We start from the raw sequence: 57,671 nt of genomic DNA on the forward strand, positions 1-57,671 counted from the left end.
GGCACCATCATCGTGCCGCCGCTGCGCGCGGCCTGGGTGCCGGCCGGCATGGAGCATTCGGTCGACACGGTGGAAGACGCCGAGATCCACACCCTCTACCTGCAGGCCGGCCAGCCTTCGCAAGACCCCTGCTGGTCGCAATGCGTGGTGCTGGAACTCGGCGCGCTGCTGCAGGCGCTGATGCGCTCGCTGGACACCCGGCCCGACGGCCACCCCGGCCTCTCGTCCAACCAGCAAGCCGATTGCGCCGCCCACGAATGCCTGGTCGCGCCCCTGCTGCAAAAGGAACTCGCCCGCGCCCCACAGATGCGCATGGGCGTGCCCCTGCCCGATGCCGTGTCGGGCGACAAACGCCTGCGGGTGCTCTGCGAAGCGGTGCTGCGGGCACCCGGCCGCCGCGCCACCCTGGGCGAATGGGCGGCCGAGGCCGGCGCCAGCGAACGCACCGCCGCCCGCCTGTTCCGCAGCGAACTGGGCCTGAGCTGGCAGCAATGGCGCCAGCAGGCCACCCTGGCCCATGCCCTGCCCCTGCTGGCGCGCGGCATGCCGGTGGCCCATGTGGCAGCAGCCAGCGGCTACGACAGCGACAGCGCCTTCATCGCCATGTTCCGCGCCGCGATGGGCCGATCGCCCCGGCACTTCCGCGGTGCCGAACGGATGGCGGCCCCCGCCGGGGCCTGAGTTATCGCCACTTTTCGCCAATGGTTTAGCCCTTAAAAATCTTTTTTTCAGCCCTAAACATTGCGCCGCTGCTTCAGATAACTCCACAGATGCCCTGCTCATCCAGACACGGGCCGATGTGGCCCCCGGCGGGCCAGGAGGAAGACAGCGATGGTGGCGATCGTCAGCGGCTACAGCCTCGGCCTGGGGCTCACTTCTCAAACCCAGCTCGGCAACGCCGGCGTGCTGGGCAATGCCCTGCTCGGCCAGGCGCGCGAGGCCGGCTATCTCAACGTGGCCAACGGCAACCTGGTGCTGCAGGACCAGGACGGCCTGCTGCAGGGCCTGGGCGATGCCGACGCCGCCAACCTGCGCACCTACAACTCACTCGGCGCATACGGCAACGGCGGCTGGCAGGTCGGCAGCTACAAGACCCTGACCGTCAGCGGCAGCACCGCGCTGCGCACCGACAGCGATGGCGCCACCGCCGCCTATGCCTGGAACAGCGCCTCGCACAGCTATGTCGAGACATCGGCCCATGGCGGCGCGCTGAACGAGGTCCAGCTCGCCAGCGACGGCACCTGGCTCTGGACCGAGGGCGGCACCGGCCGCACCGAACGCTACCAGGCCAGCGGCGCCGGCCTGCTGCTGGAACAGACCGACCCATCGGGCCATACCACCCGCTTCGCCTACGACACCAACCGGCACCTGAGCAGCGTCACCGACGCCAGCGGCGAGAGCATCCGCTACGGCTATGTCAACGGCCGGCTGGTCTCGGCCTCCTCCATGCTGGCAAACGGCTCCGTCGTGCGCGCGGTGCAGTACGGCTACGACAGCCTGGGCCGGCTGGCCGATGTCAGCCTGTCGCTGGGCGAGCCGGCCGCCGCCCAATATCACACCCGCTACAGCTACGACGGCTATAGCCAGCGGATAGCAGGCATCTGGCAGAGCGACGGCACCTCGCTGGGCTTCGGCTACGTGCTGGCCGACGGCATCTACCGCGTGGCCCGCATCAGCTCGAACATCGAAGGCGCCGCACGCACCACGCGGATCGATTACGACCTCGCCCGGCGCATCACCACCGTCACCGAGCCCAACGGCGTGACCAGCAGCTACGCCTACGACAGCCAGGGCCGGCTGGTGCAGGTCAACACCGGTGTCACCGCCTCCCGGCCGGCCGGCGGCACGCAGGTGGCTTATGCCTACAACGCGCTCGGCGAAGTCTCCCGCATCACCGACGGCATGGGCCGCCAGACCGTCCTGCAATACGACGCCAGGGGCAATCTCACCAGCCAGGTCGATGCCCTCGGCGACACCCTGCAGCGCAGCTACAACACGCAGAACCAGCTGCTGACCGAGACCCGCTCCGGCGCGGGCCAGGCGCTGTCCACCGAGCGGCGGGTGTACGCGGCGGCCCAGGGTACCCAGCTGCGCTTTTCCATCGATGCCGACGGCGCCGTCACCGAATACCGCTGGAACGGCAGCGGCCTGCTGGCCTCCACCGTCGTCTATGCCGGTGCGCCTTACGCCATCGCAGCGCTGGCGCAGACCGCCTCGCCCAGCGAAGCCCAGCTGCAGTCCTGGGCCGCGCTGCAGGACCTGAGCACCACCCAGCGCCAGGACTTCAGCTACGACTTCCGCGGCCAGCTGCAGGCCAGCGTCCGCTACGGCCAGGTCGATGCCTACGGTGTCGGCGATGCGTCCACCGCATCCATCACCCACTACGTGCGCGATGCCCACGGCCAGCTGCTGCAGACCTTGTCTCCCGATGGCGCCGGCATGGAGGTCTATACCTACGACGGCCTGGGCCGCGTGCTCTCCAGCAGCCAACGTTCGGCCGACGGCCTGCAGGACATCACCACTCTGGTCCAGTACGACGACGCCCACGGCCGGGTGCTCACGCAGTACGCCAGCGGCCTGCAGTCCATCGCCAGTTACGACGGCTCGGGCCGGTTGATTGATCTGCAGCAGATCGCGGCCGGCGACCTCTTGCCCGGCGGCGACACCACCCACCACCACTACGACGCCGAAGGCCGCCTGCTCAGCACCACCGGCGCCGCCGGCACGGTGAGCTATCTGTACGACGACAGCGGCAACCGCATCGCCCGGATCGACGCGGCCGGTGGTTTGACCGAGTTCAGCTACGACCGCAGCGGCCAGTTGGTCCACAGCATCGGGTATGCGCGGCCAGTGGATGCGCAGGGCCTGCAGCTGCTGCGCGAGCAGGCCGACACCCAGCCCGGCAGCACCCTCCTCGCGCAGATCCGCCCCGACCCCGAGCCCTCGGACAGCAGCACCTGGTCCCTCTACGACGCGGCCGGCCGGCTGGCCTGGCAGGTCGATGGCCTGGGCTACGTCACCGAGACGGTCTACGACAGCGCATCGCGCATCACCGATGTGCGCCGCCTGGCCACGCCCATCGACACCCACCGCCTGGGCGACGGCATCGGGGTGGTGCTGGCGCCGGTGCTGGGCCTGCGCTCGAGCAGTACCACCTTCAGCGATGCGGTCAGCGGCAGCGGGCCGACCGCCATCCACACGCTGACCGCGACGGTGACCACCTCGGGCGGCAAGCCCGTGCAAGGCAGCGTGAGTTTCTTCGGCGGCAACGCGGGCGACACCCTGCTCGGCACCGCCGCCCTGATCGACGGCGTGGCCCGCTTCACCGCCACCGGCCTGGCCGCGCACCAGGAGCTGCTGAGCGCGGTCTACAGCGGCGCTGCCGACACCCTGGGCAGCACGGCAGAGCCCCTGCTCGAAGAGATCCAGCCGACGGGCACCGCGCCCCTCCTCGACACCCGCGTCACGCTGGCCGTGCGCAGCGCGGGCGGGGGCGTACCGCCCGAACTGATCGCCACCCTGGACGACCCCGAGGCTGGCGGCACCATCGTCTTCTACAGCGACGACGTGCCCGTGGCCTGGACGGACGTGGTCGATGGCCAGGCCCGTGTCACCGTCGGCACCCTCACGCCCGGCAGCCACCGGCTGCAGGCGGTCTACCAGGGCGACGACCGTCGCTACGGCTGCACATCCACCGAGCTGGTGCAGACCATAGCCGCCACGACCACCTCCGCGACCAGCACCACGACCCTCCTGCAGTTCCGCCGCGACCCGCTTGCCACCGGCGCCAAGGTGCTGCTGACGGCGTCCGTCACCGGCAACTCCCGCAGCGGCGGCGGCATCGTCTACTTCTACAGCGGCAGCCTGCTGCTGGGCAGCGCCCGCCTCGTCGCCGGGACCGCCAGCCTGAACCTGAACGACCTGCCGCCGGGCATCGACACCCTCACGGCGGCCTACGGCGGCGACAGCCTCAACCTGTCGAGCCGCTCGCAAGCCGTCCAGGCGGTGGTGCCGGGGCCGTGCGCGCTGCTGCTGACGCTGTCTTCTCCCACGCCGACCGTGGGCAGTGCGCTGGTGCTGACCGCCGCCCTGTCCTCGCCCTGGGCGAGCAGCCATAGCGGCAGCGTCAGCTTCTTCAACGGCAGCACCCTGCTGGGCAGCGCCGAACTGCACGACGGCGTCGCCCGGCTGCCGACCTCGGCGCTGCCGCCGGGCACGACTGCGCTGCGGGCGGTGTATGGCGGCGATCCCTTCGACGATGCGGCGGTGTCCAACACGGTCACCACGGTCGTGCGGCCGGCGCCCACCGGCACCAGCCTGGCGGTGACCCTGTCGGCGGACGGCTCAGCGCTGGACCTGAGGGCCACCCTGGCCGCATCGTCGGGCGATGGGGACGCCACCGGCGGCCTGCCCGGCGGCACGGTGAGTTTCTACAGCGGCGGTGTGCTGCTCGGCCAGGTCGCCGCCGTCGGCGGTGCGGCCCGGCTGCAGGTGGCCCGCTCGGCGGTGACCAGCGATCTGCTCACCGCCGTCTATGCCGGCGATGCGCTGCACGCCGCCAGCACCTCGGCTATTGCCAGCGCCAGTGCGGCGCTGATGCCGACCCGCCTGAGCCTGACCTCGTCAACGGCCAGTACCGCACAAGGCAATGCCGTGACCTTCACGGCCACGGTGGCCGACGGCATTACAGGCGTTGCAGGTAGTCCAACTAGCGCGGCACCCGGCGGCACCGTCACCTTCCTCAACGGCAGCACCGTGCTCGGCACCGCCGTCCTCAGCCAGGGCAAGGCCAGCCTGACCGTGACCGGCCTGCTGGCGGGCAACCAGAACATCACCGCGAGTTATGCCGGTGACCCGCTGCATGCCGGCAGCGTGGCGGCCGCCTTGCCCCAGGCCATCACCGCAGCACCCACCACAACGGTACTCTCGCTCGGCAGCAACAACGTCGCAGCCGGCACACCGCTGGTGCTCACCGCCCAGATCGGCCAAGCCGCTTCTCAAGGCGCCTTGCCGCCCACCGGCACGGCGAACTTCTACGCCGGCAGCCGCCTGCTGGGCAGCGCGAGTGTGGTCAACGGCATGGCCGCCTTGACCGTGAGCAGCCTGCCCGCCGGCAGCAGCTCCCTCAGCGTGCGCTACGAAGGCGATGCCAACCATGCCCCCAGCGTATCGGCCGCCACGACCGCCACCCTCGTGGCCACCACCAGCGCCACCCTGTTCGCATCGGCCACCACCGCGCCGCGCAGCGCCACCGTGAGTTTTACCGTCCGGGTGGACGGTGCCGTCAACGGCGGCCTGGTGACCTTTTTCAACGGCAGCACGGTGCTGGGCACGGCGTCTGTCTCGGGCGGCGTGGCGAGCCTGTCGACCCGGCTGCTGCCCGCAGGTGTCAACAGCATCGGCGCCACTTATGCGGACACCACCGGTGCCGCGACCTGCGTCAGCGCGCGGGTCAATGTGAACATCACCCTGGCCGGCGGCATTAGCCCCAAGCCGCCCAGCCCGCCGGCGACGGCCTTGGCGCTGGCCTTGTCCACGACCGGCACCGCCCGGGGCACGCCGGTGCAACTCAGCGCGACCGTCTCGGGCGGCACGGCGGGGCAAGTGCCGGGAGGCAGCGTGTCCTTCTTCGCGGGCGCCACCTTGCTGGGCAGTGCGGTGGTGGTCAAGGGTGTGGCCAGGCTGTCGGTCAGCACGCTGGGCTTGGGCACCAGCGCGATCCAGGCGGTGTATTCGGGTGACGGCTACTCCGCCACCAGCACCTCGGCCGTCGCCAACGAGACCGTGTCGCTGGCGACCCCCACCGTGGCGCTGCGGGCCTCGGCCACGCAACTCATCCAGGGCACACCCGTCACCCTGCTGGCCCAGGTGAGCAGCGCGACCGGCGCGGTGGGCCCGGCCAGCGGCAAGGTGACCTTCTACGACGGCAGCACGGTGCTGGGCACGGTCAACCTGATCGATGGGCTGGCCAGTTTGACCACCAGCAGCCTGCCGGCCGGCAGCTCGCGCATCGTCGCGCGCTACCTGGGGGATGCCAACCACAGCAGCGCCGATGCGCCGGTGTTCTCGTTGGCCATCAGCCCGGCGCCGGTGAGCAGCCGGACCAGCCTGTCGGCCTCCAGCACCGCCGCCCGTGCAGGGGCGCCGGTGGTGCTCACGGCCACGATCACCGGCACGGCACCGCAGGGCACTGTGAGCTTCTTCAACGGTACTCAACTGCTGGGCAGCGCCAGCGTGAACAGCGGCACGGCGCGCCTGACGGTGTCCGATCTGCCGGTGGGGCTGGACACGCTGCGAGCGGTGTATTGCGGCGATGGGGTCAACGCGGCCAGCAGTTCGTCGGCGCTCACCGAGACCGTCCAGGCCGCCGTCAGCACGGTCCGCCTGGACACCGCCTGGTCGGGCGCCGATCTGGTCCTGACCGCCCGGGTGTCCTCGGCCACCGCATCGGCGGCCACCAGCGGCAGCGTCACCTTCTACCGCAATGGCCGGGCCATCGGCACTGCCAGCCTCAACCAGGGCGTGGCGAGCCTCACGCTGCGCGCCGAAGCGGCCAGCGCCGATCTCTTCACGGCCTCTTATGCCGGGGACGCCCTGAACCTCTCCAGCGCCTCCATCGCCGCAGCCGAGCCCTCGGTGGCCGCACCGCTGATGACCCTCTCCAGCCCCGCCTCGGTGGCGCTGGACGGCAGCATCGAGATCCAGCTCACGCCAGAAGCCGGCGGCAGCGTCACCCTGCTGCGCGACGGCGTTGCGCTCCAGACCGCGCCGGTGCTGCACGGCCAGGCCCGCTTCGATGCCAGCCTGCTGCCTGTGGGCACCACCAAAGGCCTGGTGCTCAGCTACACCGGCGCCGGCGGCCTGGCCTGCAGCAGCCTGACGTTCAGCCAGACGGTGACCCCGGCCACCAGCAGCGTGGCCCTGCGCCTGGTGGCCAGCGACTACACCCCGCAAGGCGCGGTGTATCAGCTCCGCGCCCAGGTCCATGGCAGCGAGCCGGGCGGGCTGGTGCGCTTCTATCGGGGCGACACGCTTCTGGGCAGCGCCACCGTGGTCGATGGCATCGCGGCGATCAGCCTGCGGGACCTGCCGGTCGGCACGCTGTCCTTCAGCGCCGCCTACGCGGGCGATGCGCGCAACACGGCGAGCAGCTCCGCGCCGCTGTCCCGGCAGATCGCGGCGCTGCCCGGCACCGTCACGCTCAAGACCTCCAGCACGGCGCTGGCTCAAGGCGCAGCCCTCACGTTGACGGCCCATGTGGGCGGTACGACCCCCACCGGCCTGGTCACCTTCCTCTGCGGCCAGGTGGTGCTCGGCACGGCCACGGTCGATGCCTCCGGCAACGCGGTGCTGGCGGTCCCGGCGCTCAGCCTGCCGGCCGGCCGCGAGGAGATCTTCGCTGTCTACAGCGGCGACGAACACCACGTAGAGGCGCGCTCCGCCCCGGTCACCGAGCAACTCTCCACCGGCGTCTTCACGGTGCAGGCCCTGCGCAGCGCCGCCGACGAGGTCACCAGCCAGATCCTCACCGCGGCCGGCCACCTGGCGGCCAGCGTGGACGCCGAGGGCTATCTCACCGAATACCGCTACAACGCGGCGGGCCAGCTGGTGCAGACCATCGCTTATGCCAACCGCATCCCGGGCGCCACCGACCCGCAATCCAGAACGCAGGCCATCACCCAGGCCGTGGCCCAGGCCCGCGCCGCCCACTCGGTCCAGAACCTGCTGCCCGCGGCCTCCGACCAGGACATCCGCAGCTTCACCTACTACGACGCCAGCGGGCGTGTCATCGGCCAGATCGACGGCGAGGGCTATCTCACCGAGACCGTCTACGACACCAACGGCCATGTGGCCCGCAGCATCCGCTACGCCCGTGCGGTCACCACGAAGCCCACCCCGTCGGCCACCCTCGCCGCCCTGCGCCCCGCCTCCGACCCGCAGGACCACATCCAGTCCAACCGCTACGACACCCTCGGCCGCCTGGCCTCCCAGGTCAACGCCGAAGGCACGCTCACCCGCTACACCTACGACGCCGCCGGCCGCCTCGTGCAGACCAGCGTCGCCGCCAACACCGAGGACCAGGCCAGCACCACCGCCCGCTATGACGCCCGCGGCCGGCTCGTCGCCGAACTCGACGCCGCCGGCACTGCCCGGCTCACCGGCAACCTGACCCAGGCGCAGATCGAGGCGATCTGGCAGGCCCAGGCCGTGCACCACCGCTACGACGCCGCCGGCCGCCGCACCAGCAGCACCGACGCGCTGGGCCATCGAACCTTCTTCTTCTACGACGAGGCCGGCCGCCTGCGTCTGACGCTCGACGCCGCGGGCGATGTGACCGAACAGCGCTACGACGCCCTGGGCCGCACCGTCGCCACGATCACCTACGGCCAGCGGCTGGACGCCGCCACCCTCGCCAGCCTCGACCCCCAGGCTGGCGGCGTGCTCACCGACACGGTCAACGCCCCCGTGATCGCCGCCCTGAAGGCCCTGCAGGCCCGCGACGCCACCACGGCCATGAGCACCGTCGCCTACGACGCCGATGGGCGAGCCCGCCGCAGCACCGATGCGCTCGGCAACGTGAGCACCGTCACCTACGACGCCTTCGGCAACGCCGTCTCCACCCAGCGAACGGGCGCAACCGGCCAGCTCGTTGCCAGCAGCACAAGCAGCTTCGACCACCGCAACCAGCAGACGAGCAGCACGACCCAGGCGCTGAAGCCAGACCAGTCGGTCGCCACCCAGTCCGCCACCTACGACGCCTTCGGCCGCCTCGTCTCCCGCACCGACACGCTAGGCCGCACCACCACCGCCCGCTACGACCGCGACGGCCGCGTCGTGCAAGCCTTCGATCCCGCCACAGGCGCCGCCTCCAGCACCTACGACGCCTTCGACCAGATCCTCACCCGCACCGACGCCCTGGGCCAGTTGACCACCTGGCGCTACGACCTGGCCGCGCGCAGCAGCACCCTCACCACCCCCGAGGGCCTCACGGTCAAGACGGTGCACACCCGCCGCGGCCAGACCTTCTCCATCACCGACGGCCTGGGCAACACCACCACCTACCAATACGACGGCGAAGGCCGCCTGCTCTCGACGAGCACACCGCTGAGCTTCCAATCCCAGCGCTACGACACGACCGGCAACCTGGTCGAGAGCACCGACGCCGCCGGCAGCACCGTCGCCTACCGCTACGACCCCGCCCACCGCCTGCTCGAACGGGTGGTCGACCCGCAAGGCCTGGCGCTCACCACCCGCTACACCTACGACGGCCGCGGCGAGGTCCTCACCACCACCGACCCCGACGGCACCGTCACCGCCACCGGCCACGACCTGGCCGGCCACACCGTCAGCGAGACACGCGACCCCGGCGGCCTCGCGCTGACCACCCGCTACCAATACGACCCGCTCGGCCAGGTGCTGTCGGCCACCGATGCACGCGGCAGCGTCACCCGCTACACCTACGACCACCAGGGCCGGCGTGTCTCCATGGTGGTCGATGCCGAGGGCCTGGCGCTGACCACCCGCTACGACTACGACGACAGCGGCAACCTCGCGGTCACCGACCCGGCCGGCGGGCGCAGCCTCACGGTCTACGACGCGGGCGGACACCTGGCCTATACCGTCTCGGCCGAGGGGCGTGTGGAGCAGCATGTCTACGACGCGGCCGGCCGCGAGGTGCGCACCATCCACTACCTTGAGGCCCTGAGCCCGCAGAGCCTGGCGGGCGTCACGACCAGGGAACAGCTTGAGCCGCTGCTGGGCGCCCAGCAGACCAGCGACCAGCGCGTCTACGACCACGACAACCGCCTGCGCTACCGCATCGATGCCGCCGGCGGCGTCACGGAATGGCGCTACGACGCCAACGGCCAAGTGGTGCAGCAGACCCGCTACGCCACCCGCATCGACCTGGCGCAGTGGACCCCCGGCACCCCACCTGCCGTCCAGCCCGACCCCGGCCAGGACCAGACCACCCGCACCGTCCACGACGAACTCGGCCGTGCGATCTACACGCTCTCCAGCGCCGGCGACGGCAGCCTGGCCAGCGTGGTGGGCCGCAGCTACGACCAGACCGGCCGCGTGATCGCCAGCACCGCCTATGCGGGCTTCATCCCGAGCAGCACCCAGGCCACGGCCACCGGCGTGGCCGCCGCCATCGCCACCCTGCGTCAACCCGGCGTCGATGCCGCCTCCCGCAACATCTACGACGCCGCCGGCCGCCTGGCCTGGACCGTGGACGGCCTGGGCGGCGTCACCCAATACCGCTACGACGCCAACGGTAATGTGCTGAGCCAGCGCGAGTACGCCCAGCCCCTCGGCGACGGCCAGTCGCCCACGGAAGTACGGCCCTCGGCCGCGGACCGCCTCACCCTCCACGCCTACGACGCCGCCAACCGCCTCGTCGTCACCGTCGATGCGGCCGGCGACGTCACCCGCAACACCTACGACAACAACGGCAACCTGAGCAGCCAGCGCCTCTACGCCCGGCCCGCCAGCGCACCGCTGGCCAGACCCGACGCCACCGCCCTGGAGCTGGCCGCAGAAGTCGACCCCAGCGCCGCCGACCGCCTGACCCACTTCGCCTACGACGCAGACAACCGCCGCATTTACACCGTCGATGCCGAAGGCGCCGTCATCCGCACCGAGTACCTCGACGGCGGCCGCACGCAGCGCATCACCGCTTACGCCAACCGCCTCGACCCCATGGCGCTGCCCGATGCGGTATCGGCCCCGCAGATCCAGAGCCTGCTGCACCCCGATGCGGCACAGGACCGCAGCACCTCGCGCCGCTACGACGCCGACGGCCTGCTGACCGAAGAACGCGACGGCGAGAACGGCCTCACCACCCACCGCTACGACACCCTCGGCCGCCTCACCCAACTGAGCACCGGCAGCACCGACGGCACCCAGCGCCACGACCAGATCTTTGTCTACGACGCCGCCGGCTACGTCATCGAAGAACGCCAGTCCGGGCAAGAAAGCCAATACCACGACCGCAACGCCCTGGGCCAGACCACCCGCGACCACAGCGAACACAGCGCCACCACCGACTACCGCCACGACGCCGCCGGCCAGCTCATCGTGTCCGAGGCGCACGACAGCGCCAACACCACCCTCCGCACCCGCATCAGCTACGACGCCCTGGGCCGTGTCCTCTCCCGCACCGAGGCCGCCGACTCCGCCCAGAGCCGCACCACCGGCTACCGCTACGACGCCCTCGGCCACCAGGTCCAGACCCTGTTCCCCACCATCACCGGCGACACGACGATCGAAGTCGTTCTTGAGGACGGCAGCCCCGGGCGGATCCAGGGCCTGTCCACCACCGTCGTCTACAACCGCTTCGGCGACGCCATCACCAACACCGACACCGCCGGCAACATCAGCGCCAAGGCCTACGACAGCCTGGGCCGTGTGCGCTTCGACATCGATGCCCTGGGCTACGTCAGCGCCTACAGCTACGACACCTTCGGCAACGTGGCGGGCCTCACGCGCTATGCCAACGGCATCGGCATCGGCGATGGAAGACGCGACGCAACCACCGTCAGCGCCGCCCTGCAGCACTCGGGCGCCGACCGCACCATCACCACGCAGTACGACCGCAACGGCCGGGCAGTGCAGACCACCCAGCCGCAGGCCTGGGCCAGCACGGGTCTTCCTGGCGTCATCGGCAGCCTGCAAAGCGCCGTCACCCGCACCAGCTACAACGCCTTCGGCGAAGCCGTCCTCACCAGCGCCCTGCTCGATGGCCCCAGCCAGCGCTGGGCCACGACCCGAGCCTTCTTCGACCATGCTGCGCGCCAGACCGCCTCCATCGATGCCATGGGCTACGCCACGGCCACCGCCTACGACAGCTTCGGCAACGTGGTGCGGGTCACCGAATACGCCAGCTTCGGCGCCTCCCAGGATGCCCAGGGCCGCTTCCTGCCGCCCGTCACCAGCGTGGACGACCGCAGCACCGTCTTCACCTACGACGTCGCCCACCGGCTCATCGGCCAGACCCGCCTGGCCGCGCAGATCCACGAAGACGGCAGCCGCTCCGACCTCGCCACCCGCTACACCTATGACCTGCTCGGCCGCCAGACCTCCGTCGCCGACCCGCTCGACCAGGTCACCTTCACCTACTACGACGCCTTCGGCTACATCCGCGCCACCGCCGGCCCCGCCACCGTCGTCAACGGCCGCGCCTTCATCCCCCTCACCGAATACACCCGCGACAGCCTCGGCCAGGTCATCCGCCAGATCGAATACGCCGCCGGCGCCGAACAGGCCGACCTGCAGGGCTACCGGGTCCACGCGCCCGCCACCGGCGGGGACCCGGCCTACTTCGCCTTCCCGCAAACGGCGAACACCTTCGGCGCGAGCTTGGACGGCTCCATCGTCGACCACGAAACCCACTACGCCTACGACCGCCTGGGCCACCTCACCGACCTCACCACCCCCGACGGCCAGCACCAGTACCGCGCCTACGACACCCGCGGCCAGCTCATACTGCAGTGGCAGAACGACGCTGGCCTGCTGCGCTACACCGAATACCACTACGACGCCCTCGGCCGCCAGACCGCCGTCATCACCCCGAGTTCGGCCAGCACCATCGGCGGCGCACCGGGCCGCCAGCTCACCGGCCTGCTCTGGAACGCCTTCGGCGAACTCACCGCCCGCGGCACCTGGGCCGAGGGCAGTGCGGCGTCCTACAGCGAGTTCTTCCAGTACGACAACGCCGGCCACCTCTGGCGCAGCAACGCGGGCGACGGCCAGACCACGGTGATGCTCTACGACCTGCTGGGCCGCCAGACCGCGCAGATCACCAGCGCCGGCAGCCTCGACCTGCTGCGCTCCTTCGGCGATGCGGGTAGCGTCGATGCCCAGGGCCACAACGGCCTGCGCCGCACCGACTTCGAACTCGACGCCCTCGGCCGCGCCCTCGTCCAGCGTGAAGCCGCCCGCGCCAACCCCCAGTACACCGAGACCTACCGCCCCACCACCTTCAGAACCTTCGACCGCTGGGGCAACACCCTCAGCCAGAGCGACCCGCGCGACGCCCGCATCCTCACCCGCTTCGCCTACAACGCCGCCAACCAGCTCGTCCGCCAGGTCCAGCCCGACGCCGACGGCAACATCTCCGCGGCCAGCCCCCTCACCATCCTCGTCTACGACGCGCTGGGCCGGCAGGTCGCGCTCAACGACGCCAACGGCCACATCAGCCGCCAGGTCTGGGATGCCACGAACCACCTGCTGGCCGAAGTACACGCCGACGGCGGCGTCGTCCGGCACGACTACGACGCCTTCGGCGACGAGACCCGCACCCAGGACGCCGAGAACTTCGTCACCCTCAGCGACTACGACCGCATGGGCCGGCTCACCTACCGCGAACATGTCGGCGACGGCCGCTTCCAGGTCGTCGTCGACGGTGCCGGCGCCCCCAGCTCCAGCAGACCGGCAACAGCAGCTGGCAGCTCTTCGCCTACGACGCGGCCGGCCACCGCACGCTGCAGGTCGACGGCGAAGGCGCCCTCACCCAGTACCGCTACGACGCCCGCGGCAACCTCGCCGCCACCATCGACGCCGACGGTTTTACGACCCGCAACGCCTACGACCTGCACGACCGCCTCGCCGCCACCCAGGACCCCAACGGCGCCATCGCCACCTGGGCCTATGACGACTTCGGCCAGCTGCAGTCCCACGGCGACATCGGCGGCGCCGGCTACTGGTTCCTGTACGACAGCGCACGAGAACTCATCGCCCAGGGCAGCAGCCGCGGCGAGTCCATCGCCTACACCTACGACGCCGCCGGCCAGCTCGTGCGCATCGACGACGCTGGCACCGACCGCCACACCTACTACGAATACGACAGCGCAGGGCGCCACACCTACGAACAGGTGATGCAGGGCGCCGGCGGCTACCAGGGCCAGGCACTCGCCTACGACAGCCTGGGCCGGCTGTCGCGCGTGAGCGGCTTCGACGGCGTGAACATCGCCATGGCCTACGACGCCGTCGGCAACAAGATCTTCCAGTCCACCGGCTACCCGGGCGGCAGCCAGGCCGCCTGGTTCGCCTACGACGCCATGAACCGGCAGATCCTCTCGGACGGCGCGGTCGACGGCAACGCGCAGAACCTGGCCAACATCACCGTCAACCGCGGCCACATCCTGGCCTACGACCACAACGGCAACCGCATCCAGGACACCTCCTGGGGCCAGCGGGTGGTGGCGCAGTACGCCCAGCATGTGGACGAGTCCGGCACCCCGGTGGGCCCGGTCGGCTTGACCGGCTACCAGGCCTACGCGGGCCCCGTCACCCATTACTACGGCTACGACAGCGCCAACCGCCTGTCGGGCGTGGCGGTCGAGGCCTATGCCGATGTGTTCACCACCCTCGACGAGTCCGGCCGGGCGATCTCCGTCAGCGGCATCGAACCGATCCCGCTGGGCCGCTCGCAGGCCGTCTTCATCGACAGGCGCTACTACGACAACGCCGGCCGCCTGGCGCAGAGCGGCCCCGGCGGCACCGTGCCGGCCGACTACCTCGCCGCCCTGGCCATCGCCAACCCCGGCACCGTCGGCACCAGCACCCTGCAGAACCGCTACGACCCCGCCGGCCGCCTGGAGTGGCAGCGCACCGTCGACGAGACCAGGCCCATCCCCGACGCCGCGCGCACCCGCGACACCTGGTTCGTGCACGCCGTCGACATCACCGAGCAGGTCCTCACCGGCCACGACGAGTCCGGGGTGCCGACCTACCAGACGGTCACCCGCACCGACAGCAGCACCGGCTACGACCCCGCCGGCAACCTGATCTACAGCCGCAGCGTGCAGGTCATCCCGGACGAGGGCACCATCGTCACCGACACCGTCACCGGCCTGGAGCGGGCCGAGGGCTACCGGCAGGCCTTCCAGCACACCTTCAGCCGCAACGCGAACTCCGGCAACCACCAGGAAGCGCGGGTCAGCCAGTACTACGACGCCGACGGCTTCCTCGCCAGCATCACCGACAGCAGCAGTGCGCAGGGCAACCGGCAGATCTACACCGATGCCAATGGCGTGGTCCTGCTCAACGTGCAGAACGGGACGTACCTGCGCCAGTTGGTGGTCAATGGCGAAGTGCTGGGCGTCTACGGCGCAGGCGTCGATCCGCACAACCCGAGCGCGGGCAACGGCAACCTGAACTTCGTCTCGCAAGCCGACTTCAACCTTGGCTACAAGCCGGTCACGGCAAGCTATCCCGAAACCAGCACCGGGCAGTACACGGTCCGGGGCGGCGATACGCTCAGAAGCATCGCGCAGTCAGCCTACGGCGATGCCGACCTCTGGTACCAGATCGCCCTGGCCAACGGGCTGGAGGGCGACAGCGATCTAAGGATTGGCGCCAGCCTCACCATCCCGACGCAGATCGCCGGCACGCACAACAGCGCAAGCACCTTCAGCCCCTACGACCCGAGCCGCGTGGTGGGCTCGACCAGTCCGGTGAACCTGCCCATCCCGCTGGGCAACCACCCGAGCGGCGGTGGTGGGTGTGGGGGGCTGGGCAGGATCATCACGGTGGTGGTCGCCGTGGTGGCGACGTACATCACCGTGGGTGCCACCGCGGAATACCTGGCGTTCACGCTGGAAACGGGCTTCGCCGCCACAGCCGCAGCCAGCGCCGCCATCGCAGCTGCAGCCGGCTCGATTGCGAGCCAAGTCGTTGGCAATCTCACCGGGGTACAGGACGGCTTCAGCTGGCAGGCCGTCGCGCTCAGCGCGATCAGTGCCGGGGTGGGGCAGAGCGTAGCCGAGCTGATACCGGCCGCGGGCGGGCCGATCACGACGGCGATGGCCCGGCAAGCCGCGGCCAGCATGCTGATCCAGGGCGCCGCAGTAGCCCTGGGTGCGCAGAAGAGCTTCAGCTGGACCCAAGTGGCCGCATCGGCCGCGGGTGCGGGCGCAGGCGCGGTAGTCGGTGCGAGCTTGAATCAGCTCATAGGCTACGGCCCCGCTACCAACTTCGAATGGAGCAAAAACGCGTTGTCAGCGCTCGCCTCCACCACGACTTCCATAGCGGTAATGAGCGGTGGAAGGGTCTCGGCTGAGGAGGTTGCGACCGATGCGTTCGGGAATGTGCTGGGAAGTGCTTTGTTAAACCTGACCAAATCGGTGGGCTCACGTATCTCAACAAACGAAGAATTTATCGATAGCAATAGTTTTAGCGAAAATGGCGCTAATCAAGTAAGCGTAGCTGATGGGTATAGCACGCTTACGCAAAAGACGAATGTCGCACCCGATAATTCAATTTTCGACAGCAATTTATTAAATGAAAATTCTGAAATTACACATTCCCGTTATAACAAAAACATGGAATTCATCTCCAACGGCGGAGATAACGCTTTAGACGACTTAAACTCACTAGCCGGACATCCATTTGAAATAAATGCCATCTCAATTCCAAACCTTGAGGCCTCCGCGCATTTTCAACCATCATATGAAATCGATACAGTCAAAAATTTGGCGGCATTAAGCTCATTATTAAGCCCGCCTCAAGCACTGGAAGAAGATATTTTAGTTGCAGCGGCTGGCGGCGTAAAATGGCTGAATCATTTCACAAACGAAAAATTTTCATCTTCAAACAACATTGCAAATAATTCCCCAGAAGAGGCACTTGAATTAAAGTTATCATTGGAATTAACCACAAACAGGCCTCAAGATGCGCGGTTACTGAGTTTCGGTGACAAGGGAATAACTTTGCTCAAGGACATAGAGACTCTCAGACTTAAACCATACGACGATCAAACTGGAAAAGACATTGACGCATGGGTGCGCGGGGCGACCATCGGATATGGTCAATTAATTTCCCAAAATGAATGGGACGTTTACAAAGATGGCATAAGCATAGACAATGCCGAGAAGACCTTTAATGATAAACTATTACCTTTTGTAAATAGTGTGCAGCTAAACGTAAAAACCCCGCTGCTGCAAAATCAGTTTGATGCGCTAGTAATTTTAAACTACAATATTGGCCAATCAGCATTTATCAATTCTTCACTATTGAAAATTATAAATGATCCAACAGCAAAAACCGCCTTCGACTCCACCGAAGACGCTTGGAAAGCGTTTAACAAATCTCAAGGCAAAGTAAATAACGGACTAATCAATCGAAGAGCCAGCGAATGGAATATTTACAACTCCGGAGTTTATCGCAAATGGTAACACCAGCCGTTATTCAGAAGGATTTGGTTTGGCGCATTAGCCTAACCGGTTTGCTTTTATTCGGAAGCATGACTGCCGAAGCCAGTGAGACGCCACTACCTAAAACTTTCTACGGAGATTACAAAATAATTGACGTCTTAAAAGTAAGCGGAGGATTGACGTCGGATGAACAGGCCAAAAAGTCGATCGGATCCCACATGTGTATTCGCAAAGACATATTTACCCTGCGAAGCAATAAAATCAATTATCCGGTTTATAAATATCTAAAAAAAGCCGCGCCCGAGCGTGATTCGGAAATTGACGAGCCTAACACGCCGCTCTTTTTCGGAATAGAAAAAGACAGGCAGACCATAGAAACAATATTAGTCTACGAAAACATGAAAGCTGTCTATCCATTTGAAAAAATAGAAGCCCTTCCGAGCGGGCGGTATGTTAATTTATTCGATGGGCACGCATATTTTCTTAGAAAAACTTCAGCAAAATGTCCTTAACATCAGAAGCGACGGGTCATTTGAATACAACGAAAATCAAAACTCGGGCGTGAACTGGGCAGTCCGAGCCAAACCCAGGATCGACATTAGGAATGTCGAACGGGCTGTTGGATTTTCAAAGATCCGGGCGATCTGTAAATAACAAGTTCGTATAGAACGCCTGACGATCAAGCCAAGATAATGCATTTGCAACTGCAAAAAAGCTCAATATCGAGGCACGGTAGATCTGACTAGGAAAGAATTGCGAATTACAATCGATGCACTTGTAAACAAAAAATCAAACGGCATCACGACCAATTTTCTTGCCCCTTATACCGGGCATGGTCCTTTTCACATCGAATTTAAACAGCCCAAGAGACAAGTTGCATTGCGAGCAAAGCATGAAAATAAGCGATTTACAAAAGATCTTGTTATGTTTTTTGTATTTTTTCGGTGACAGCCAACTTGCATTTGCAACTTCCGACGGTTCTACCGAATTAATGGGCAAAAATAATCTGGAGAAATTTGATGCGGCAAACTTTGCAAAACTCCAGTCCTTGGTTGGCAGTAGTGGGCGCGAGTTAATTGAAAATCTTGCGAAAAACCATGAACCCCAGTATAAACTCGTAGATGTTTGCGCCGGAACCTTTAAAAATCAAGGCAATTTAGATGTGGGTCTTGCTTTGCTAAATTCAGAAAAAAATGAATTGATTTATGCAATATTACTACAAGAATCCGGCTATAAGAATATTATGGTTTTATCAAAAACGGAAGTTGCCATGTCGGCCCAAGGAGTGTTTAGCAAGCCGCCAGGCGTTCGATGTGAATCGTGGACATCATTAGAAAGAATTTCCACTACTTACAGGAAACTCGCGGAATATTCGGCGTCAGGCTCAGATTTAAAGCCCACCAATAAAATGGATGCTTTTTGCGTTGTACCTTCCGTCTCATTAGCCACTTTTATTTGTCATTCGTATTCGTCGATCAAAAATAAATTCCTGCCGATAGGAGGCTGGTACAACGACTGAGTCTGAATCTGCAATTTGCCGCATGGCCAACTATCAAAACCATCAGACCAAAATAGATGCGATCGTTAATCGCTTAAAAGGTTTGCAAACCAGCTGCGCCACACTTCCGCCGCGCCGGTTAAGCCAGCGACACCCTTCGGCACTTGTCAGGGCTTAGCGCCGCTCGGCATTGAATGTCGGCGTTAGCCGGCCGCAAGCCTTTTGAGCAGCAGAAGAGACACATATTCCTGCATTGCTAGCTACTACGCTTCACTTTCTACAAATTGTCCAGCAGTGACACCATCGTAAGTTGCGCCCTATTCTTAGCCAGTTGCTGGCAATACGCTCTGATGCAGCCGGACTGCTGCTTGACCCGCCAACTGGATGCTTGACCTCGGCCCGAGTGCTGGCCTCAAGCTTCTTAAATGACAATTTCAACAACCCTCGATAATACGGAGGCCAAAATGGTGATGCAGGCCCGAGAAGTTAACACCAAAACAATAGCATCAGTCACATTACAAGTGCTAAAAACAAAAATTTTTCCGTTAGCGAGTTTGGCAGCGGCAGCACTCAACAGCCTCGCGTCAGATGCAGATATTTTTGGATTGTACAAATCAACGGATGCATATCGTGCCGAAATGTTAATTAAGCCATGGCATGGCGAGCTACGCATAAACTTTATTGGCGGATCAAGCACAAAAGCGGGTGCAAATACTTCGGCAGATTGCGAGGCAGTAGCAGATGGGAAAATAGACAAAGGCATAGTTCGCGCAAAACTAATTCCTTTCGAAGGAACAAAAAGCTCCTTGAGCCAATTAGATATTGACAAAATGAATAACCACATTGAAATAAAAATCCATCGAAAGAATGCAGTGGTAACCGGATCTTTTGAATATTGCGGGTTAGGAAATTCACTGTCCGGCAACTATAGAAAAATATATTGACTTGATACATGCCAACATGTGTGGCGCAAATTTAAGCGGCCGTCATTTCGACCAAGCCGGCTACACACCCAATGAAATCAGCTTGAATATTCTTAGAAAAAAAAATGAAGGCTTATGCAGTAGCATTGATGATTTTTGGTTTAACTCAAAATTTTTCGACACACGCGGAAAACATGACATGTGATGGGATACAAAAAAGCTCCCAACACAAGCTATCTATCAAAAGGTATCAATCAAAAATTATTGAAATATCGTACAAATCCATGACTTTGGATTCGAGTAAATACACGTGCGATCTGACATTTAACCGCAATAATCCCGAGTCCGGCGTGGTGTGGAAAGACTCGCCTGATGGGAGCGCATTAAATATCGTTGATGACGCGGGAAATCAAGCGTTAAACATTGAAATCATGCAAGCCGACAGCAAACACATATCTATAAGTATTGATGGATTGAACTCACCCGCAGGGCACATTTTTGCATGCGGGCTGAATGGATACTTGTCCGCAAACATTAAAATTCAAAGCGATAATGCTGCTTGCATTTTTGAAAGCAAAGCAACACGAGATTAAAAAAACTTAGCCAGACAAAATTTGCCCTAAATATAAATACAAGCTCTTTCAGTCAGGCGCTTTGTTCAGTTGTTCGACTGATACGCACACCTCATTAGAATACGAGGAAAGATATCTTTAACTGCGAAAGAAATAGCCGGCAATTGAGGCTTTCGCGAATTGACGATACCGCTTATGGGCAGCAGCGACATCGATAAGTCGCCGCGATAAATGGCAACTGGCCAACTTCCATTCGCCGCCGCCAACCCTACGCCAGTAGCGGTGACGCATTCGCCCCGAAGCGCAACGCCCCACCCCACCCACGCTCAGCTAAGCTGCCGCATGGCCTCCTCCCCCGCCCTCCCCTCCTCCCCGCCCCAAGGCCACCACAAGACCGCCACTTCCGCCCTGACCCTGGGCGCCCTCGGCGTGGTCTTTGGCGACATCGGCACCTCCCCGCTCTACGCCTTCAAGGAATGCCTGAGCCCCGAGCACGGCGTGCTGATCGACCGCGGCGCGGTGCTCGGCCTGCTGTCCCTGGTCTTCTGGGGCCTGATGCTGGTCGTCACGCTGAAATACGTGGTCTTCGTGTTGCGCGCCGACCATGACGGCGAGGGCGGCATCCTGGCCCTGGCAGGGCTGGCCAAACATGCGCTGGAGGCCGGCAGCCGGGCCCGGCCCTGGCTGTTTCGCAGCGTCTCGCTGATGGGGCTGGTGGGCGCGGCCATGTTCTATGGGGACAGCCTCATCACCCCGGCCATCTCGGTGCTGTCGGCGGTGGAAGGCATCGAAGTCGCCACGCCGCATCTGCGGCACTGGGTGGTGCCGATCACGCTGGCGGTGCTGGTGGCGCTGTTCGCGGTGCAGCGCTACGGCACCGCGTCGGTGGGGCGCATCTTCGGGCCGGTGATGGTGCTGTGGTTCCTCACGCTGGCGGTGTCGGGGCTGGCGCAGGTGCTGCAGCATCCGGGCATTCTCGAAGCGCTGGATCCGCGCTGGGCCCTGTCCTTCATGCGCCACCATGCGCCGCAGGCCATCGGTGTGCTGGGCGCGGTCTTCCTGGCGTTCACCGGCGGCGAGGCGCTGTATGCCGACATGGGGCATTTCGGCGCCCGGCCGATCCGCCTGGCCTGGAGCTTCATCGCCCTGCCCGCCCTCACGCTCAACTACTTCGGCCAGGGCGCGCTGGTGCTGCACGATGCCGGGGCCGCGGCCAATCCCTTCTTCCACCTGTTCCCGGACTGGGCCACGGTGCCCATGGTGGTGCTGGCCGCCTGCGCCACGGTCATCGCCTCGCAGGCGGTGATCTCCGGCGCTTATTCGATGACGGCGCATGCCATGCGCATGGGCTACCTGCCGCGCATGCGCATCGTGCAGACCTCGGGCGATGCCATCGGGCAGATCTACCTGCCGGGCGTCAACTGGGTGCTGATGGCGGGTGTGCTGGCGCTGGTGCTGGCCTTCCGCAGCTCGGGTGCGCTGGCGGCGGCCTATGGCATCGCGGTGTCGGTCACCATGCTGGCGACCACGCTGCTGACCGGCATCGTCGCCTGGCGGCTGTGGCGCTGGAACGGCCTGGCCGTGGCCACGGGCGTGGCCCTGTTCGCGCTGGTGGACCTGGTCTTCATCGGCGCCAACAGCGTGAAGATCGCCGATGGCGGCTGGCTCACGCTGGTGGTGGCGGCGCTGGCCATCTTCGTCTTCGTGACCTGGTCGCGCGGCCGGCGGGTGGCCGAGGCGGCGGCGGCGGAGGAGCGGTTTCCGCTGGCGCCCTTTATCGAAAGCCTCACCCAGTACGGCATGCCGCACCGGGTCAAGGGCACGGCGGTGTTCCTGACGGCCGATGCCGACAGCGTGCCCCATGCGCTGCTGCACAACCTCAAGCACAACCAGGTGCTGCACGAGCGGGTGGTGGTGATGGCGGTGCACGCCGCGCCGGTGCCGCGGGTGGATGCGGGGCGGCGGCTCGAAGCGCAGGACCTGGGCTCGGGCGTCTGGAAGGTCAACGTCAGCCACGGCTTCACCGAAACGCCCGACGTGCCCGAATACCTGCGGCTGCTGGCCTACCGCCAGGGCCTGCAGATCGAGGCGATGGCGACCTCCTTCTTCACCTCGCGCGCCTCGGTGGGCACCGGCCGGCTCGATGGGCTGAACGCGCTGCAGAAGACGGTGTTCGCCTGGATGCAGCGTAATGCGGCGCGCGCGCCGGACTACTTCGGCCTGCCCGGCAACCGGCTGATCGAGATCGGCCGGCGCGCGACCTGAGGGGTTTTCGTCGGTGCTGACGGGGCCTTCGTGTCCCGCGGACTGGTTCGTTGCGGCTTCCCAGAATGGCCCCAGCCCCCCTGCCGGCGGGGCGCCACTGGAAACCCGATATGCACATCAACCGAAGCCCCCACGCCCAGGCCCCCAGGGCCATGCCGCCGCACCCGAACGGACACGACGACCCCGGCCCGGCGGACGCGGGCGACGCCGGCCCGACGCCTTCACCCTCTGAGCACGTCGCAGCCATGAACCGGCTGCGCGCCACCGGCAGCTGCTGGGCCGGCCCGCAGCAGGCAGCACTGAGAGACCTTCTCGACCGGATCGACTCGGTCGCCACCATGGACCCGCGCGACGCGCCGGCCATGCAGCAGTCGCTCCAGGAGGCGATGCAGGCGCTCGGCATGCCGATCGAGGTGCAACACGATCCCGACGCGCTCGCCCGAATCAACATGCGTGTGTCGCCCCCGCCGATGCAGACCCTGCTCGGCTGCCTCTTCACCATCGCCCGGGACGAAGACGGCGCCCGCGCCAACCAGCAAAAACGCGACCTGGCCTCGGCCATGCACGAAGCCGCCCATCGATACGCCGAGGGAACATGGCCTTCCACCGCCTTCCCGGTTCCGAGCTCAGCGTTGACCGAGCAGGACTCGCCCAGGCTGCAGACCTATTGCGAAGCCTTCTGCGAACGCTTCTGCCATGACCGGACGATCGGCCGGATGCCGAGCGAGTGGCACCTGAAACCCTTTTTACTCCTCTTCCGCCCTCCGGCCGGACCGTACCAGTTGGGCTGGGTCATGAGCGACGCGTTGCGCGCGGCGGTGCAGGCCCATCCCAAGGGGCCGAACTGGTCCAGCGAGAACGAGCAGCGACTGCTGCATGCCCTGGAGGACATCGCCCGGATGTGGAGCGAGTGATGCACAAACGAAGCCTGAGTTCCGAATCCCTCGACAGCGCGGTCCGCTGGAACCTGGTGGCGCCAGCGCTTCGGCCCCAGCGGGCACAGGAGGCGCAGGCGGCCGCCTTGCCGGCCCCGCCGAAGGCGCCGGTCAATCCCCACATCGCCGCGCTCGATGCGATGGACACGGACAGCGCTGCTTTCCCGCCAGCGCCGCCATCCCAGCCCTCCCCCACGCAACGTCCGGTGCCGCGTGCCCTGCTGCGCGATCTCGCCCGGCTGTCGTCGGCGCCGGCCGAGGAGATGGAGCCGTTGCGGCAAGCCATCCTCGCCGGGCTGCGGGCAATCGACCTGCCCACGGCCGCCTGCCAGGATGCAGGCGTCATGTTCCGCCTGGAATGCAATCCGGCCGAACTACCCCCGCCCTTGCCGCTGGCCAGCCTGCTCGGCTGCCTGGAAGACATGGCCGGCTGCCAGCCGCACTGGCCGGCCTGGCCCCGGGGCCGGGTGGCGGCCGCGCTGGCCGCGAACATCCTGATCCACGTGCGCCAGCCCTGGTGTCCGGACTACTTCCTACCCAGGCCCGATATCGCAGCACGACGGCCTGCGCCAGCAGCAGGTGGCGCAAGGCGATGCAGCCCTCAGCACCGATGCCGGCACGCGGCGACACGCGCTGCCGATACCCTCGTCCCACCCACGACGAGCCGCCATGCTGGCCCTGCTCGCCCGCATCGACCCGGTGGCCGGCATGCGCAGCCTCGAAGCCCCCGCCGTGCAGGAAGCCATCCTCGACGCCATGCGCCAGGCCGGCATCCCGGCCGAGGTGGACTACCACCCGGCCGTTCTGCAGCGGCTGCTGTGCGGGGACGAATCCATGCCGCTGCAGACACTGCTCGGTTGCATGGCCGACCTCGCCCAGCATCCGGAAAGCGAGCGCTGCACCCGTGACAAGCGCCTGCTCGCCGAGGCGATGAGGAAAGCCGTGGTGCGGCTGTGCTGGCAGACCTGATTCGCCTGCACATCCCGCACCTTCGCATGCGGCCGGCAGGCCCGCCGCGGCTTTCCAGAATGAGCACGGTCATAGACGACGACGGCACCTATCTGGAAAACCGACATGCAACCCATGATCAGCAACAGCACTTCCCATCTCGACCGGCCGTCCACGGCCGCTCAGCTTGCGCCCGCAGCCCTTGCACACGAGGATGAGGCCGCCCGCCCTGTGCCCTTGCCCGACCGGCACCTGGTCGAAATGGGGGAACGGGGGCAACTGGGGCAACTGGGGCAACTGGCCATCGCCCGCACCCGGCGACGAATGCAGCAGGCGGCCCTCAACGCCTTGCTCCAGGAGATCGAGAAGGTGGCGACCATGCCCAAGCGCAATGCGTTCGCCGTGCAGGAGGCCATTCTGGAGAAGATGGGCGCTGCCGGCCTGCACGCCGAGGTCAACTACCAGCCCGGCGCCCTGGCACGGCTGCCCGACGATAACGCGAACCAGACGCTGCAGGTCCTGCTGGGGGTCATCGCCAGCATCGCCCAGTCGCCCGGCGGCCCGGCCTCCGACCGGGCCAAACGCCTGCTGGCGGAGCGGATGAAGCAGGCCGCCGAAGCCGCCGTGGCGATAGAACCAAACGACGAAGAAGAAGACCCGCCGGTCTATGACTTCGCAGAACCGCCAGTCCATCCGGCAGAAAACCCGCCCTCCTATGGCTCTGTCCTGTGGGAGCACTACTGCGCCGATTTCTGCGCACGCTTTTGCAGCAACGCGATGCTCGACGCCCAGCCGAACGACCTGCAGGTGCTCGGCGCGCTGACCAGCTTCCGGCCCTCGGCCGGACGGCCTTACGACATGGACTGGCTGATCGGCACGGAACTGCTGAAGGTCATCCGCGAGAGGCCCCTGGGCCCGGACTGGTCGCAAGCCAACCGGGACCGGCTGGAGAAGCTGCTCGCCAGCATCGGGCGGCATTGGGGTGGCTGGTGATACCGCAGCCAGCCGTTCCGGACTTGAAACCGGGCAGACCTACTTCGGCGTCACATCCGTGACATCGGCAGCGGGGAACCGCCGCCGCGCCTCGGCCTGCTCGGCCGTCTCGGCCGCCGCCGGCTGGGCCCCGCGCCGGAAGGCCGAGGCCTGGCGCCACACCGCCATCGGATCGGTGCGCAGCACCCAGGGCGCCACCGGCCGGCCGGTCAGCCGGGCCCAGGTGCGGCGCACCGCCCACACGCAGAACAGCACGAGGACCGCGCACAGCGCGGCCAGGGCGAACACCGCGCCGGCCGCCACCAGCACCAGCTTGATCACGGCCAGCAGCAGCCGCTGGCCCCAGGTCGGCTCAGGCATCGGCCGGGCTTTCCTGGGCGATCTCGCCGTCGGTGGCCTGCACGTCGCCGAAGCGGAACACGCCCGGCTCCAGCACCGGATCGACCGACACAGGGATCACGCTCTTGGGCGGGAATTTGCCCTGCAGCAGCAGCTTCGACAGCGGGTTCTCGATGCGCTGCTGGATCGCACGCTTCAGGGGCCGCGCGCCGAACACCGGATCGAAGCCCACCTTGGCCAGCTCCGCCAGCGCCGCCTCGCTGACCTGCAGGTGCAGGTCCATCTTGGCCATGCGCGCCTGCAGCACCTGCAGCTGGATGGCGGCGATCGAGGCGATGTTGGCGGCGTCCAGGCCGTGGAACACCACCGTCTCGTCGATGCGGTTCAGGAACTCCGGCCGGAAGTGGTTCTTCAGCTCGTCCCACACGGCTTCCTTGATGTCCGCCTGGTCGCGCCCGGTCATCGCCTGGATGATGGGCGAGCCGATGTTGCTGGTCATCACGATCACGGTGTTCTTGAAGTCCACCGTGCGGCCCTGGCCATCGGTGAGGCGCCCGTCGTCGAGCACCTGCAGCAGCACGTTGAAGACGTCCGGATGGGCCTTCTCCACCTCGTCGAGCAGCACCACGCTGTAGGGCTTGCGGCGGACGGCCTCGGTGAGATAGCCGCCTTCGTCGTAACCCACGTAGCCCGGCGGCGCGCCGATCAGCCGGGCCACCGAATGCTTCTCCATGAACTCGCTCATGTCGATGCGGATCAGGTGGTCCTCGCTGTCGAACAAAAAGCCCGCCAGCGCCTTGCACAGCTCGGTCTTGCCCACGCCGGTGGGGCCCAGGAAGAGGAAGCTGCCGGTCGGCCGGTTGGGGTCCGACAGGCCCGAGCGCGAGCGCCGGATCGCATCGGCCACCGCCCGCACGGCCTCGTCCTGGCCCACCACCCGCTGGTGCAGCTTGTCTTCCATCTGCAGCAGCTTCTCGCGTTCGCCCTGCAGCATCTTGCTGACCGGAATGCCGGTGGCGCGCGAGACCACCTCGGCGATCTCCTCGGCGCCGACCTGGGTGCGCAGCAGCGTGGGCTTGGACGATGCGCCCTTGCTGGACTCCGATTCCTCGGCTTCCTTCAGCTTCTTCTCCAGCTGCGGCAGCTTGCCGTACTGCAGTTCGGCCACCTTGTTGAAGTCGCCCTTGCGGGTGAACTCGCTCATCTGGAAGCGGATCTTGTCGATCTCCTCCATCACCTGCTTGGAGCCCTGGGCCTGCGCCTTCTCGGACTGCCAGATCTCGTCGTAGTCGGCGATCTGCTTCTGCAGCTCGGCGATCTGCTCCTCGATGATGGCGAAGCGTTTCTGCGAGGACTCGTCCATCTCGCGGCGCACCGCCTCGCGCTCGATCTGCAGCTGGATCAGCCGGCGGTCGAGGCGGTCCATCACCTCGGGCTTGGAGTCCATCTCGATCTTGATCTTGGCCGCGGCCTCGTCGATCAGGTCGATCGCCTTGTCGGGCAGGAAGCGGTCGGTGATGTAGCGGTGGCTGAGTTCGGCCGCGGCCACGATGGCCGGGTCGGTGATCTGCACGCCGTGGTGCACCTCGTACTTCTCCTGCAGGCCGCGCAGGATGGCGATGGTGGCCTCCACCGAGGGTTCGCCCACCAGGATCTTCTGGAAGCGGCGCTCCAGGGCGGCGTCCTTCTCGATGTACTTGCGGTATTCGTCCAGCGTGGTGGCGCCCACGCAGTGCAGCTCGCCGCGGGCGAGCGCGGGCTTCAACATGTTGCCGGCGTCCATGGCGCCTTCGGCCTTGCCGGCGCCGACCATGGTGTGCAACTCGTCGATGAAGACGATGGTCTGGCCTTCGTCCTTGGCCAGTTCGTTGAGCACGGCCTTCAGGCGTTCCTCGAACTCGCCCCGGTACTTGGCGCCGGCCAGCAGCGCGGCCATGTCGAGCGAGAGCACACGTTTGCCGCGCAGCGAATCCGGCACCTCGCCGGCCACGATGCGCTGGGCCAGGCCTTCGACGATGGCGGTCTTGCCCACGCCGGGCTCGCCGATCAGCACCGGATTGTTCTTGCTGCGCCGCTGCAGCACCTGGATGGCGCGGCGGATCTCCTCGTCGCGGCCGATCACCGGGTCGAGCTTGCCGAGGCGGGCGCGCTCGGTCAGGTCCATGGTGTATTTCTTCAGGGAGCCGCGCTGGGCTTCGGCGTCGGCGCTGTCCATCTTCTGGCCGCCGCGCACGGCTTCGATGGCGGCTTCCAGCGACTTGCGGGTCAGGCCGTTCCTGCGCACGGCCTCGCCCAGGTCGGTCTTGGCATCGGCCAGGGCCAGCAGGAAGAGTTCGCCGGAGATGAACTGGTCGCCGCGTTTGATGGCCTCCTTCTCGGTGGCCTGCAGCAGGCTGGCGAGGTCACGGCCCACGGTCACGTCCTGGCCCTGCACCTGGGGCAGCTTCTGGATGGCGGCATCGGCCGCCTGCGCCAGGCCGCCCACGTTGGCGCCGGCGCGCTCCAGCAGCGCACGCGGGCCGTCGTCCTGGCCGGCCAGCGCCGCCAGCAGGTGGGCCGGCTCGATGTAGCCGTGGTCGTTGGCCAGCGCCAGGCTCTGGGCGTCGGACAGCGCTTCCTGGAATTTGGTGGTGAGTTTGTCGGTTCGCATGGATGAAAAATCTCCTGCGGTCCAACTGGCGGCCGCAGCCCCGGATTTCAAGAGGCGAAGCCCGCCTGGTAACTGGCCCAGCCGGTGCGCGGGCGCGATCCGTCGTGCAGGTAGAGGATGCTGCCGCCGTCGTGCTGCACCGGCCAGCCCCATTCCGCGGCCAGCTGCGAGACGGCCTGGCGCTTGCGGTCGCCGGCCCGGCCGCCGTCCTGGTGGTGCACGCCGCCCACCGACAACTCGAAGGCATTGAAGGCCGGTGCGCCCGCGGCGGTCCTGCGTCGCGCCAGGTGTTTCAGCAGATCCTCGAAGACCGGGGTGGAGAGATTGTGGGCATTGATCTCGGCCCGGCGCTGCTCGGGCAGCAGGCGGCAGGAGGCCGGGCGGCCTTCGGTCAGCAGGCGCAGCGCCGTCTGCAGCATGGATTCCGGGTCCGATGCCTGGCCGCCGTCCGGCCAGGGCTCGCCGGCCAGCCGGGCCAGCTGGCGCGCGAGCGAGGGCACCGGCGCATGCCCGGCATGCGGCGCGACGGCGCGCAGGGCGCTGGCCAGCCAGGCGGCCATGTCGTCGGCGCTCTGCTGGCGCTCGGTTTCGGAAAGCTTGCGATAAGCGGACATGTAGTCCAGCCGCGCCTGCTGCACCGCCTGCCGGAATTCGTCGGCGGGCGCGGGATGGCCGGCTTGCCGCGCGGCCTCGTTCTCCCGGTTCAGGGCTGCCAGCCGGCCTTCGAGGGCCCGCAGGGCGCGCCGGGCGAGATCCGGCGGCACGGCCGGCAAGGCCTGCAGGAAACGCTCCAGGCCCTTGCCCATGCAGAAGAGCCGAAAGCCGGCGGCCTTGCCGTCGTCCGGACCGCGCGCGGCGAAATGTTCGAACACGGCGGCGGCCAGGCGGGTGCCGGGCGCGGTATCGCTGCGCACCCAGGCAGCGTCGAGCATCTCGCGCAGGGCGATGAAACCCAGCGGCGGCGTGCCGCCGGCGCAGCGCTCCACCAGTGCCGCCATCGCGTCGAGCAGCGCGGCGGCGACCGGTGCGGGCTCGGCCAGCAGCAGCGTGCGCAGCTTGCGCCGGTAGAGGAAGTCCTGCAGCACGGCCGCGGCCTCGGCCGGATCGGCCCGGGCCGCATCCTGCAGGCGCGGCAGCGCCGCCGCGGCCCTGAGCGTATGCAGCGCGGGCGGCGCCGGTGCCGCGGGCGGGGACGGCCGCGGCGCCCGCCTGCGGCCGGCGGAGCTGAACGGGGTGGCGGGAGGCGCGGTGTGCGGGGCCTCGCCGGGCACGGCCCCGGGCAAAGGCTCGGGCTTGGGCCGCGCCTTGTTCTTGCGCCGCCGGTTCGCGCCGGACCGGGCGTCCGGCAGGGGCTCCGCCACGGCTGCCGCCTGCACGGGCTTGCGCTCCGCGGGGTCGTCGATGCCACGCTCGTCGAGCCAGCCCACCAGCGTATCGACCAGGTTCGCCCAGCGCACGAACAGCAGCTGCGTTTCCCGCTCGGTATGCGCGGTGGGAGGACCGATGCGCTCGGCCTGCAAGGTGCGCATGGCCCGTCGCTCGCGGGCGATGGCGGTCCGCACGCCCGGCGGCTCCTCGCGGCCCGCGAGGCCGGCCTCGTGTTCGCAGAGTGCCGCCAGGGCTTTTTCGATGCGGTCCATGGCCTCGCCGGCCCACACCGCTTCGCATTCCACCGAGAGCTGCAGGCAGAAGCCGCACAGCAGGTCCATCGCCTCCACCACCCAGTGCAGGGTGTCGAAATGCAGGGGCGGCGAGACCTGGCCGCATGCCAGGGCCCGCGCGCTGGCCGCGGGGTCCTCCACCGGCTCGGGCGGCAGCCGGGGCGGCTGGCCCACCCGCAGGGAGATCGGCCCGATCAGGTCGCTCACCATCGCGCAGATGCCGGCGCAGGCGGCACGCTCCCGGGGATGGCCGGTGGAGAGCCGCTCCTCGATGCGCGCCGCCACGGTGGCCACGCAGTCGGCCAGGTCCATTTCCTGCAGCTGGAACAAGGTCTCGGCCACCAGGGGAAGGCAGGCCTGCAGGGCGGGCTGGAGATAGGTTTCCAGCGACAGCAGCAGCTCCTCCTGCCGCGCCAGTTCCTGCACCGCATTCGAAGCCGCCTGGCGACGCAGGCTGCCCGCGCCGGGCGTGGCGCGTTCCCGGCAGTGCGCGACCTTGCGCCGGAGCCGTTCGCGCTCCTGCATCACCGCGTCGTGGGCGCTGCGCAGGAAGAGCGGCAACTCCAGGACCTGATAGGCCTGGTAGTCGGCGGCATGCGGTCCTTCGCCGGGCGACAGGCGGCGGCGCGCATGCCGTTCCCAGTTCGCGATGAAATGGCGCAGTTCGGCGGGCCAGGTGTTCAGTGGGGCTCGGGACACCAGGAAATCCGCCAGGCGGTCGGAGGGCGCCACGCCGCTCGCGGTGAAGTCGTCCGGGTCGGCTGTCGGCACCGGGGCCGTGCCGGGCGGCGCATCGGGCGGCGGCACCGGGACGCGAACATTGGCAGGCGGCTGGGGCATGCAGCGCGCGACGTACTGAAGGCAGGAGAGATGGGGGAACATGCGCCGGGCCCGGCCGGCTGGCCGGGACATGTCGAAAGCCGCAAGCATCGACGGCGCCACGCCGCCCGCCCATGGACTTCGCCGAAACCAGGCACCGGCAGGCGAAGCCGCATCAGGACGAGGGCGCGGCCGGCGTCCAGGTGGCCCAGCCGGCGCGCGGACGCCGTCCGCGGTGGGCATACAGCTGCGCCGCGCCCTCGTGCTGGAAATGCCAGCGACCATCCAGCGTCGCGGCCCAGCGGGCGACCGCGCTCCACTTGCGGTCTTCCGCGCGGGCACCGTCCTGATCGTGCCGGTTGCCCAGCAGCAGTTCGAAGGCGTCGAAGGCCGCGGAGCCGGACGCCGTGCGTTGCGCCGCCAGATGCACGAGCAGCGGCTCGAACACGGGAGTGCCGAGGTTGTGCGCATTGATTCTGGCGAAGCGCTGCGCCGGCTGCCGCCGGCAGGCGGCCGAGCGGCCATCGGTGAGCAGCCGGATCGCGGCCTGCCGCATCGCCGGCGGATCCGCCGGCCGCAGCGAGGCCGGCCAGGCCACGCCGGCCAGCCGGGCCAGCTGCCGCGCCAGGTCCTGCACCTCGGCGGCCCGGGCATAGGGCGCGATCGAATGCAGGGCGCTGGCCAGCCAGGCCCGCATGTCGTCGGCGCTGGCCTGGCGCTCTTCCTCGGACAGCTTCGTGTAGGCGCGCATGTAGTCCAGCCGCGCCTGCCGCAGCGACTGCTGGAAGTGCCGGGCCAGCCCGAGCTCGCCCCGCTGCCGGGTGGCCTCGTCTTCCTGCTCCAGGCCTTGCAGGCGCTGCTCCAGGGCCTGCAGCGCGGCCAGGCCGGTTTCCAGCGGCGCGGCGGGCAGGGCCTGGAAGAAGCGGTCCAGGCCCCTGGTCAGGCAGAACAGGCGCAGGCCGCCGCTGCTCTGGCGCGCCGTCTGGCCGGCGCAAAAATGCCGGTAGCCGGCATCGGCCAGCGCGGCGCCGGCGGGCCGGTCGGCGGCGGTCCAGGCGGCGTCGAGCAGCTCGCGCACGGCGCTCAGGCTCAGGCGTGGCGAAGCTTCGTCGCAGCTCTGCACCACGGCGGTCATCGCCCGCAGCAACGCGGATGCCAGCTCGGCCGTTTCGGCGCGCAGCAGCGGGCGCAGCCGGCGGCCGCCGAGGAAGCCGTGCAGGCAGGCCAGCGCTTCAGCCGGATCGCCCAGGCTGGCGCGCTGCAGCAGCGGCAGGGCTGCCGCGGCGCGCAGGGGGCCAGACGCGGGGGACGGGCGCGCGGCAGCCGATCGTGCGGGCGGGGCGATGGCCAGGGCGAGGCGCTGCGGCCGGCGAACCACCGGCACCGCCTGGGCCGGCGGCGTGTCTGTCTCGATGAGCGCCCCGCCGGGTGCCTCGTCCGACACGGCTTGCGGCGCCCTCTGCTTTTGCCGCACACGGGCGACACGCACAAGCGGCGGCGACGCCGAAGCCTGCGCCCGGCGCCGCGCCGGGTCTTGCGGCCGCCGTTCACCCAGCCAGTTGCCGAGGCGGTAGACCAGGTTGATCCACTGGCAGAAGAGCGACAGGCTTTGCCGCAGCGACTCGCGCGCGCCCGGGCCCAGCGCCGGCATGCCGATCCGCAGCAGCTGCTGGCGCACCGGCGCCAGCGCCTTGCGTACCCCCTCGGGTTCCTGGCGGTCTTCCAGGGAGTTTTCGTGCTCGCAGAGTTCGCGCAGGACCTTTTCGATGCCACGCAAGCTCGTCTCCACCCAGCCGAGGCACCTCAGCGCCGCCTTGTCGAGGCAATAGCTGGCCACCAGGTCCACCACCTCGTTGAGCCAGGCCAGCTTCTGGAAGTGGATCGGCGGCGAAGCATCTCCCTGCTGCAGCGCCCGCGCCGTCTCCACCGGGTCCTCCACCGGCACCGGCGGCAGCGTGGGCGGATCGCTCATGCGCCGGACCACCGGCCAGATCGCATGGAACAGGTTGAGGATGGCGCGCATCTCGCTGTCCTGCAGCGTCGGGTCGGCGGCCTGCTGGCGCGCTTCGATCAGGGCCAGGGTGGACAGGGCATGCCCGGCCAGGTCGGGCTCTTCCAGGCCGAGCAGCGTCTCCGCCAGGGCGGGCATGCAGGCGTGCAGCGCCATGCCGATATAGGCGCGCAGGGCGAGCAGGCCCTCCCCTTGCAGCTGCGCCTCGCGCTGCGCGGCCGACGCACGCGCGCCGCTGCGTCCGCGGCAGTGATCGGCCTTGCGCTGAAGCCGCTCGGCCTCGGGTTCGTGCCGCATGAAATAGCTCATCAGGGCCATGAACAGGCTCAGCGTCTGGAAATCCTGCCAGTCGGCGGAGCGTGGATGGTCGGCGGGGGCGAGCAATTCGCGAAGGTGGGACTGGTAACCGGCGATGTCCTCGCGGATCGGGGCGGGATACACCTCCACCGGCGGGCAGGCCATCAGGAAAGCGACCAGCCGCTGGCGCGGCCCCGGCGGCAGCGCGGCGAAGTCGCCGGCGGCGGCTGGGTCGTCCGGCGGCAGCTCATCGACCCAGCCGCGCCTGTCGGACGGCGGAGATGGCGGCGGCGTTTGCCGGCCATCGCCATGCGGAAAAATGGCACGCAGCGCTTCATGCGTCGATGGGGATGCGGGGCTGAGCATGAACCCTCCTGCGTTCAACCGTCCCGGGAGGGCTCCACCGGCTCCACCGGCACCCAGCTCGCCCAGTCTTCCCGCGGCCGCTCGCCCCGGTGGGCATACAGCACCGTTGCGCCCTGCTGCTGGAAACACCAGTGCCGGGATTGCGACGCCGCCCAGCGCGCCACCGCATGCCATTTGCGGTCTTCGGCGCGGGCGCCGTCGTCCTCCTGCCGCTTGCCGAGCTGCATGTCGATGGCGCTGAAGGCCGGGCCGCCCGAGTCCAGCCGCTGCTCCTGCAGGTGCTGCAGCAGGGCCAGGAACAGCGGCGTGTGCAGCTTGCGGGCATCGATGCCCACCCAGCGCCGCTTCTTGTCGATGCGGCAGGCCGCGCTGCCGCCCGCCGTCAGCAGATGCAGGGCGGCGGTCCGCATATTGGCCGGCGCGGCCGAGGCGCCGACCGCCCGCACCGCGGCGGCCCAGGCCAGGTCCAGCAGTCCGGCCAGCCGGTCCACCAGCGAGCGCACCGCCGGCTCTCCGGCGAAAGGCGCCACCGCATGGGCAAGGCCGGCCAGCCAGGCGGGCAGGTCCGGGGCGCTGTCTTCGCGCTGGTCTTCCGGCGAGCCGGCACCGCCGCCCCTGTCGTCCAGCCGCCGCTGGCGGATGGCGCGCGGCAGGTCTTCGGACAGCGGCGACCCGTTGCGCTGGACGGCCTGTTCGTCCTCGACGGCCTGCAGCGCCAGGCGGCGCTCCAGCACACACAGCACGGCACGGGCGGTTTCCGGATGGGCGGCGGGAATGGCCTGGAACAGGCGCTCCAGCCCGCCGGCCAGGCAAAACAGGCGGAAGGCCGAGGGGCACTCCTGGGGATGCGGGCCGGTGGCCAGATGGCGGAACACGCCTTCGACCAGGGCCTGGCCCGCTGCCGCATCCGCGGCGTGCCAGCCAACATCGAGCAGTTCACGGATCGCCATGAAACCGAGCTGCGGCGTGCCGGTTTCGCAGGCTTGCACCAGCGCGTGCAGCGTCTGGAGCAGCTGCGTGGCCAGGGGCGCCGGCAGGCCCCGCATGGTGGCGCGCATGCGGCGTCCCTGCAGGAAATCGCCGAGCGCGCCCACCGCCGCCTGCGGGCCTTCCAGCGCCGCGGCCTGCAGCAGGGGCAGCGCGTCGGCCGGCGACATGTCGCGTGTGGAGCGCGATGCGGGCACCGACGGGCGCGGCGGCGCCGGCATCGCGGCGCGCATGACACGCGGGGCAGGCCCGGGACGGGCGGCTGCCGGCGGCTGCGGCGCGGCCTCCATGTTTTCCAGCGGCCCGTCGAGGCCATGACCCACCGGCCCGTCGGGGCCATGCCCCTTCAGCCAGGCCAGCAGATCGGCCATGCCGGTGCACCAGACCTGCAGCGCCTGCAGCAGCGTCGCATCGATGTTCTGCCCCGGCTTCGGGCCCTGGTCGACGATGCTCTGCAGCCAGCCCCGCACCGGCGCGATGCGACTCCAGATGCGGGCGGGCCGGGCACGGCCGGCCAGGCAACAGACGTGGATGCACATGTCCTGCGCGGTGGCCTCGGTGGTGGCCATCGCCTCCTGCACCCAGGCGAAGGCATGGCGCATCGAGACCGTCGTGCAGTAGCGCACCAGGCAGCAGACGGCGCCGCGCAGCCATGCGGCCCTTTCGAACTGGAGCATGCAGGCCCGGTAATCGCCCGGCAGCGGCATCCCGCGTGCCGACTGGTCGGCCGGGCCGAAATCGGGCGGCTCGGTCCAGCCCTGCGGAACGGCATGGCGCAGCATGACGGCACGGATGGCGCATCCCATCAGCATCCACTGCGCCTGGTGGCGCCTGCGCGGCGGCTCGCCGCACAGCCGGCCGCCCGGCTCCAGCAGCGCCCGGCCTTCCTGCACGAAGGCGGCCACGTCCCATTCCCGCAGCTCCTCCAGCACCTGCTGGGTGAGCGGCAGCAGTTCGACGATGGCGATATGCAGGTAGCAACTCAGCGCCTGCAGGACCGTGCGCAGGCGCTCGACTTCCTGTACCGATGGCGGCGGCGTCGGCGCCCGGCCGCGGCGCGGGCAGTGCTGCGTCGGCTGCTCGGCCTGCAGCAAGGCCGTGTCGCGCATGCGCAGCTCCTGCGCAAGGCAGGGAATCAGGAACAGCACCTTCAAGGAGCGGTATGGCTCCTGCGGCGCCGCTGCGTCGGCCAATGCAGCCGTCGAGGCCAGCATCTCCTGGAACAGTTGCAGGAACTGCCGGAGTTCCGCCGGGTAATAGCCCGCACTCACGCGGCTGGCGGAGAAATTCCGCAGCCTCTGCCACGGCAACGGGGGCGGCGACGGCAGCGCGAAATCCGGCTCGCCTGGATCCATCGGCAGGGCGCGCATCCTGGCCGGATCGATAGTGGCCAGCAGCACCGCCCCTTTGGGTGCCAGGCCGCATCGATCGGCATGCCGGGCGGTGTGACGCAAAACCTGCGGGGGATGGAACCTGACGGGGGACGCTGGAAATGCCATGGACGGAGCACTGCGAAAGACGAGGTGCCATCAGCATCCCGCCCCGCCGGCCCGCCGCCCATCGGGCCCCCGAACACCCGCCCGAGGGCGCGAAACTGCCGCCCGGCGGCCGCGCGCCCGGGTCTTTAGTTGCCGAAGGATGCCCGCAGGCGCTCGGCCGCGAAGGCCTGGGCCTGGCGCGCCTTTTCCAGCACGGCGGCGGCGCCGAAGAATTCGTGGGCCACACCCTCGTATTCGCGCCGCTCCACCTCCACGCCGGCATCTTCCAGCGCATCGAGCAGCTTGGCGCCGTCGCTGCGCAGCGGGTCGAGCCGGGCGTTGACGATGGTCACCGGCGGCAGGCCCTTGAGGTCGGCGTCGATCAGCTGCAGGCGGGTGTCCTTCAGGTCTTCCGGCGAACGCACCAGGTGGTCCACGAACCACTTCACCATGGCGCGGTTGAGCGGCTTGGCGATGGCGTTTTCCAGATAGGACTCGGTGTTGAGGCTGGTCTGCGTGACCGGGTAGACCGACAGCACATGCACCGGCCGCTGCAGGCCGGCCTCGCATGCGGCGATGGCGGTGGCCATGGCCAGGTTGCCGCCGGCGCTTTCGCCGGCCAGGGCCACGCGTGCGGGATCGCCCTGGATGGAAGCGGCATGCTGCAGTGTCCAGCGGTAGGCGGCCAGGGCATCGTCCCAGGCGGCGGGGAACCTGTGTTCCGGCGCCTGGCGGTAATCCACCGACACCACCACCGCGCGCGCCTGCGCGGCCAGGCCGCGGGCGCCGGCGTCATAGACATCCTTGTCGGCGATCACCCAGCCGCCGCCGTGGAAGTAGACGATCACCGGAAAGGGGCCGCTGCCCTCGGGCGTGAAGATGCGGGCGGGCAGGCTGCCGGCGGCGCCGTCCAGCGTGGTGTCGTGCGAACGCACGCCGGGCACCAGCTGTTCGGGCTCGGTCGGCCGGCCCTGCTGGCGCAGCAGCGTCTTGACCGCGTCGGCCGCGGTGGGCTGGCGGCGCGCTTCGGGTACGTCGAGTTTCTCGATCGCCTTGGGATGCAGGCTCTCGTGGGCCTTGGCCAGGGCCAGCTGGTCATCGTCCGCGCGCATGGCGGCGACCGCGTTGGACAGGGCATTGATCACCGGGTTGGGTTCGCCGTGGTGGTCCTTCTTGTCGAAATCTTCTTCGCTCATGGACAGCTCCTGGAGGTGTGGGCGCCGACCGGGGTGGTCGGCCATGCCCTCACCTTCCGGGCTGCGGCGGACCGCTGCTGTCGGACGGCTGCCCGAGGCACGGTACGCGGGCGTATGCCGCGACCGCCGGTCTCAGTAGCGGCTGGCCGGCGAGCGGCCGTTGCCCTTGCGAAAGCCGCTGCTGGGCACGCCGGCCGGATCGTTGCGCCGGGCCAGCTTCAGCCGGGCGGCCGCCTCCCGCACCAGCACCCGCAGGTTGCTCGCGGATTCGGCCAGCAGGACGGAGTCCTGGAAATCGCCGGTCGGCGTCTTGGCCGGCGGCGGCGCTGTCTTGTTTTTGGGCATGCGGTTCGGTCCGGGGAGTGGGGGCAAACCTCAATACGCCCCAAACTGGCGCGCGGATTCAAACCCGCACGAATTCAGGTGTCCGATGCGCCGATCTGGGGCCGCAGGTTGCGGTAGAGGGCGTCGTAGGCCCGGGCGCTGTCCTGCCAGCCGAAGCCGCCGCGCATGCCGTTGTGCTGCAGCGCCTGCCAGATGCGTTTGTCGGCGAAGGCCGAGCGCAGACGCTCCAGCCCCAGCAGCAGCGCGCCGGGCGTGGCCTGCGGCATGACCACGCCGGTGGCGCGGTCCACGCCGGCGGTCAGGTCGACCACCGAATCGGCCAGGCCGCCGGTGGCATGCACCAGCGGCACCGTGCCGTAGAGCTGGCTGTACATCTGGTTCAGGCCGCAGGGCTCGAAACGCGAGGGCATCAGGAAGGCGTCGGCGCCGGCCTCGATGCGGTGGGCCTGGCTTTCCGAGAAACCGATGTTGATGCTCACCTGCTGCGGATGGGCCAGCGCGGCGGCGGTCAGCGCCTGCTGCAGCGCCTGGTCGCCCTGGCCCAGCACCACCAGTTGGGTGCCCTGCTCCACGATCCAGGGCAGGGCCTCCACCACCAGGTCGATGCCTTTTTGCGGCGTCAGCCGGCCGACCAGGGCCAGCAGCAGCACATCGGGCCGCTCGGTCAGGCCGAACTCGCGCTGCAGCGCGGCCTTGCAGACGGCCTTGCCGCCCATGCTGGCGGGGCTGTAGTTCTGCGGCAGCAGGGTGTCGGTGGCGGGGTTCCAGATATCGGTGTCCACGCCGTTCAGGATGCCGTGCAGGCGGCTGGCCCGCGCCTGCAGCACGCCCTGCAGGCCCATGCCCAGGGCCTCGGTCTGGATCTCGCGGGCATAGGTGGGGCTGACGGTGGTGACGGCATCGGCGAAAGAGAGCCCCGCCTTGAGCATCGACAGCTGCCCCCAGTACTCCACGCCCTGGGCGCCGCGCCACTCGTAGGGCACCTGCAGCATGTCGGCGTCCCACATCGGGAACAGGCCCTGGAAGGCCAGGTTGTGCACCGTCATCACGCTGGCGGCCACCGGCTGGCCGGTGCGCTGCGCGGCCAGCCACAGGTAGAAGGGGGCCATGCCCACCGTCCAGTCGTGGCAGTGCAGGATGTCGGGCTGCCAGGCCTGCCAGGGCGAATCGGGCCCGGCCAGCCGCGCCGCCACCCAAGCCAGGAAGCCGAAGCGCCGGGCGTTGTTGGGATGGTCGTTGCCGCGGCTGTCCACATAGGGGCCGCCGCCATGGCCGAACAGCTCCGGGCATTCCAGCAGCAGCAGGGTGACGCCGCCGGGCTGCTCCACCGCCGTGAGCCGCGCCGCCGGCCAGCCGTCGGCGGCGGGCCAGTCGAGCACCGCATGCCGGTCGGTCAGCGTGGCGAAGCGGTCGTAGGCGGGGATGAGCACATGGACGTCGTGGCCGAGGGCGCTGAGCGCGGCTGGCAATGCCCCGCTGACGTCACCCAGGCCGCCGGTCTTGATCCAGGGGGCGAATTCGGGAGTGGCGAAAAGTATCTTCATCGAGAGCGGCGGGGCTGCGGCATGGTGAGCAACCATCATGCCCGCAGCCGGGCATGGATGGCGTCGGCTGTCACCTCATGCCTGCGTGATCCAGGAGGCGGGCACGAACACCGCGATCGGCAGCAGCGCCAGCGCCTGGCCCACGTCCAGGCTGGCGCCGCCGGGGCCGATCGGCGTCACCGGCGCGGGCGCGCCGGTGAACCAGTCGACCCAGCCGCCGGCCGGCGTCGGCACCTGCATCGAAGTGCCCTGCCAGCGTTCGGCCATGGCCGCGGGCTCCGGCGGCAGCTGATCGGTCAGGCCGCGCAGCAGGCGCGAGGCCACGGTGAGCACCGCCGCATCGCCCTCCCCCCGCACGAAACTCACCAGCCGGCCGGCATGCGGCCCTTCGGCCGGCAGCGAGCGGTAGCCGCCGTTGCGGAAGACCTCCGGATGCGCCTGGCGCAGCTGCAGCAGCCGCCAGCTCACCAGGTGCTTGATGCGGCCGTCGGTGCAGCCGTGGCGCAGCTCCTGCCACTGCGCCTGGCTGGGGAAGCCGGCGGCGTAGAGCGCCTGCAGCTGCTCCAGGGTGGACTGCAGCCGGCCGAAGTCCACCGGCCGCCGGTTGTCCGGATCGACCAGGCTGAAGTTCCATTGCTCGCAGCCGTGGTAGAGGTCGGGCACGCCGGGCGAGGTCATCTTCAGCGCCACCAGGGACAGGCTGTTGCAGCAGCCATAGGGCGCGATGTGGTCCACGAAGCCGCCGATGTCGGCCAGCAGCGCGGCGCTTGCCTCCCGGTCGAGCACGCCGTCGATGAAGGCGGAGAGCGCCTTCTCGTAGGCCTCGTTGGGGTTGAGCCAGCTGGTGCGCAGCTTGGCCTCGCGCACCGCCTTCTGCATATAGGCCTGGACACGTTTTCTCAGGTCCTCGGTGCTGTCCTCGGTCAGGCCGACCAGCGGCCAGGCGCCGACCAGGGTCTGCCAGAGCAGGTATTCGTCGTTGCGGCTGGGCGCCGGGGCGCCGTCCACCACCGCATGCAGCGATTCGGCATGGCCGCTCCAGCGTTCGATGGCGGCGCCCCAGGCGTCGGGGATCTCGGAGAGCACGTCGAGCCGGGTGCGCAGGTCTTCCGAGCGCTTGCTGTCGTGGGTGGAGGTGCCCAGCAGCCAGTGCGGCCGGTGCTCCGAATCGTCGGCATTGACGGCGTGGAAATGCGCGACGGAGGTGCCGAAGCGCCGCGGGTCGCCGCCCACGTCGTTGAGCGAGACCAGGCGGTTGTAGCGGTAGAAGGCGGTGTCCTCCATCGCCTTGGCGGTGACCGGCGCGGTGAACTGCTGCCAGCGGGCGATGAAACGCATCACCGCCGCGCGGCGCGCCGTGCCCTCGATGTCGCAGGCGCCCAGCAGCAGCTGGCGCAGGTGCTCGATCACGGTGAGTTCCTCGCCCTCGCTGCGGCGGCGCGCGGCATTGCAGGCGCGGTCGATCACCGCCCGGTCGGCGGCGCTGACCGTGCAATCTTGCGCCCGGATATAGGTGCGGTAGACCGGGTGGCAGGCGGCCACCACCATCAACGCATGGCTCAGGCGGTTGCGGGTGAAGTCGCAGGTGCGGCGGTCGCTGCGGGTGATGCGGTAGAGGGTTTCGGTGAGCCAGCCGAGTTCGCTGGACAGCCCGTTCTCGATCACATGCAGCTTGGCCTCGTAGAGGATGTCGCCGAAGCGCTGGTATTCGCCGCTGAAGTCGCGGTAGAGGCTGTCGAAGGCGCCCTCGTTGGCGCCGTCCACGAACAGGCCGTTGACCATGGCCGAGAAGCGGTAGCCGGTGCCGCCGTGCACCGGCCATTCGTCGGGCATGGCCTCGTCGATGTCGAGGATCTTCTCCACCACCAGGTAGAGCGCGCGGCGCTGGCGGCCGGCGGTGTCGGCCTGGGCGGCGTAGCGGCCCTGCAGGCGCTCGAAGTATTCGCGCGGGTCGGACAGGCCGTCGGGATGGTCGATGCGCAGGGCCGAGACACGGTCGCTGCGCAGCCAGCGCAGGATGCGGCGGTGCGTGGCCTCGAAGACCTCGTCGCGCTCCATACGCATGCCGGCCAGGGTGTTGACGTCGAAGAAGCGGCGGTAGTTGATGTCGTCGCCCGCCACCCGCCAGTAGGCCAGGCGGTAGGCCTGGCGGCGCACCAGGGCGTCGAGGGCGTTGAAGCTCTCGGGGTTCTCGGGATTGCCGTTGAGGATCTTCAGGCAGGCCTGGATCCACACTTCCAGCCAGCCCTGGCGCTGCGCCAGCCGGGCCAGCGAGCGTTTGTGCAGCGGCCGGTCGCGCTCGCGCGCCTCGCGGCAGGCATCGCTCAGGTCGTCGCGCGGCGGCAGGTTGCCGAAGGCATGCAGCAGCGACTGCACCACGGCCTGGCCGTCGCGCTGCTCTTCGTTGAGCGGCGGCGGCATCGGCAGGGCTTCGAAGATGCGCGGGTAGTCGCGCGGATCGAGCGGGAAACGGTGGTCGAAGTAGTGCAGCCAGAATTCGCCGGCCGTGGGCTCGAAGACCAGCTTCAATTCACCCGCCTCCAGCACCCGGCCGTAGTGGTCGCCCAGCACCGGCAGCAGCACCCGGCCGGCCATCTCGGGCGCGGCGGGTTCCCATTCGATGTCGAAGAAGCTGGCGTGCACCGCCGCCGGGCCGTTCTCCAGCACGTCGAGCCACCAGGCGTTGTCGGCTTCGAGCACACCCATGTGGTTGGGCACGATGTCCAGCATCTGGCGCATGCCGTGCTCCCGCAGGGTCTGGCACATGCGGTCGAACTGTTCCTCGTCGCCCACCTCGGGGTTGAGGGCGTTGTGGTCCACGATGTCGTAGCCGTGCGTGCTGCCGGCGCGCGCCCGCAGGTAGGGCGAGGCGTAGAGATGGCTGATGCCCATGGCGTGCAGATAGGGCACGACGGCGGTGGCCTGCTCGAAGGTGAAGCCGGCATGGAACTGCACCCGGTAGGTGGAGACCGGCACCCGGGCCGTGTCCAGCCCCGGCAGTTCGTTCTGCGCCAGCAGCGCGCGCGGCGCGGGGCCGGAGCGGCGGGCGCGCAGCACGGCGGCCACCGAGAGCATGCGCGGATCGGCGGCCAGGTCGTCCACCTCCACCGAGAGCTTGCGGCGCCAGTTGGGATAGACGTCTTCCCCGGTGCCGGGCACGTTGACCTGCATCAGCTGCTGGGTGATGTCTTCGAGCTGCACACCCACCAGCAGCGAGGGCGTGCGCGCCAGGAAGGCATAGACCGCGTCGGCGAAGGCGGGTGTGCTCTCCGGCAGCGAGGTGGTGTGCACGGTGACGCCGGGCGGCAGCAGGTTCTCGCGGTCCAGCGCCAGCAGCAGCTGCACCCGGTCGCCGGAGCGCGACAGCACCTGCTGGGCATGCACCTCGGCATCGGGATAGAGCTTGAGGCGGGCCTGCAGCTCGATGTCCTCGCCGCTCCAGAAGCCGCGCAGCGTGGGCAGGTCGTGGGTGCTGACCACGGCAAGCGCCTCCTGCGGCCATTCCTGCGGGGGACGGAAGGAGCCGTCGCCGCCGCGTTCGAAGAACAGCGGGCGGTAGGACAGCAAGGCGCGTTCGTGCATCGCCTCGCGCATGCGCGGCGCGACGTTGCCCAGGTCCTCGCCGATCACCATGCAGCGGTGGCGGTGGCTCTCCAGCGCCAGCACGCCCAGCAGGTCGTCGAGCGGGTAACTCACATAGGAGCCGCCGGCCGGCGAGATCCAGAACAGGCGCATCAAGCCCATCACATGGTCCAGCCGCAGCGCGCCGGCGTTGCGCATATTGGCGCGCAGGGTCTCGATGAAGGGCTGGTAGCGGCCGGCCATCAGGCGGCTGGGGTTGAGCGGCGGCAGGCCCCAGTTCTGGCCCAGAGCGTTCAGCGCATCCGGCGGCGCGCCCACATGCATGCCGAGCGCGTAGGAGGCGGGTTCGTTCCAGGTCTCCGAGCCGCCCTCGTTCACGCCCACCGCCAGGTCGCGGTAGAGGCCCAGGCCCATGCCGACCGAGCGGGCGCGCTGCTGCACGCCCTGCACCTGCAGCTCGCACAGCCATTGCAGCCAGGCGTAGTAGCCGACGCGTTCCTCGTTGTCCTGCGCGAAGGCGGCCACGGCTTCGGACTGCGGCGAACGGTAAGCCTCGGGCCAGGCCGGCCAGCCCCAGGTGGTGGGGTCCTGGGCGTAGAAATGGGCCTGCAGGGCCTCGAACAAGGCATGGCTGCGCAGGCCCTGGCCGCGTTCGGCCAGGAAGGCATTGAAGGCTTCGCCGCGGGTGCTGCCGGTCGCCAGGTGGCGCTCGCGGAAATGCGCCCACAGCATTTCCAGCACCGCCATCTTGTGGGCGGCCACCTGGGCGTAGTCCACCATCTCGGTGGCGCGCAACTGCTGCAGGCGGCGCTGGAAGTCCTCGCTGTCGACCAGGCGGCGCACGCCGTCGCATTCGTGGTATTCGGGCACGGCCTCCACGTCGAGGTAGACCGGGTTGAGCATGTTGCGGCTCGACGGGCTGTAGGGGCTGGCCACGTCCGGCCGGTGCGGGAAGAGCGCATGCAGCGGGTTCAGGCCGACGAAGGAGGCGCCCTGCTGGGCCATGGCATCCACCAGCACCCGCAGGTCGCTGAAGTCGCCTATGCCCCAGTTGCGCACCGAGCGCAGCGCATAGAGCTGCACGCAGGGGCCCCACCAGCGCTCGCCGGTCTGCAGGGCCGGCGGGATCCAGCAGCGCACCGGGGTGACGATGACGGCGCAGTAGCCGCCCTCCTCCTGGCTGGCCGTTTCCAGCCGGTGGTAGCCCAGCGGCAGGCCGGGCGGCAGCACCGCGTAGGGCTTGCCGTTGCCGCCGATATGGCTGCGCAGCTCCTGCACCGTGCCGTCTTCCAGGGTCAGGCGCCACAGGCTGCCGTCCGGCGTGCCGCGGGTCAGCACCACGCCGTGTTCGGGCGCGCCTTCGCGCAGCACCACCACCGGCGGCAGGGATTGCTGCTCGGCCGATGCGTCATGCGAGGAGAGCGAGGCATGCACCTGTTCGTCGTCGGCCGCCGGAATGCCCATGGCATGCAGGGCATTACGCAGGGTGGCGTCGGGCACCTCGCGGGTGGCGCCGAAGAAGTCGTGGTAGCTCGCGGCCAGGCCGACCTGTCCGGCCAGCGCACGCAGCGCCCCGCTGTCGTCTGTGCTGCCCACGGGGGTTTGCTGGTCGGCTGGGTTGGAGTCGCTCACGGCTTCGTTCCTTGGGTCTTGTTTTGATCAGCCGGTTTCGCGGCCGAAGGTCCAGCGCCCGGACCAGGGCTGCCAGGCATCGTCGCCGATCTCGCCGACCTGGAAGACGGTGCGGGTGTCCACCAGCGGCTTCCAGGGCAGGGCGTCGGCCGCGGGCGCGGCCATGGGGGTGTCGGCCAGGCGGGCCTGCAGCTCGATGGTCTGGGCGTCCTGATAGCGCCAGCGCAGCACGAAGCTGCGTTCGTCCACCATGTGCGCCACATGGGCGCCCAGGATCAGGCGGTCCAGCCGCGGCACGAAATACTGCCGGCGCGCGGCCAGGGCCTGGCGCACGAAGCCGCGCCGGACGCCGCCCCGTTCGCTGAAGGCATGCTCCCAGTCGAGCCTGGCGGCTTCGAAGGTGCTGGCGTCGCAGGGCGGCGGCGGCTCGCCGGTGCTGCCGTCGGCGCGCTGGGCGAAGTGGCCGAAGTCGCGCAGCCGGCCTTCGACCACCGCCTGGCGCAACTCGCCTTCCCAGTCGGCGAAATACAGGAAGGGTGTCTCGGCGCCGTATTCCTCGCCGGCGAACAGCATGGGGATGGCGGGCGAGAGCAGCGTCATCGCGGTGGCCAGCGGGATGGCGGCGGCCGGCACCAGGGCATCGAAGCGTTCGCCGAAGGCGCGGTTGCCGCTCTGGTCGTGGTTGTTGAGGAAGTTGACCATGGCGCCCAGGGGCTGGGCCGGTGCCTCCTTCAGGTCCAGGCGGGCGCCTTCGGCGCTGCGCTTGGAGCCCTGCCACAGAAAGCCATGGGTGAGGGAGCGGGCCAGCAGCGCCACCGGTTTCTCGCCGAAGTCGTGGTAGTAGCCGGCCTTGTCGCCGGTCAGCGCCACGTACATCACGTGGTGGAAGTCGTCGTTCCACTGGGCGTCGTAGCGGCCGCCCTCGGGCAGGCGCTGCCAGCCGTTGTTCTCGTTCTCCAGCACCAGGTGCACATGGCGGTCGGTGATCGCCTTGTGCACCTGCAGGGCCAGTTCGTCGATCACGTCGAGCGCGCTGTCGTCCACGATGGCGTGGATGGCGTCCAAGCGCAGGCCGTCGAAGCGGTATTCCTGCAGCCAGTAGAGGGCGTTCTGCACGAAGAAGGCGCGCACCGTCTCGCTGCCCTCGCGGTCGAAGTTCAGCGAGTTGCCCCAGGGGTTGGTGTGCACCTGCGAGAAGAACTGCGGCGCGTACAGGCCCAGGTAGTTGCCGTCCGGGCCGAAGTGGTTGTAGACCACGTCGAGGAAGACCATCAGGCCCAGCCGGTGCGCCGCCTGGATGAAATGCTTGAGTTCGTCCGGGCTGCCGTAGGCCGCATGCGGCGCATAGGGCAGCACGCCGTCGTAGCCCCAGCCGAAGCGGCCGGGAAAATCAGACAGCGGCATCAGCTCGATGGCGGTGATGCCGGTATCGGCCAGCGCCTGCAGCCGCGCCTCGGCGGCGGCGTAAGTGCCTTCGGGCGTGAAGGTGCCGATGTGCATCTCGTAGATCACCGCCTCGGCCCAGGCGCGGCCGCGCCAGCCGGTGTCCCAGGCGAAGCTGCCCGGGTCGACCACCATGCTGGGCTGGTGCGGGCCTTCGGGGTTGAAGCGGGAGGCGGGGTCGGGCACGTCGGTTTCGCCGTCGATGCGCCACTGGTAGCGGGTGCCGGCGCCGGCCTGCCGCACGATGGCCTCGTACCAGCCCTTGTCATGCTTCTCGGTGGCATGGGGCTGTGGCTTGCCGCCCTGCCAGAGCAGCAGTTCGGCGCTGCGGGCCTGGGGCGCCCACAGGCGGAAACGCACGCCGCCTTCGGGCTGCAGTTCGGCGCCGAAGAGCATGCCCCAGGCATGGGAGGCCTTGACGGATTCGGACAGCTCCGGGGCGCTGGCGGCCAGGACTTCATTCATCGACACACTCCTGAGAATTCGCGTCCCGCCCGGGCGCGGCAAGCCGCCGCGGCCTGGCTCGTGAGGCCCAGGCGCGCGGTCTTGCGCAAACAAAAGAATGGAACGGCAGACGCCACGGCTGCCGCGCTCGGCCTCAAGGGTGGCCGGGCTGGGTCAGCACCATCATGGAATGCGCCGGCAGCAGATGCTGCTCGCCCGCATGCCAGGGCGTGATGTCGGCCACCGGCTCCTCGTCCTCGCCCGCCTCGGCGCTGACCGGCTGACCGTCGGGCGTGGCGGTGTCGATGCGCGGTGTCCAGCCGCCGGGGCGGCGGCGCTCTCGGGCACGGTGAAGGTGGCGTCTTCGTGCGAGGCGTTGATCAGCAGCAGCACCGAGTCGCCCATCACCTCGCCGCCGTCCTCGGCGACTTCGCCGGTGCGGCAGCCGTCGAGCAGCGCGGCGACCAGGCGGACTTCCGGTGTGTCCCATTCCTCCTGGGTCATTTCCTGGCCCCAGACGCTGTACCAGCCGATGTCGCGCCGGCCGGTGTCGTCGGCCACGCCCGAAAGAAAGCGGGTGCGGCGCAGCACCGGTTGCGACTTGCGAAAGGAGGTGAGCCGGCGCACGAAGGCGATCAGCGGATCGTTGCCGCGCTCCTCGCTCCAGTCGTACCAGCTGATCGGGCTGTCCTGGCAGTAGCCGTTGTTGTTGCCGCCCTGGGTGCGCGACATCTCGTCGCCGCCCAGCAGCAGCGGCACGCCTTGCGAGACGAAGAGCGTGGTGAGCATGTTGCGCTTCTGGCGTTCGCGCAGGACGAGGATGTCCGCGTCGTCCGTCTCGCCCTCGGCGCCGCAGTTCCAGCTGCGGTTGTGGCTTTCGCCGTCGCGGTTGTCCTCGTGGTTGGCCTCGTTGTGCTTCTCGTTGTAGCTGACCCAGTCCTGCAGGGTGAAGCCGTCGTGCACCGTGACCACGTTGACGCTGGCGCCCGGGCCGCGGCGCGACCAGCCGAAGACATCGGCCGAGCCGCAGATGCGGGCCGAGAACTCGGGCAGAGCGCCGTCCTCGCCGCGCCAGAAGTCGCGCACCGCGTCGCGGTACTTGCCGTTCCATTCGGCGAACGGCGCCGGGAAGCCGCCGACCTGGTAGCCGGTCGGGCCCACGTCCCAGGGCTCGGCGATCAGCTTGACCTGGGCCAGCACGGGATCCTGCTGGATCACCGAGAAGAAGGCCGAGCGCTGGTCGAAATCGTTGGCGCCGCGGGCCAGGGTGGAGGCCAGGTCGAAACGGAAGCCGTCGACATGCATCTCCTCGACCCAGTAGCGCAGGCTGTCCATCATCAGACGCAGCACGGCGGGGCTGCTGCTGTCGAGAGTGTTGCCGGTGCCGGTGTAGTCCACGCAGAAGCGGCGGTCCTCGGGGCTCAGGCGGTAGTAGCCGGCATGGTCTATGCCCTTGAAGGACAGCGTCGGGCCCAGGTGGTTGCCTTCGGCCGTGTGGTTGTAGACCACGTCCAGGATCACCTCGATGCCCTGGGCGTGCAGTGCCTTGACCATGCCCTTGAACTCGTCGATGGTGGCCTGCGGGTCGTTGCCTTCCATGCCGTAGCGCGGCTCGGGCGCGAAGAAGCCGATGGTGTTGTAGCCCCAGTAATTGCTGAGGTTCTCCTGCACCAGGCGTTCGTCGTCCACGAAGGCATGCACCGGCAGCAGTTCCACCGAAGTCACGCCCAGGCGCTTGAAGTGGGCCACGGCGGTGTCGGAGGCCATGCCGGCGTAGCGGCCGCGCACATGCTCGCCGATCTCGGGCTGCTGCTGGGTGAAGCCCTTGACGTGGACCTCGTAGAAGATGGTTTCGTGCCAGGGCACGGCCGGGCGCTTGTCGTCGCCCCAGTCGAAGCGGTCGTCCACGACGACGCACTTGGGCATGTCCTGGCCGTTGTCGGTTTCGTCGATGACCAGGTCCTGGTCCTCGGCGTCGAGCACATAGGCGTACTGGGACGGGTTGCCGATCACCGGGCGGTCGAGCGCGCGGGCGTACGGGTCGATCAGCAGCTTGTTCGGATTGAAGCGATTGCCCTCCTCCGGCTGGTAGGCGCCGTGGACGCGGTAGCCGTAGCGGGTGCCGGGCTTGCAGTCGCGCAGGTAGACATGCCAGGTGTCGCCGGTGCGGTCGGCCATCTCGACGCGGGCCAGTTCGGTCGCGCCGTCTTCGGCGTAGAGGCAGAGCTCGATCTTCTCGGCCGGAACCGAGTGGATCGCGAAATTGGTGCCGTGGCCGTCCCAGTGCGCCCCCAGGCGCACCGCGCTGCCGCGTTCGGCTCGGGAAAAGGGAAGGAAGGAACTGTCTTGCTGGGTTTCTGGCATCTGTGCGCTCATACGGGGGCCTCGGCCGAAACTTTCATGGGTGCGGCGGCAGGCGCCGCGCCGCTGGCCGAGGCCGCCGGCTGGCGCATGGCGGCGACTTCGCTGTTGGGTACCGGGTCGGCGGTCAGCTTGGGCGATGACAGCTGCGACACGGAGGAGAAATAACCGGCCGGCACCACGACGATGCCGCTTTCGGTGACGTGGAATCGCTGGCGGTCGCTTTCCAGGTCGAAGCCGATCTTCTCGCCCGGCGGGATGTGGTTGTCCTGGTCGATGATGGCGCGGCGGATCTGCGCACCGTTGCCGATCACCGAGCGCTCCATCACGATGCAGTGCTGCAGCTTGGCATCGCGGTGCACCGTGACGGCGCGGCGCAGCATGGCGTGGTCGAGCACGGCGCCGTCGACGATGCAGCCGGAGCCGACCACCGAGCGGTTGATCGCGCCGGCCTCGATCTGCGCCGATTCGGACGGATCGTGGCTGGCATAGATCGGCCACTGGCGGTTGGTCATGCGGAACTTGGGAGCAGCGCCTAGCGTGTCGAAGTGGGCGTCGAAGTAGGCATCGATGGTGCCCACGTCGCGCCAGTAGGCGTGTTCCTCGAAGGGCGCGACGCCGGGGATCTCGTTGGTGGCGAAGTCGTAGGCCACCAGTTTGTGGCTCTGCACCATGGCCGGCAGGATGTGTTTGCCGAAGTCGCTCTCGCCGGTCTCGTGGGCCTTCTTCAGCGCGGCCAGCAGGATGTCGGCCTTGAAAATGTAGTTGCCCATGGAGGCCAGGGCATGAGTTTCGCTGCCGGGCATAGGCAGGGCCGACTTGGGCTTTTCCTTGAAGTCGGTGATGCGGTGGTCGGCATCGATCTCGACCACGCCGAACTGGCTGGCGTCGGACAGGGTGACCGGCAGCGTGGCCACGCTGACGTCGGCGCCGGTCTGCTTGTGGAAGTCCAGCATCTGGCGCACGTCCATGCGGTAGATGTGGTCGGCGCCGAAGACGCAGACGTAGTCCGGCTGGAAGTTCTCGATCAGGTGGATGTTCTGGTAGACCGAGTCGGCCGTGCCCTGGAACCACTCGGGGCCGTTGCGCATCTGCGGCGGCACCACGGTCACGAAGTGGTCGGGGCCGAAACGCGGCAGGGTCCAGGCGGTGCGCACATGCTCGATGAGCGACTGGCTCTTGTACTGCACCAGCAGGTAGATCGAGAAGATCTCCGAGTTGATCAGGTTGGACAGCACGAAGTCGACGACCCGGTGCTTGCCGTTGAAGGGAACCGCCGGCTTGCAGCGGTCGGCCGTGAGGGGGTGCAGGCGCGAGCCTTCACCACCGGCCATCACGAAAGCGAGAACATTCTTGTTACTGGGCATGGCCGTCTCCGAAGTAGGTACAGCAGAAGGTTGAAATCACGGGAGGAAGGGATTCAGTGCGAGGCGGGAATCGGGCGGTCCGACAGGAACACCACCGCCAGCGGCGGCAGGGTGACCGTGAGCCGGTGGCTGCAGCCGCCGCAGGGCTGGGGCTCGGCCCAGACGTTGCCGAGGTTGCCCATGCCGCTGCCGCCGTAGACGCTGGCATCGCTGTTGAGCACTTCGCGCCAGTGGCCCTCGCCCTTCACGCCGATGCGCAGGCCCTCGATGGGGGCGGCGGTGAAGTTGCAGAGCACCAGCACATTGCCGTCGGCATGGCCGGCGTGGCGCCAGAAGGCCAGCACGGTGCGCTGCTCGTGTTCCAGGCTGGCCCAGGAGAAGCCCTTGGCGTCGAAATCGTGGCGGTGCAGCGCCGGCAGGCCGCGGTAGGCGCGGTTCAGGTCGGCCACCCAGCGGGCGATGCCGGCGTGCTGGGGCTGGGCCCACAGATGCCAGTCCAGCGTGCGTTCGTGGTGCCATTCCTGCACCTGGCCGAATTCGCCGCCCATGAAGAGCATCTTCTTGCCGGGATGGCCCCACATGAAGCCGAAGAGGTTGCGCAGGCCGGCGGCGCGCTGCCAGTCGTCGCCGGGTTGTTTCTCGAACAGGCTGCCCTTGCCGTAGACCACCTCGTCGTGCGAGAGCGGCAGCATGAAGTTCTCGTTGAAGGCATACCAGAAGGAGAACTTCAGCTCGTCCTGGTGGTACTCGCGGTAGAAGTGCGGACGCTCGACGTAGCGCAGCGTGTCGTTCATCCAGCCCATGTTCCACTTCATGCCGAAGCCCAGGCCGCCCATCTCGATCGGGCGGGACACATTGGCCCAGCTGGAGGACTCCTCCGCGATCATGTGGATGTCCGGGAAGGCGCGGTAGACGGCGGTGTTCAGCTCGCGCATGAAGGCCACCGCCGGCAGGTTCTCGTTGCCGCCGTGTTCGTTGGGCAGCCACTGGCCGTCTTCCCGGGCGAAGTCCAGGTAGAGCATGGAGGCGACCGCGTCCACCCGCAGGCCGTCGAAGTGGTAGTACTGCAGCCAGAACAGGGCGTTGGCGATCAGGAAGTCGCGCACCTCGTAGCGGCCGTAGTTGAAGATCAGGCTATTCCACTGGGGATGGAAGCCCAGGCGCGGATCGGCGTGTTCGTAGAGGTGGGTGCCGTCGAAGGCGCCCAGGCTGTGGGCGTCCGAGGGGAAGTGCGATGGCACCCAGTCCAGCAGCACACCGAAACCGCGCTGGTGCAGGGTATCGACCAGGCACATGAGGTCCTGCGGCGAGCCGTAGCGGCTGCTGGGGGCGAAGTAGCCGGTGATCTGGTAGCCCCAGGAGCCGTAGAAGGGATGCTCGGCCACCGGCATCAGCTCGACGTGGGTGAAACCCATGGCTTCGCAGTGGGCGGCCAGGCGGTGGCCGATCTCGCGGTAGTCGAGGAAGCTGCCGTCCTCGGCACGCTGCCAGGAGCCCAGGTGCACTTCGTAGACCGACATGGGCTGGTCCATGGCCTGGCGGCGGGCGCGGGCCGCCATCCAGTCGCCGTCGTTCCAGCGGTATTCGAGGGAGGCGATGCGCGAGGCGGTGCGCGGCGGGAGTTCGGCGGCGAAGGCCACCGGGTCGGCCTTCTCGAAGGCCATGCCCTGCTGAGGCGTGATGCGGTATTTGTAGCAGTTGCCTTCGGCGGCGCCGGGGATGAAGGCGCTCCAGCGGCCGGAGCCGTCGTTGTGCGAATGCATGGGCTGGCCGGACCAGCCGTTGAAGTCGCCGACCACATCCACCTGCCGGGCATTCGGCGCCCAGACGCAAAACGCCGTGCCCGCCTTGCCGTCGCGGGTGTCGAGGTGCGCGCCCAGCGCCTCGAACACACGGTGATGCGGCGCCGCATGCAGGGCTGGCGCCGGCGTCTGTACCAGGGTCCTGCGCAGCAGGGGTACGGAGTTGGCGTCGGTGGCGGCGCGCACGTTCATGGGTGGCTCAGTCTCTGAAAAGGTCCGTCGGTTCGACGAGTTCAAAGTGTCTGTTGCAATGCAACACACGACCGACAGAAAAACCGTTGTCACCGCGTAGGCAAGCGCCGACAGGCGTGCAATTTATGTGCCGCGCGGGGTGGTCGGAGCTGATCCGCGCCGCAACGATGGGTCCGAACGGCCCGGTGCGGCCGCTAACCTGATCAGGCGTCGGCGAGGCGTTCGACGGCTTGCCCAGCCGTGGCCGCCAGCGCGGCAGCGGGCACCAGCTGCGGTGCGATTTCGGCCAGCGGATACAGCACGAAGGCGCGCTCCCACATGCGCGGGTGGGGCACGGTCAGCTGGGGCAGGTCGATATGCGCATCGCCGTAGAGCAGCAGATCGAGGTCGAGCGTGCGCGGCGCCCAGCGGAAGGGCCGGGTGCGACCGGCCGCGTTTTCCATGTTCTGCAGGGCGGCCAGTAAATCCAGTGGCGCCAGGCCGGTGGCGATGGCGGCCACGGCGTTGAGATAGTCCGGTCCCTCGGTGCCCACCGGCGCGCTGCGGTAGAGGCAGGAGCGGCGCACCAGGCTGGTGGCCGGAAGCTGCGCGATGGCCTCGAAGGCGCCGCGCACGGCGGCGCGCGCATCGCCGAGGTTGGCGCCTATGCCGATATAGGCAATCGTGGGCGCCGGAGCGTGTTCAGGCGGCGTCGCCACCGCCCTGCCCGCCTTCGGTGGCCGGGCCGGCGGCACGCGGGCCGGTGGGCTTGCGGCGGCGGCGGCGCTTCTTGGGTGCGGCTTCGCCTTCGGGCAGCTCGGGCTCGTCCTGCGATGCGTCCTGCTGCGGCGCGTCGGGGTCCTGGCCGGCGCTGTCGCGGGCGGGCTTGCGCGGGGCGGCGGGCTGCTCGGCGGCATCGCCAGCGGGCGCGGCGGCGCGCGGGGCACGGGTGCGGCGCGGCTGGGCGGCGGCCGGCGCGGCTTCACCAGCATCGGCGGCGCGCGGGGCGCTGCGCGGGCGGCTGCGTTGCTCGTCGCGCACCTGGTCGACCATGTCCTGGCGGCGCAGGTCGTCGGCGGTGCTGAATTCCTGCCACCAGTCGGCCAGGGCTTCGTCCACCTCGCCGATGTCGGCGCGCAGGCGCATGAAATCGAAGCCGGCGCGGAAACGCGGCTGCTCGGCCAGGCCGAAGGCGGCGCTGCCGGTGCGTTTCTCGAAACGCGGCTGCATCACCCAGATCTCGCGCATGTCGGCGGCCAGCTTGCCGCGGCCGGAGACTTCGCCGATGCGTTTGTCGAAGATCTCGTCGATCGCCTCGTGCAGCGCCGGCACGGTGTGCGCCCGCTCCTTCTCGGTGCGGCGCTGCCAGGACTTGCGCACGTCCTCCCACAGCACGGCGGCGAGCAGGAAGGACGGCGCCACCGGCTTGCCCTCGCCCACGCGCCGGTCGGTATCGAGCAGCGCGGCCTTGATGAAGGGCTCGTCGGCATGCTGTACCACGATGTCGAGCAGGGGATAGATGCCCTTGGCCAGGCCGAGCTTCCTCAGCTGCTCGATGCTGGCGATGGAGTGGCCGGTCTGCAGCAGCTTCAGCATCTCGTCGAACATGCGGCTCTGCGGCACATCGGCCAGCAGGGCCTGCGAGGCGACCAGGGGCGCGGCCGTCTTGGGGTCGATGGAGAAACCCAGGGCGCTCAGCTTGGCCGCGAAACGCACGGCGCGGATGATGCGCACCGGGTCTTCGCGGTAACGGGTGGCCGGGTCGCCGATCATGCGCAGGGTGCGTTTCTGGGCGTCCTTCATGCCGCCGTGGTAATCGACCACGATCTGCGACTGCGGGTCGTAGTACATGGCGTTGACGGTGAAGTCGCGGCGGGTGGCGTCCTCGTCCTGCGGGCCCCAGACGTTGTCGCGCAGCACCCGGCCGGAGGAATCGACCGCATGGGTCATGCCGGCGAGTTCGCTCTTGCTGGTGCGCTCGTTGCCGGCGACCTGTTCGGCGGCGGCGTTGTCCATGTAGGCGCGGAAGGTCGAGACCTCGATCACCTCGTGCTCACGACCGCGGCCATACACCACGTGCACGATGCGGAAACGCCGGCCGATGATGAAGGCGCGGCGGAACAGGCTCTTGACCTGTTCGGGCGTGGCGGTGGTGGCCACGTCGAAGTCCTTGGGCCGCAGGCCCAGCAGCAGGTCGCGCACCGCGCCGCCCACCACATAGGCTTCGAAGCCGGCTTCCTGCAGGGTGCGCACCACGTCCACCGCACGCCGGTCGACCAGGGTGGGGTCGATCTTGTGGACCGAGGGCGGCACCTCGGTGCGCTTGCCGAAGTTGGGCTTGGATGCAGCGGCGCCAGCGGACTTGCCGAGCAGCTTGTCGATGAATTTCTTGATCATGTGAAAGCCAGGTCAGGCGGCGTGGTGCGCAAAGAGGTCGAGGATGGGCCAGCCGCGTTCCTGCGCCAGGGCGCGCAGGCGGGCATCGGGGTTGGTGGCCACGGGATGGTCCACCCGCTCCAGCAGGGCCAGGTCGTTGAGGGAGTCGCTGTAGAAGGTGGTGTGCACGTCGTCCCAGGTCCAGCCGTGGCGGGCCAGCCAGGCTTCCATGCGGTCGACCTTGCCCTCGCGGGCCGAGGGGATGCCGGCGATGGCGCCGGTGATCCAGCCGTCGTCGCCGCGCACCAGGTCGACGGCGATCAGCTCGTCTATGCCCAGCGCGTCGGCGATCGGCCGGGTGACGAAGGCATTGGTGGCGGTGACGATGACCAGGCGGTCGCCGGCGGCGCGGTGGCCCTCCACCAGGTCGAGCGCGGCCGGCAGCATGGCGGGGCGGATCACCTCGTCCATGAACTGGCGGTGCGCGGCCTCCGCCGCCGCGGCGCCGCGCTGGCGCACCGCGTCGGTGGCGAAACGCACGTAGTCGTGGATGTCGAGTGTGCCGGCGCGGTACTGGGCGAAGAACTCGTCGTTGCGGCGTTCGAACTCCGCCGGATCGGTCCAGCCGATGCGGGTGGTGAACACGCCCCAGGAGTGGTCGGAGTCCAGCGGCAGCAGGGTGTGGTCGAGGTCGAACAGGGCCAGGCGGGGTTTGCCTGTCTTGTCTTGTTGTTGTCGTTCTGGGGTGGTCATTCGGACTCGAGCATGGCGCGAACCAGCGGAATCGTGAGGGCGCGCTGGGTGCGCAGCGCGTAGTTGTCGAGCTTTTCCAGCAGCTCCATCAGGCTGCCGAGGTCGCGGCTGAAGCGGTTGAGCATGAAGTCCATCACATCATCGCCGAGGAACAGGCCACGCGCGTCGGCGGCCTGGCGCAGCACGGCGCGGCGTTCGGCATCGCCCGGCACCTGCAGATGGAAGATGTGGCCCCAGCCCAGGCGGGTGCGCAGGTCCTCGCGTAGCTGCAGGTCGGCCGGCGGCAGGGCTCCGGCGGCGACCACCCAGCGCGGACGGGCATCCGAGGGCGTGAGGGCATTGACGAACCAGTTGAAGGCGGCGTGCTGCTGGCGTGCGTCGTACAGGTGCACGTCGTCCATCAGCACGCAGTCCCAGCGTTCGTCGAAGGCGGGCGGATCGCGGTCCTGCGCGCTGAGGAAGCCGCAGAAGGAACGCTGCGCATGCAGGGCCTCCTGCACCGCCTTGAGCAGATGGGTCTTGCCGCTGCCGGATTCGCCCCAGAGATAGGTGGGCACCGGCGCACGCGTGGCGATGCCGGCCGACTCGGCCCACAGGCGGAGATGGGACAGGGCATCGGCATTGCTGCCGGGCCAGAAACCGGCGAGCGTGGGGACAGTCGGCAAGCCGATGTCGAGCGCGATCTGCTGCATCGGTGGATGGATTCGAGAAGAGTGCTGGACGCCGTGCCGTGGGCGGCGGCGCCATCGGAGGGCGGAAAAACGCCGATTTTATGCCGGCTGTCAGCTGACCTTGCGCAGCTCGGCCACGCGCTCGGCCACCAGGTCCAGATCGAGGGCATCGCCGGCATGCGCCAGATAGGCCTCCAGGTCGTGCACCGCCTCGGCCGTGCGGCCCTGTTCGGCCAGCGCGAAACCGCGGTCGCGCAGGTCGGCCCAGGCGTCGGGGGCGATCACCAGCAGGCGGTCGATCACCATGGTCAGGCGCTGCCAGTCCTGCTGGGATTGGTGGATCTCCTTCAGGTTGCGCAGCATGCGCAGCAGGATCTCGCGCGGCGTGGCGGCCTGCAGGTAGAGGCCGAGCGGCACGTCGAACTCGTCGACCATGCCGCTGCGGCGCTTGAAGGGGTCGAGCCGTTCGGTGAGTTCCTCGCGCGAGAGCGAGTGTCCGTTGAAGGGGTCGATCACCACCTGGCCCTTGGGCAGGTTGATCTTGACCATGAAGTGGCCGGGGAAAGCCACGCCGCGCACATGCAGCGACAGTCCCTGGGCCAGCTCCATCCACAGCACCGCCAGCGAGATCGGGATGCCGCGCCGGGTGCGCAGCACCGCGTTGAGATAGCTGTTGTCGGGGTCGTAGTAGTTGTTGACGTTGCCGCCGAAGCCGAGTTCGTTGAAGAAGAACTGGTTCAGGATGCGCAGGCGCTGCAGGGCGGGTGCATCGGCCGGCAGGCGGCGCTTGAGGCGGGCGAGGAGCTGGTCGACATCGCCGAGCACCTGCTGCACATCCAGGTCGGGGTATTCGTCCTGGGCGAGGCTGACGGCGGCCTCGAACAAGGGGATGTCTTCGTCGTCGCCCACCAGGGAGGCGAAGTACTCCAGGGGCGTCGGGGCGGAAAAGCTTATTTCCATGGACCATTCTGGCGGGATGGCCGCGCGAGCGTCAAGGGGCAAAAGTGGCGCGAACGCGGGGTTTTCAGCGGCGCAGCAGACGCAGCAGCTTGAGGCCGGCCAGCCAGGCGGCGGTGAAATAGATGGCCATGGAGGCCAGCATCACGCCCGCCAGCAGCAGCACCCGCTGCACCGGCTCGGCGCGCATGCCGGTCCAGTCGAAGCGGTTGGACATCCACACCAGGAAGATGGCCAGCAGCGCGCTCGCCGCCAGCACCTGCAGCAGGTAGAGACCCCAGCCCGGACGCGGCTTGTAGGAGCCGCGGCGGATCAGTCCGGTGAGCAGCCAGAGTGCGTTGATCAGCGCACCGATGCCGATCGACAGCGTGAGCGCCGCATGCTGCAGATGCGGCACCAGCACCCAGTTGAGCAGCTGCGTGATGATGAGGACGCAGACGGCGATACGCATCGGCGTGCGCATGTCGTGCCGCGCATAGAAGCCCGGCGCCAGCACCTTCACCGCCACGATGCCGAGCAGGCCGCAGCCGTATCCCATGAGCGCGAGGGTGGTCTGCTGCACGTCGTGTTCGGTGAAGCGGCCGTAGTGGTAGAGCACGGCCACCAGCGGGCGGGCGAAGATCAGCAGGCCCACCACGCAGGGCACCGACAGCACCACCACGATGCGCAGGCCCCAGTCGAGCATGTCGGAGTAACGCGCATCGTCCTTGGCAGCGCGCGCCGCCGCCAGCTGCGGCATCAGCACCACGCCCAGCGCCACGCCCAGCAGCGCGGTCGGGAACTCCATCAGCCGGTCGGCATACACCACCCAGCTGACGCTGCCCGGCGCCAGGTGCGAGGCGATCTGCGTGTTGATCAGCAGCGAGAGCTGGGCCACGCTCACCCCCAGCAGGGCCGGCAGCATCAGCCGGGCGACGCCTCGGGTGGTCGGGTCGGCCCAGGCATGGCGCAGCGCCTTCCAGGTCAGGCCGATGCGCGGCAGCAGGCCCAGGCGCAGCAGCGCCGGCACCTGCCAGGCCAGCTGCAGCACGCCGCCCACCATCACCCCCACGCACTGCGCATAGATCGGCTCGATGCCATGTCCGGCGAACCAGGGCGCGCCCCAGACGATGGACAGGATCAGGCACAT

General features: G+C 68.2%; 30 protein-coding genes (2 of these 30 cut by a window edge). 11 read left to right on the forward strand and 19 right to left on the reverse strand.

The annotated features are described in order from the left end of the window. The 11 genes from GT347_RS04685 to GT347_RS04735 all read left to right on the forward strand — a co-directional run. Nucleotides 1-681, forward strand: partial view of an AraC family transcriptional regulator gene (locus GT347_RS04685; RefSeq protein WP_160550855.1) — the 3' portion only. The gene continues 252 nt to the left of window position 1, outside the view; 681 of the gene's 933 nt are visible here — the last part of the coding sequence; the start codon falls outside the window, past its left edge; its stop codon occupies nucleotides 679-681. A 150-nt stretch (nucleotides 682-831) separates the two neighbouring features. Next, complete coding sequence (locus GT347_RS04690; RefSeq protein WP_160550856.1) at nucleotides 832-13,878, forward strand: Ig-like domain repeat protein; 13,047 nt, start codon at nucleotides 832-834, stop codon at nucleotides 13,876-13,878. Continuing rightward, nucleotides 13,797-17,177 carry a glycoside hydrolase family protein gene (locus tag GT347_RS04695; RefSeq protein ID WP_160550857.1) on the forward strand — a complete coding sequence of 1,127 codons (3,381 nt, stop codon included), beginning with the start codon at nucleotides 13,797-13,799 and terminating at the stop codon, nucleotides 17,175-17,177. Before GT347_RS04690 ends, GT347_RS04695 begins: the two co-directional genes overlap by 82 nt. Beyond that, the gene (locus GT347_RS04700; protein ID WP_160550858.1) at nucleotides 17,138-17,668 is read left to right on the forward strand and encodes a hypothetical protein; all 531 of its coding nucleotides are present in this window, start codon (nucleotides 17,138-17,140) and stop codon (nucleotides 17,666-17,668) included. Before GT347_RS04695 ends, GT347_RS04700 begins: the two co-directional genes overlap by 40 nt. A gap of 380 nt (nucleotides 17,669-18,048) precedes the next feature. Beyond that, the gene (locus GT347_RS04705) at nucleotides 18,049-18,675 is read left to right on the forward strand and encodes a hypothetical protein (RefSeq protein ID WP_160550859.1); all 627 of its coding nucleotides are present in this window, start codon (nucleotides 18,049-18,051) and stop codon (nucleotides 18,673-18,675) included. A 443-nt stretch (nucleotides 18,676-19,118) separates the two neighbouring features. Then, nucleotides 19,119-19,598, forward strand: a complete 480-nt coding sequence (locus GT347_RS04710; protein ID WP_160550860.1) for a hypothetical protein — start codon at nucleotides 19,119-19,121, stop codon at nucleotides 19,596-19,598. A 104-nt stretch (nucleotides 19,599-19,702) separates the two neighbouring features. Further along, nucleotides 19,703-20,170, forward strand: a complete 468-nt coding sequence (locus tag GT347_RS04715; protein ID WP_160550861.1) for a hypothetical protein — start codon at nucleotides 19,703-19,705, stop codon at nucleotides 20,168-20,170. 321 nt (nucleotides 20,171-20,491) lie between these two features. Then, nucleotides 20,492-22,414, forward strand: a complete 1,923-nt coding sequence (locus tag GT347_RS04720; RefSeq protein WP_160550862.1) for a potassium transporter Kup — start codon at nucleotides 20,492-20,494, stop codon at nucleotides 22,412-22,414. A gap of 245 nt (nucleotides 22,415-22,659) precedes the next feature. Beyond that, on the forward strand, nucleotides 22,660-23,328 hold the full coding sequence (locus GT347_RS04725) for a hypothetical protein (protein WP_160550863.1): 669 nt from the start codon (nucleotides 22,660-22,662) through the stop codon (nucleotides 23,326-23,328). 690 nt (nucleotides 23,329-24,018) lie between these two features. Further along, nucleotides 24,019-24,318: a hypothetical protein gene (locus GT347_RS04730; RefSeq protein ID WP_160550864.1), complete on the forward strand. Its 300-nt coding sequence runs from the start codon at nucleotides 24,019-24,021 to the stop codon at nucleotides 24,316-24,318. Nucleotides 24,319-24,432: 114 nt separating this feature from the next. Continuing rightward, nucleotides 24,433-25,290, forward strand: a complete 858-nt coding sequence (locus tag GT347_RS04735) for a hypothetical protein (protein WP_160550865.1) — start codon at nucleotides 24,433-24,435, stop codon at nucleotides 25,288-25,290. A gap of 39 nt (nucleotides 25,291-25,329) precedes the next feature. On the opposite strand, the gene GT347_RS04740 is transcribed toward GT347_RS04735, so the two are convergent. The 19 genes from GT347_RS04740 to murJ form a co-directional block, all read right to left on the reverse strand. Next, nucleotides 25,330-25,650, reverse strand: a complete 321-nt coding sequence (locus tag GT347_RS04740; protein WP_160550866.1) for a hypothetical protein — start codon at nucleotides 25,648-25,650, stop codon at nucleotides 25,330-25,332. Then, entirely contained in the window at nucleotides 25,643-28,279 is a 2,637-nt protein-coding gene (gene clpB, locus GT347_RS04745) for an ATP-dependent chaperone ClpB (protein ID WP_160550867.1), read from the reverse strand. The genes GT347_RS04740 and clpB overlap by 8 nt, the downstream gene beginning before the upstream one ends. A 47-nt stretch (nucleotides 28,280-28,326) precedes the next feature. Then, nucleotides 28,327-30,780 carry a hypothetical protein gene (locus tag GT347_RS04750; RefSeq protein WP_160550868.1) on the reverse strand — a complete coding sequence of 818 codons (2,454 nt, stop codon included), beginning with the start codon at nucleotides 30,778-30,780 and terminating at the stop codon, nucleotides 28,327-28,329. Nucleotides 30,781-30,934: 154 nt separating this feature from the next. After that, nucleotides 30,935-33,433: a hypothetical protein gene (locus tag GT347_RS04755; protein ID WP_160550869.1), complete on the reverse strand. Its 2,499-nt coding sequence runs from the start codon at nucleotides 33,431-33,433 to the stop codon at nucleotides 30,935-30,937. Nucleotides 33,434-33,447: 14 nt separating this feature from the next. After that, complete coding sequence (locus GT347_RS04760) at nucleotides 33,448-35,691, reverse strand: hypothetical protein (protein WP_160550870.1); 2,244 nt, start codon at nucleotides 35,689-35,691, stop codon at nucleotides 33,448-33,450. A 353-nt stretch (nucleotides 35,692-36,044) separates the two neighbouring features. Further along, complete coding sequence (locus GT347_RS04765) at nucleotides 36,045-37,094, reverse strand: alpha/beta hydrolase (RefSeq protein WP_160550871.1); 1,050 nt, start codon at nucleotides 37,092-37,094, stop codon at nucleotides 36,045-36,047. Between the two features lie 132 nt (nucleotides 37,095-37,226). Then, nucleotides 37,227-37,439, reverse strand: coding sequence for a hypothetical protein (locus GT347_RS04770; protein ID WP_160550872.1), 213 nt, complete (start codon nucleotides 37,437-37,439; stop codon nucleotides 37,227-37,229). A gap of 74 nt (nucleotides 37,440-37,513) precedes the next feature. Continuing rightward, nucleotides 37,514-38,983, reverse strand: coding sequence for a glycogen synthase GlgA (gene glgA / locus GT347_RS04775; protein WP_160550873.1), 1,470 nt, complete (start codon nucleotides 38,981-38,983; stop codon nucleotides 37,514-37,516). 75 nt (nucleotides 38,984-39,058) lie between these two features. Continuing rightward, a complete protein-coding gene (locus tag GT347_RS04780) occupies nucleotides 39,059-44,197 on the reverse strand; it encodes a malto-oligosyltrehalose synthase (RefSeq protein ID WP_160550874.1) in 5,139 nt (1,712 codons plus the stop codon). A gap of 27 nt (nucleotides 44,198-44,224) precedes the next feature. Then, nucleotides 44,225-46,105, reverse strand: a complete 1,881-nt coding sequence (gene treZ, locus GT347_RS04785) for a malto-oligosyltrehalose trehalohydrolase (RefSeq protein ID WP_160550875.1) — start codon at nucleotides 46,103-46,105, stop codon at nucleotides 44,225-44,227. A 162-nt stretch (nucleotides 46,106-46,267) separates the two neighbouring features. After that, the gene (glgX, locus tag GT347_RS04790) at nucleotides 46,268-48,448 is read right to left on the reverse strand and encodes a glycogen debranching protein GlgX (protein WP_160550876.1); all 2,181 of its coding nucleotides are present in this window, start codon (nucleotides 48,446-48,448) and stop codon (nucleotides 46,268-46,270) included. 8 nt (nucleotides 48,449-48,456) lie between these two features. After that, entirely contained in the window at nucleotides 48,457-49,812 is a 1,356-nt protein-coding gene (gene glgC / locus GT347_RS04795; RefSeq protein ID WP_160550877.1) for a glucose-1-phosphate adenylyltransferase, read from the reverse strand. Nucleotides 49,813-49,865: 53 nt separating this feature from the next. Beyond that, the gene (gene glgB, locus GT347_RS04800) at nucleotides 49,866-51,806 is read right to left on the reverse strand and encodes a 1,4-alpha-glucan branching protein GlgB (RefSeq protein ID WP_160550878.1); all 1,941 of its coding nucleotides are present in this window, start codon (nucleotides 51,804-51,806) and stop codon (nucleotides 49,866-49,868) included. Nucleotides 51,807-52,009: 203 nt separating this feature from the next. Next, nucleotides 52,010-52,504, reverse strand: a complete 495-nt coding sequence (gene folK, locus GT347_RS04805) for a 2-amino-4-hydroxy-6-hydroxymethyldihydropteridine diphosphokinase (RefSeq protein WP_160550879.1) — start codon at nucleotides 52,502-52,504, stop codon at nucleotides 52,010-52,012. Beyond that, on the reverse strand, nucleotides 52,488-54,182 hold the full coding sequence (gene pcnB, locus GT347_RS04810) for a polynucleotide adenylyltransferase PcnB (protein WP_160550880.1): 1,695 nt from the start codon (nucleotides 54,180-54,182) through the stop codon (nucleotides 52,488-52,490). Before pcnB ends, folK begins: the two co-directional genes overlap by 17 nt. A 12-nt stretch (nucleotides 54,183-54,194) precedes the next feature. Further along, nucleotides 54,195-54,914 carry a histidinol-phosphatase gene (locus GT347_RS04815; RefSeq protein WP_160550881.1) on the reverse strand — a complete coding sequence of 240 codons (720 nt, stop codon included), beginning with the start codon at nucleotides 54,912-54,914 and terminating at the stop codon, nucleotides 54,195-54,197. Continuing rightward, the gene (hda, locus tag GT347_RS04820; RefSeq protein WP_160550882.1) at nucleotides 54,911-55,606 is read right to left on the reverse strand and encodes a DnaA regulatory inactivator Hda; all 696 of its coding nucleotides are present in this window, start codon (nucleotides 55,604-55,606) and stop codon (nucleotides 54,911-54,913) included. The genes GT347_RS04815 and hda overlap by 4 nt, the downstream gene beginning before the upstream one ends. 90 nt (nucleotides 55,607-55,696) lie before the next feature. Beyond that, the gene (locus GT347_RS04825) at nucleotides 55,697-56,545 is read right to left on the reverse strand and encodes a SirB1 family protein (protein WP_160550883.1); all 849 of its coding nucleotides are present in this window, start codon (nucleotides 56,543-56,545) and stop codon (nucleotides 55,697-55,699) included. 64 nt (nucleotides 56,546-56,609) lie between these two features. Beyond that, on the reverse strand, nucleotides 56,610-57,671 hold the 3' portion of the coding sequence (gene murJ / locus GT347_RS04830; protein ID WP_160550884.1) for a murein biosynthesis integral membrane protein MurJ. The gene runs 504 nt beyond the window's last position; only the last 1,062 of its 1,566 coding nucleotides appear in the window; its start codon lies off the right edge, out of view; its stop codon occupies nucleotides 56,610-56,612.

The sequence above is a fragment of the Xylophilus rhododendri genome (assembly GCF_009906855.1).
Classification (GTDB): Bacteria; Pseudomonadota; Gammaproteobacteria; order Burkholderiales; family Burkholderiaceae_C; genus Xylophilus; species Xylophilus rhododendri.

Coding starts and splice junctions, on each gene's coding strand:
- GT347_RS04705 (WP_160550859.1), top strand. CDS start 18,049: ATGAAAATAAGCGATTTACAAAAGATCTTGTTATGTTTTTTGTATTTT.
- treZ (WP_160550875.1), bottom strand. CDS start 46,105: ATGAATGAAGTCCTGGCCGCCAGCGCCCCGGAGCTGTCCGAATCCGTC.
- GT347_RS04690 (WP_160550856.1), top strand. CDS start 832: ATGGTGGCGATCGTCAGCGGCTACAGCCTCGGCCTGGGGCTCACTTCT.
- glgB (WP_160550878.1), bottom strand. CDS start 51,806: ATGAACGTGCGCGCCGCCACCGACGCCAACTCCGTACCCCTGCTGCGC.
- hda (WP_160550882.1), bottom strand. CDS start 55,606: ATGCAGCAGATCGCGCTCGACATCGGCTTGCCGACTGTCCCCACGCTC.
- GT347_RS04725 (WP_160550863.1), top strand. CDS start 22,660: ATGAACCGGCTGCGCGCCACCGGCAGCTGCTGGGCCGGCCCGCAGCAG.
- GT347_RS04750 (WP_160550868.1), bottom strand. CDS start 30,780: ATGCCCCAGCCGCCTGCCAATGTTCGCGTCCCGGTGCCGCCGCCCGAT.
- GT347_RS04755 (WP_160550869.1), bottom strand. CDS start 33,433: ATGCTCAGCCCCGCATCCCCATCGACGCATGAAGCGCTGCGTGCCATT.
- glgA (WP_160550873.1), bottom strand. CDS start 38,983: ATGAAGATACTTTTCGCCACTCCCGAATTCGCCCCCTGGATCAAGACC.
- GT347_RS04770 (WP_160550872.1), bottom strand. CDS start 37,439: ATGCCCAAAAACAAGACAGCGCCGCCGCCGGCCAAGACGCCGACCGGC.
- GT347_RS04730 (WP_160550864.1), top strand. CDS start 24,019: ATGCTGGCCCTGCTCGCCCGCATCGACCCGGTGGCCGGCATGCGCAGC.
- GT347_RS04735 (WP_160550865.1), top strand. CDS start 24,433: ATGATCAGCAACAGCACTTCCCATCTCGACCGGCCGTCCACGGCCGCT.
- GT347_RS04825 (WP_160550883.1), bottom strand. CDS start 56,545: ATGGAAATAAGCTTTTCCGCCCCGACGCCCCTGGAGTACTTCGCCTCC.
- GT347_RS04715 (WP_160550861.1), top strand. CDS start 19,703: ATGAAGGCTTATGCAGTAGCATTGATGATTTTTGGTTTAACTCAAAAT.
- GT347_RS04740 (WP_160550866.1), bottom strand. CDS start 25,650: ATGCCTGAGCCGACCTGGGGCCAGCGGCTGCTGCTGGCCGTGATCAAG.
- GT347_RS04815 (WP_160550881.1), bottom strand. CDS start 54,914: ATGACCACCCCAGAACGACAACAACAAGACAAGACAGGCAAACCCCGC.
- pcnB (WP_160550880.1), bottom strand. CDS start 54,182: ATGATCAAGAAATTCATCGACAAGCTGCTCGGCAAGTCCGCTGGCGCC.
- GT347_RS04720 (WP_160550862.1), top strand. CDS start 20,492: ATGGCCTCCTCCCCCGCCCTCCCCTCCTCCCCGCCCCAAGGCCACCAC.
- glgX (WP_160550876.1), bottom strand. CDS start 48,448: ATGCCAGAAACCCAGCAAGACAGTTCCTTCCTTCCCTTTTCCCGAGCC.
- clpB (WP_160550867.1), bottom strand. CDS start 28,279: ATGCGAACCGACAAACTCACCACCAAATTCCAGGAAGCGCTGTCCGAC.
- glgC (WP_160550877.1), bottom strand. CDS start 49,812: ATGCCCAGTAACAAGAATGTTCTCGCTTTCGTGATGGCCGGTGGTGAA.
- GT347_RS04700 (WP_160550858.1), top strand. CDS start 17,138: ATGGAATATTTACAACTCCGGAGTTTATCGCAAATGGTAACACCAGCC.
- GT347_RS04765 (WP_160550871.1), bottom strand. CDS start 37,094: ATGAGCGAAGAAGATTTCGACAAGAAGGACCACCACGGCGAACCCAAC.
- GT347_RS04710 (WP_160550860.1), top strand. CDS start 19,119: ATGGTGATGCAGGCCCGAGAAGTTAACACCAAAACAATAGCATCAGTC.